The sequence below is a fragment of the Flavobacterium sp. TS_SC_5 genome (assembly GCF_056156265.1).
The window spans coordinates 461,374-519,044 of record NZ_CM149588.1 but is presented as its reverse complement, the minus strand read 5'-3'; the positions used below and the strand labels follow the sequence as shown (position 1 = coordinate 519,044).

Genomic DNA, 57,671 nt, shown 5'->3' with positions numbered 1-57,671 from the left:
ATTTTAGAATTAAAAGAAGAAATTGGCTTTGATGCTGATGTTCAAATTATAGATCCTAAAATTGATGAAGAGGCAGTCAGAAGAAATAAGTTTGCCAATACCTATTGGTCAGCAAGACAAAGACGCGGAATTTCATTTCTAGATGCACAGAAATTAATGCGTGAAAGAAACTATTTTGCAGCAATGATGGTCAATGAAGGAGAAGCGGATGCCTTGGTGACAGGACACTCCAGAAGTTATCCTTCAGTGGTTAAACCAATGTTGCAATTGATAGAAAAAGCGCCTGGAGCTTCTATTGTAGCTACTACAAATATGATGATGACGGCTCGTGGGCCAATGTTCTTGTCAGATACTGCTATAAATATCAATCCATCGGCTGATGATTTAGCTAAAATCGCGATCATGACAGCTAAAACGGCTAAAATGTTTGGAGTAGAGCCAGTTATAGCAATGATTTCATTTTCTAACTTTGGATCATCAACAAGCGAAAGCGCAAACAAAGTAAGAGAAGCAGTTTCTTATTTGCATAAAAATCATCCTGATATGATTATTGATGGAGAAATCCAAGCGGATTTCGCCTTGAATCCAGAAATGTTGAAAGCTAAGTTCCCTTTTTCTAAACTAGCCGGTAAAAAAGTAAACACGTTGATTTTTCCAAATCTGGAATCAGCGAATATTACCTATAAACTTTTGAAAGAACTAAACAAGGTAGATTCTATAGGACCAATTATGTTGGGCATGGGAAAACCAGTTCACATCTTTCAATTAGGAGCCAGCGTTGAGGAAATGGTCAACATGGCTGCTATTGCTGTGATTGATGCTCAAGAAAAAGAAATGAAAAAAGTAAAACAAGTTTAATAGTATGTAGACAAGAAGCATAGTTAAAATTATAAATTTGATTTGACACTATGCTAATTTTGTTATATTTGGAAATATATAGTACTTCATGATAGCACATTTACAAGGTAAACTAGTAGAAAAATCGCCCACACAAATAATTATTGATTGTGGTGGCGTTGGCTACCATGTTAATATTTCCTTACATACGTATTCATTACTGCCAAATACAGATTTTATAAAAGTATATACGCATCTTCAAATAAAAGAAGATGCGCATACACTTTTTGGTTTTATGGAAAAATCAGAAAGAGAGATTTTCAGACTCTTATTGTCCGTTTCGGGGATAGGAGCCAGTATAGCTCGGACGATGCTTTCCTCATTAGATCCAAGACAAATTACCAATGCGATTGCATCTGCGGATGTAGTTACCATTCAATCCATAAAAGGAATAGGGAGCAAAACGGCTCAAAGAGTAATATTGGATTTAAAAGAAAAAGTATTAAAACTGTATGATTTAGACGAAGTTTCCATGTCACAAAGCAATACAAATCGAGATGAAGCGTTATCAGCTTTGGAAGTTTTGGGATTTGTACGAAAAAATTCTGAAAAAATTATAGAAAAGATTGTCAAAGAAGATCCTGATGCTTCTGTGGAATCAATTATCAAAAAAGCTTTAAAAAACCTTTAAAAGGTATTCAAGAAACACGAGTTGTATGCATAAACTTTGTATTTTTTTGCTTGTTTTATTTTGTGGTTTTGTGTCGCAGGCCCAAGTAGAACAGCCGGCTCAGGATACCGTTAAAACTGGATTTTCTATTGGAAAGCTTCAACTAAAAAACCCTCAGAGTATTCTTTCTGCATACACGTATGATCCCGTTACGGATCGGTATGTTTATACTAATTCAGTCGATGGATTTTCTATCAATTATCCTATTATCTTAACACCAAAAGAGTATGAAAACCTTGTTTTGAAAGAATCCATGCGTGATTATTTCAAGAAAAAAGTAGACGCAATTGACGGTAAAAAAGAAGGGAGCGAACTTGCGAAAAGAGATTTGTTACCTAGATATTACATAAAGTCAGGGCTGTTTGAATCTATTTTTGGCAGTAATACAATTGATGTGAAGCCTACCGGTTCTATAGAAATGGATTTGGGAATGCGGTACACGAAACAAGATAATCCAGCTTTTTCGCAAAGAAACAGATCCAATCTTTCTTTCGATTTTGATCAGAGAATTAGTATGAGTTTGATGGGGAAAGTGGGAACGCGACTCAATGTAAATGCCAATTATGATACCCAGTCTACGTTTGCTTTTCAAAATTTAATCAAATTAGATTATGCCCCTACTGAGGATGATATCATTCAAAGAATAGAAGTGGGGAACGTCAGCATGCCGTTAAACAGTTCTTTGATTCGAGGTGCGCAAAGTTTATTTGGTGTAAAAACTCAACTGCAATTTGGAAAAACAACAATTACAGGTGTTTTCTCGGAGCAAAAATCACAGACAAAAAGTTTAATCGCGCAAGGAGGAGGAACAATCGAGGATTTCGAAATGTTTGCTTTGGATTATGATAGTGATCGACACTTTTTTTTATCCCAATATTTCAGAAATCGTTACGATAAATCACTTGCAAATTATCCGTTTATTGATAGTAGAGTCCAAGTTTCAAGAATCGAAATTTGGGTAACCAACAAGCAAAACCGAGTAACTACAACCAATAATAACCTGAGAAATATTATTGCGCTTCAGGATTTAGGGGAAGGTCAATTATCTGGTATTGCTGATAATGAAGTAGTTGTTTTAGATCCTTCAACAGGAATTTTCAACAATCCTATAGATTCACCTACTGATAATACTAATAACGATTATGATCCTGCTCAAATACTTACGGGAACAGGATTGCTTAACACTAATATTCGGGAAATAGTAACTTCGAATTCCGGGTTTAATACAACGGTAAGTGAAGGTCAGGATTACTCTAAACTAGAAAATGCGAGAAAACTGAATCCAAATGAATACACTTTCAATCCACAATTAGGTTATATTTCATTGCAACAACGATTGGCTAATGATGAGGTTTTGGCAGTGGCATACCAATATACGATTGGTGATAAAGTGTACCAAGTTGGGGAATTTGGTAACGATGGTGTAGATGCAACAGTAGTTACAGGAAACAGTCCGTCAAACCAAGCTATTATTTCTCAAAGTTTGATATTAAAAATGCTGAAAAGCAACTTGACTAATGTTAAAAATCCGGTTTGGAACTTGATGATGAAAAATATCTATCAGATTCAAGGTGGTTATCAATTGAAACAAGAAGATTTTAGATTTAACATTCTTTACACAGATCCTTCTCCTTTAAATTATATTACGGAAGTTCCGGGAAGCCTCTTTCCGCCAAATCCCACTCCCGAAAATAAAGTTGCTGAAACGCCTTTGTTGAAAGTTTTCAACTTAGATAAATTGAATTACAATAACGATCCACAAACTGGCGGTGATGGTTTTTTTGATTTTATGCCTGGTTTGACTATTGATGCTCAAAACGGAAGAATAATATTTACTACCAAAGAGCCTTTTGGAGAATTATTGTTTTCTAAACTGTCTACTACGGGTTCTGCCGAAAATTATAATGTCGTTAGTTCTTATAATGAAAATCAGAAGAAATATGTGTTCCGTAATATGTATCGAAACACACAATCTGGTGCTTTACAAGACAGTGATAAAAATAAATTTTTATTAAGAGGAAAGTATAAATCAACCGGTAGTGACGGAATTCCAATTGGTGCATTCAATGTTCCGCAAGGTTCAGTGGTAGTTACTGCAGCGGGAAGAGTTTTAGTAGAAGGAATTGATTATAGTGTCAATTATCAGTTAGGCCGAGTTCAAATTTTGGATCCATCCTTGCAAGCCTCAAATACACCAATTGAAGTATCCTTAGAAAACAATTCGGTTTTTGGTCAGCAAACCAGAAGGTTCATGGGGCTAAATGTAGAACATAAAATTTCTGATAACTTCGTAGTTGGTGGTACGTTCTTGAAAATGTCTGAAAGACCGTTTACACAAAAATCGAGCTTTGGTCAAGAATCCGTTAACAATACTATATTTGGTTTCAATACTAACTTCTCTACCGAAGTTCCTTTCTTTACCCGTTTAGTGAATAAATTACCAAATGTTGATACTGATGTTCCTTCTAATCTTTCGGTAAGAGGTGAAATTGCAATTTTGAAACCGGATACGCCAAAAGCAGATCAGTTTCAGGGAGAATCCACTATTTATGTAGATGATTTTGAGGGTTCGCAATCTACCATTGATATGCGTTCGCCATATTCTTGGAGTTTGGCATCCACTCCAGAGCGAAATGCTACAAGTACGTATGATTTCAATGCTAATGCAAATGATTTAAGCTATGGTTTCAAAAGAGCCAAATTAGCTTGGTATTCCATAGATCCTATTTTTTATGCTCAAAAACCGGCTGGAATCTCAAATGAAGACTTGTCTTTCAATAAAACAAGAAGAATTTTCAGTGAAGAATTGTATCCTTTGACGGATATCGCGCAAGGACAATCACAAGTTGTAAATACATTGGACTTAAGTTATTATCCGTCTGACCGAGGACCGTATAACAACAATCCGAATGGGGCTTCAAACCCGGCCGAAAATTTTGGGGGAATTATGCGATCGCTGAATTCCACAAATTTCGAGCAAGGAAATGTGGAGTATATTCAGTTTTGGGTATTGGATCCGTACGTAGGAAATGGTCAGGCTCCACAATCAAACACAGGAAAAATCTATTTCAATTTAGGAGAGATCTCTGAGGATGTTCTGAAAGATGGAAGGAAACAATATGAAAATGGACTTGGGCCAGATCAGATATTGGTTAATCCAAGACCATTATGGGGAGAAGTTCCTGCTTCGCAATCGTTGATTTATGCTTTTGATACCAATGTTGAAAATAGAAGAATTCAGGATGTTGGTTTGGATGGTTTGTCAAACGAAAATGAAGGAACTGTTTACACCAATTTCGCATCGGAACTTGATCCGGCTGCAGATGATTATACTTTTTATTTGAACACAACTGGAGGAATTTTGGATAGGTATAGAAACTATAACGGTACCGATGGAAACTCAGCGGTGGATATTACGGATCCCAACAGAGGATCGTCAACGGTTCCTGATGTAGAGGATATAAACAGAGATAATACGATGAATACCATCAATGCCTACTATGAGTACAGTATTGATGTGCAACCGGGAATGAATGTCGGTCAAAATTATATTACCGATATCAGAAATACACAAGTGACTTTGCCTGATGGATCGAGCACTGAAGCCAGGTGGTTGCAATTTAAAATTCCGGTTGCTCAACCTGAAAACACGATTGGAAACATTTCTGATTTCAGATCTATACGTTTTATGAGAATGTTTATGACGGGTTTTAACGAGGAAGTTACGGTTCGTTTTGGAGCCCTGGATTTAGTTCGAGGTGAATGGAGAAGATATACCAATACGCTTGATTTTAATGATACGAATGTTTTAGATGACAATACTAATTTAGATGTTTTGGCTGTAAACGTACAGGAAAATAACGAAAGATGTCCTGTAAATTATATTACTCCGCCAGGAGTGCAAAGAGAGCAGTTATTCAATAATAACACGGTAATTAATCAAAATGAGCAGTCGTTGGCATTGAGAGTTTCCGGAGACGGATTAGAACCGGAGGATTCTAGAGCCGTTTTTAAAAATGTAAGTATTGATATGCGTCAATTCAAGAAATTAAAAATGTTTTTGCATGCAGAGTCTTTAACGGGCGAAATTGCACTTCAAGATAATCAAATGGTTGGTTTTATTCGTTTTGGAAATGACTTTACACAAAATTTCTATCAAATTGAGATTCCATTAAAAGTGACAGTTCCTTTATCCGCATCCAATGCTGATTGTGCTCCTTTGAATGCGGAAGCAGTATGGCCTGAGGAGAATGAAATTGATTTGTCTTTGGCATTACTGACTAAATTGAAGATCTTAGCAATGAGTGTAGACCCAACCACGCTGCCATCAGACGGGATTTATTATCCAGATTCAGATCCTAGTAAACCCGATGGCGATGGAAGTAGTTCGTTGAAGTTAGGAATAAAAGGGAATCCTAATTTTGGATTAGTGCGCACGCTTATGGTAGGTGTGAAAAATAGTGATCTTCGTAACGATATAAAAGGAGAAGTTTGGTTTAATGAACTTCGCTTAGCAGATATGGACAACCGGGGCGGAATGGCAGCGGTTTTAAATGTGGATTCAAATTTAGCTGATTTTGCGACTGTATCGGCCTCAGGAAGAAAAAGTACTATCGGTTTTGGAGCTTTGGAACAAGGTCCAAATGAAAGAAGTCGAGAGGATATCAAACAATACAGTATTGTAACAAATGTAAATCTTGGAAAATTATTGCCTCGAAAATGGGGTGTCAATTTGCCTTTCAATTACGCTATTGGAGAAGAAACGATAACTCCGGAATACGATCCTTTCAATCAAGATATCAAATTAAAACAGTTGCTAGATAATACTGCTGACCAAAATAAAAAAGATAATATAACCAGCAGAGCGGTTGATTATACAAAACGTAAAAGCATCAATTTTATCGGAGTGAGAAAAGAACGTCAACCGGAGCAAAAGCAACGTGTTTACGATCCGGAAAACTTTACGTTTTCTCAGTCATTTAACGAGGTGGAACGCCATGATTTTGAAATAGAGGGCTACGTAGATCAGCAGGCCAACTCATCTGTTGATTATGCGTACAGTTTTCAGCCTAAGTCTGTAGAGCCTTTCAAGAAGACCAAATTCTTGAAGAAAAGTAATTATTGGAAGCTCTTAAGCGATTTCAATTTTAATTATTTACCTGCTAATATTTCGTTTAATACCAATATTAACAGACAGTACAATCGTCAGCAATTTAGACAAGTGGAAGTAGAAGGAATTGGGCTTGACCCATTGTACCGTAGAAACTTTGCTTTTAATTATCAATACGGATTCAATTATAATCTGACCAAATCGTTGAAATTAAATTATACGGCTTCTTCGAGTAATATCGTGAAAAATTATTTGAATGAAGATAATGAGCCTATTGACAGTTTTACTATTTGGGATAGTTATTGGGATATTGGGGATCCAAACCAGCACATGCAACAACTGATTTTGAATTATGAAATTCCAATTAATAAAATTCCATTATTCAGTTTTGTCAAAGCAAATTACTCCTATACCGGCGATTATAGCTGGCAACGAACTTCTAATGCATTATCACAAATTCAAATTGACGGGCAAGATTACAATTTAGGAAATACCATTCAGAATGCAAGCTCCAATAATTTGAATGCTACATTCAATATGGAAATGTTGTACAAATATTTAGGAGTGACAAAAAACACGAACAAAGCACTTCCAAAACCTAAAGCGGCAGCACCAAAACCGGGTGAAAAAATAGTGAATACCAATACGAATCAAGTTCCAAAAAGCAATGCATTTGTTGATGGTTTAATTGGAGTTTTGACTAGCGTAAAAAACATTCAAATGAATTATACCCAAAATAGCGGTACAATTTTGCCGGGATATACGCCGGGTGTTGGGTTTCTTGGATCTTCAAGACCTTCATTAGGATTTATTTTTGGTAGTCAGGATGATGTGCGATATGAAGCGGCAAAAAATGGTTGGTTAACGAACTATCCGGACTTTAACCAAAATTTCGCTCAAGTAACTAATAAATTATTTAAGGCTACAGCCAATGTAGATTTGTTCCCAGATTTAAAGATTGATTTGACATTAGATAGGGCTTTTTCGGAAAATTCTTCGGAACAATATGATGTAACTGATGGCATTTATAATCCGAGATCGCCATACAGTACAGGTATTTTCTCAATATCGGCCGTTTTAATAAAGACCTCGTTTTCTGCCAGTAATGAAATTTCGTCAGAGGCGTTTGATGATTTCAGAATGAATCGACTAACGGTAGCGAACCGTTTAGCCACAGAAAGAGGAATTGATATCAATAATCCTGTAAATATAGATGCGGAAGGATTTCCATTAGGATATGGAAAAAATAATCAGGCGGTTTTGTTACCGGCCTTTTTGGCGGCTTATTCCGGAGGTGATGCATCAAATGTTTCGCTTGGAATTTTCAGAAGTTTTCCAATACCAAACTGGGCTGTAAAATACAATGGTTTGATGCGTTATGAAATGTTCAAGAAGAATTTCAAACGCTTCTCTTTGCAACATAATTATCGCGCTTCGTACACTATAAATGCATTCAGATCGAATTTTGAATATGATAATGAGCCAAATGGAGTAGATGCCAGCGGTAATTTTTTCAACCAGACAATTTTGTCTAATATCAACTTGGTGGAGCAATTCAGTCCGCTGTTGAGAATGGATTTTGAATTAAAAAGCTCTTTAAAAGTATTGACTGAAATTAAAAAAGACAGAGCGTTATCAATGAGTTTTGATAATAATTTATTGACTGAAGTAAAAGGAATTGAGTATGTGGTAGGATTGGGGTACCGCTTCAAAGATGTGATTTTCTCTTCTAGATTGGCGGATAATCCAACTGGCATTATAAAAAGCGACATCAATTTGAAAGGAGATTTATCGTATCGAAACAATCAGACAATTGTTCGTTATCTAGATTATGACAACAATCAATTGGCGGGCGGACAAAATATATGGTCTATAAAATTGACGGCGGATTACGCATTCAGCAAAAACCTAACTGCCATTTTTTATTATGATCATGCTTTTTCAAGAGCGGTAATTTCGACTTCGTTTCCATTGACGAATATCCGTTCTGGATTTACGCTTCGTTATAATTTTGGAAATTAATTTTTCAAAATCTAAACTAGATTTGGATAGAAGATTGTTACATTTGTCAAAGAAAATTTCAATTATCAATTAATAATTATCAATTACAATTTAGATGAACATACCAGCAAATTTAAAGTACACAAAAGATCACGAATGGGTTAGTATTGAAGGCGATATCGCAACAGTAGGAATCACAGATTTTGCTCAAAAAGAATTAGGAGATATCGTTTATGTTGAGGTAGAAACTTTAGATCAATCCTTAGAGAAAGATGAAGTTTTTGGAACAGTTGAAGCAGTAAAAACAGTTTCAGATTTGTTTCTTCCTGTAGCAGGTGAAATCATTGCATTCAATGACACTTTAGAGAATACTCCGGAAAGTGTAAATGCAGATCCTTATGGAGCTGGATGGATGATCAAGGTGAAAATAGCTAATATGGCTGAAGTTGATGGATTGCTTTCCAGCGAGTCATACAAAGAATTAATAGGTGCTTAAACAGCTCTATTTTTGGGCTGCTTTGTTGTGGACAGGAACAATTGCTTTTTTCTGTTTGGTGCAATTGAATAATGTTCCAATGGGGAATGTTTCAAATTTGGATAAATTGGTGCATGCCTTTTTTCATTTTGTGCTTACATTATTTTGTTTCTTGTTTTTAAAAAGCCGTGCAAAGGATCCGAATAGTTTTAAGCCCTTGATTGTTTCGTTTCTGTTTTCTGTTTTTTTTGGAATAGGAATCGAGATAGCGCAGGAATTATTTACTACAACCCGTCATGCAGAGGTGTTTGATATTTTAGCAAATCTGTCTGGAGCAACTTTAACGGTGGCAGTGGTTATTTTATTTGGTTTAAATGCAAAGCTCAGATAATTTTCAAAATAAAATGAGTCCCACTTCGGTGGGATTTTTTTGTTTATAGGTTTTCGTAAAATAAGAAATTATCTTTTCAAGAAGTTGTTTACGAATTCTATTTTAAAAATGCCTACAAATAGAAGAATCTTGTGTGCAGATAAAATGTATTTTTGTGAGTTCGAATTAATTATAATTAAGAAATCAAAAACGCCATGAATATCAAGCAATATTTAGATTCCACCTATTTAAAAACGGCAGAACAAGCGGGAATCAGTGAAGAGAAAAATATCCTTGTAGCTCAGGGATTTATTCAGGAAGCTATTGAAGAGCATTTCAAACTTATAATGATTAGACCAGAAATGGTTTCTTTGGCTAAAAAGATGATTACGGAAGCGAATTCGTTAGTGCAAATAGGGACTGTAATTGATTTTCCCGAAGGAATATCTTCATTAGAAGATAAACTTCAAGAGGCATTTCACGCGATACAAGATGGGGCAGATGATTTAGATTTTGTGTGCAATTACATGGCTTTTAAAAATGGTGAAATAGATTTGCTTAAAGAGGAAATCTTAAGATGTACCCAATTAGGTCTGGCTCATAATAAAGTTGTAAAATGGATTATTGAAGTGGCTGCACTCACCGAAAAAGAAATTATCCAATTGTCAAGTTTGATAAAAAATGTAATTGTTTCTAATTTCGAGCAAGAGCTGTTTCCAAAGGTTTTTGTAAAATCTTCTACGGGATTTTATAAAACAGAAAATAATTTACCTAATGGCGCCACTATTCCTGCTATAATGATGATGCTTGAAAATGCTTCACCTCTTCCGGTAAAAGCTGCTGGTGGAGTGAGGACATACGAGGAAGCAGTTGCGATGATTGAATTAGGGGTGAAAAGAATAGGGACTTCCGGCGCAAAAATGATCGCTAATGGTCAAAAATCAAATGATGAATATTAAATTCAAAAAGAAAATAAGCATGAACAAAGGGTTGTTGGGATTAGTTTTACTATTAAATTCCTTTACTATTTCTGCTCAAGATATTAAAAGTGTAACGGTACAGTCCGGCAACACAGCGGAGCGTTTTCCAGTTTTTGCGAATTGCGTAAACTTACAATCGAATGCTTTAGAGACTTGTTTTTACAATCAGGTGCAGGATTTTGTTTTTGCGAATTTTGAAATTCCGGAGAATTTGAAACTAAGTAATTTTCAAGGAAATGTAAAAGTTCTTTTTGAAGTTGATGGCAATGGTGTCTTTAAAGTAATTTATGTAGATGCCACGGAGGAAAAATTGATTGAAGAAGTGAAAAGAGTTTTTGGTAAATTTCCAAAAATTCAACCGTCAACATACAATGGAAAACCAACTTATGCAAAGTTTACCATTGCGATTTCAATTCCTTTAAAAAGTAGGGAAGAAGCAGCTGCTACAACATTGGCGAAAGCCGATATTGTTTCAAACAATACTAATAAGTTAACGGAGCTTGATAGTATTGTTTACACAAAATTTAATAGCCCGGAGTTTGAAAGTCATTTGAATATCCCGTTTTCACATAGCTATTATGCGCAATTTGATGCATCGTTAAACCAAATGGGAAGTAACAATCATACCGCTTCAAAACCTTACACCTATGCGGAAGTGTCAAGATATTATGACCTCAAAGCAGTGAATGAGAAGCTGAAAAAGACTGCTTCCGGTTGGTGGGCAAGAAAGTTATGGAATGAAAACATGGTTGAAATTCAGGGCGAGGATTACTGGTTTACACTGAATCCTATTCTTGATTTGCAAGTTGGAAAAGCGTCAAAAAGTGATGTGTCGTATACTTATGTAAATACGCGTGGAATAAATTTTCGCGGTGGTTTGGGCAAAACATTGAATTTTACCACTACTGTTTTTGAAAGTCAAGGACGTTTTACAGATTATTACAATAGTTATGCGGAATCTATTAGGCCGGCAGGCGGAAATCCCGCAATTATTCCCGGTATTGGAATTGCAAAAGATTTTAAAACGGATGCCTATGATTTTCCATCGGCGGAAGCTAATTTGACTTTTACGCCAAGTAAATACATCGATTTGCAGATGGGCTACGGCAGAAATTTTATAGGGGATGGATACCGATCTTTATTAGAAAGTGATGGTGCGAGTCCTTATCCTTATTTTAAATTGAATACTAATTTTTGGAAAATAAAATATACAAATACATATATGTGGCTCAAAGATGTTCGACCTGATGTTACAATAGAAAGAACGTATGCAACCAAGTTTATGGCCAATCATTATTTGAGTTGGAATGTTTCAAATAAATTAAATCTTGGTTTCTTTGAATCCGTAATTTGGACTAATACAAATAACAGAGGATTCGATGTGAGCTTTGTGAATCCTATTATATTTTATCGTTCGGTTGAATTTGCATCTTCGGCGAGGAGCGGAAATGCAATATTAGGGTTGACCTACAAATACAAATGGAACAATCAAATTAACTTTTACGGACAGTTTATTCTGGACAAATTTTCTCTTGGAGACATCAAAGAAGGGGATAATAGCTGGAGAAATAAATACGGATACCAATTGGGGGCGAAGTATTACAATGCTTTTAAAATTGACAATTTGTTGCTTCAATTGGAGTACAATCACGTTCGTCCTTATGTTTATTCGCATAGTATGCCAATTACAAATTATGGTCATAATAACCAAAGTATAGGGCATCAATGGGGAGGAAATTTTAAAGAATTAATAGCTATTGCCCGTTATCACAAAGGGAGATATTTTGCTGACGCAAAAATTACTATAGGAACTCGGGGATTGGATTTTGATACTTTCGAGGACAATTTTAATTATGGGGGAAATATATATAAAGATTACGATGAGAACAGACCGTTTGATAGTGGCGTAACAGTGGGACAGGGAAATAAAACTGCCGTTTTTATTGCTGATTTACAAGGAGGTTATTTAGTAAATCCGGCAACGAATCTAAAGCTCTTTGGAAGTTATATTTACAGGAGTTTTGATCCAACTAAAAACACGGCGACTACTTTCAATCAAAGCACGAATTGGCTAACTTTAGGATTAAGAGCTGATATTTTTAATTGGTATTTTGATTATTAATTTTTATTTTACTGATTAATAATCTTTTTATGAATTGTTTTTTGTCAAATCCCTTTTGATAGCCTACTTTTGCAAAAGTTTTTACAAAGTAAATAATCTTTAGCATTGAACGCAACACAAAATTCCTTTTCATTAAAATCTGTTTACATTGATTTCCGCGAGATCACCAAAGCACGTTTAGCAATCAGTGTTGTTTTTTCATCTATTGCGGGATTTATGCTTGGGATTTATGATTTTCATTCCCTAGATTGGATGGTTTTATTAAAGTTAGCTGTTGGTGGTTATTGCATGGTTGGAGCATCAAATGCTTTTAATCAAGTGATCGAAAAGGACCTAGATGCTTTGATGGATAGAACTAAAAACCGTCCTGTGCCGGCTGGCAGGATGTCGCAAGCTACGGCTTTAATTATTGCAAGTCTTTTGACAATTGTTGGAATCGCTTTATTGTATACAATTAATCCAAAAACCGCAATGTTTGGTGCAGTTTCAATATTTTTGTATACAAGTGTGTATACTCCTTTGAAAACTATGACCTCATTGTCTGTTTTTGTTGGGGCTTTTCCGGGAGCAATTCCTTTCATGTTGGGTTGGGTCGCGGCAACGGGAGAATTTGGTATAGAAGCAGGAACTTTGTTTTTAATTCAGTTTTTTTGGCAATTTCCGCATTTTTGGGCTATCGGATGGTTTTTGTATGAAGATTATGAAAAAGCAGGTTTCTTTATGTTGCCCACTGGTAAAAAAGATAAAGGTACTGCCTTGCAGATTATTTTATATACCGTTTGGTTGATTTTAGCATCACTTTTACCCGTATTGGGTTACACAGGTCGTTTGTATATTACACCTATTGCGGCGGTTATTGTATTTTTATTGGGACTATGGATGTTATTTTACGCCGTACGATTGTATAAGTTGAGAACAGCAAAAGCAGCCCGTACCTTAATGTTGGTGAGTGTTTCTTATATTACATTATTACAGTTAGTTTATATATTTGATAAATTTTTAAGATAATTATGGAGATGATAATGACAACTGAGGAACAAAATTCCAGAACCGCAAGATCCTATAAATTGATTTTGTTGTTCGCAATGGTAAGTATGATCATGATGTTTGCGGGACTTACCAGTGCATTTGTGGTGAGTAAATCCAGGGCAGACTGGTTGAAAGATTTTCAATTACCACCGGCATTTTATTATAGTACTGTAGCGATTATCGCGTGCAGTGTGACGTTTCATTTGGCTAAAAAAGCAATTCAGAAAAACAATCAAAGTAAAACGACAATTTTTCTTTTGAGTACATTATTTCTAGGAATATTGTTTGTAGTTTTGCAGTTCGTAGGATTTGGTCAAATAGTGGAAAACGGTCATTATTTCACCGGAAGCGGAAGCTCAATTACCACTACTTTTTTATACGTTGTGACCGTTGTGCACTTGATTCACCTTGCTGGTGGAGTGATTTCACTACTAATTATAATTTATAATCATTTTAAACAAAAATACAATTCATCTCAAACCCTTGGAATAGAACTAGGTGCAATGTACTGGCACTTTCTTGACTTATTGTGGGTTTATTTGTTTTTGTTTTTATATTTCTTTAAATAAGAAAAAAACGTAAATTTGGGAACTTTTTAACGAATAACTTTTATGGAAGCGACAGTTACTACTGCAAATAGTGAAGAAAAAACTTGGGGAGGCGGCAATGAGCCAATGGGAGCAAGTTATGGCAAATTAATGATGTGGTTTTTTATCGTATCAGATGCTTTAACGTTCTCTGGATTTCTGGCGGCGTATGGTTTTTCTCGCTTTAAATTTATTGAAACATGGCCTTTGGCTGATGAAGTGTTTACTCACTTTCCATTTATGCACGGAGTTTCGGCTCCAATGTATTATGTGGCCTTAATGACTTTTATTTTAATTTTCTCATCAGTAACAATGGTTCTGGCTGTTGATGCAGGTCATCAGATGAAAAAAAACAAAGTAATTTTGTACATGTTCTTAACCATTATTGGTGGTTTGATTTTCGTGGGTTCTCAAGCTTGGGAATGGAAAAATTTCATCAAGGGAGAATACGGAGCAATTGAAACAAAAGGAGGTAGTTTGCTTCAGTTTGTCGACAAAGATGGACATCGTGTAGCATTAGCTGATTTTGCTGCAACTTTACCTGAGGAGAGAGAGCAACTAACAAGAAACAAAGCGAAATGGTTTATGAGTGAACCAACTCTGCCATCGTACTCTGTTGCAGAAGTTCAAGCGGGTTTTAAAGCACATCCTGAACTTTTAATCAGAACTGAAGTTGTTACTGCTGAAAAACAGAAAACAATTTTATCAAGAGCAGAATCTGAAGCAAGATTGAGCCAAGCTCATTATGTGGTGGAAGGCGCTAACTTGGTTAGAAACGAATACGGCAGTAAATTATTTGCTGATTTCTTTTTCTTTATTACTGGATTTCACGGGTTTCACGTTTTCTCGGGGGTAGTCATAAATATCATTATATTTTTCAATGTGTTAATTGGAACGTATGAAAAAAGAAGAAGCTACGAAATGGTAGAGAAAGTAGGTCTTTATTGGCACTTTGTTGATTTAGTTTGGGTTTTTGTATTTACAGTTTTCTATCTAGTTTAATTTCAAAAAGTAATTATCATGTCACACGAACACGTATCTAATACCGGTAGAATCTGGAAAGTTTTCGGAATATTATCTGCCGTTACAGTAGTAGAAGTTATTTTGGGTATATTAAAACCTGAGGCGCTTCATATGAACAATCTTATGGGTATGAATTTACTAAATTGGATATTTTATGCTCTGACTGTTTACAAAGCGTATTATATTGTTTGGGCCTTTATGCACATGGAAGGAGAAAAAAGCACTTTAAAAAATGCAGTTGTTTTTCCCCTAATTTTTCTGATATTGTATATTCTCTTTATTCTTTTGACAGAGGGAGATTATATTTATGAGGTTTTTAAGAATTCTACTATCAAATGGAATTTTTAACAAGATATTAATTCAAAAAGAGGGTACGCATTGCGTACCTTTTTTTATTTTTGTATTCTAATAAGTAGCTCTGTAATGAAAAAAAATATTGTCCTTTTTGTTCTTTTTATTTTGCCTATAGTGGCCTACCTTTTTTTTGCTTCTGGCGTAAATGGTTTTACTAAATTACCAACATTAACTCCCAATACTGCTGATTTTGGCAATTGGCAATCATTAGACGGACAAAAAGTTACTTTGAATGGTAAAGTAACTATTTTGGGTTTTATGGGGACAGAGCTGTTAATAAACAGAGGAAATCTTTTCAATTTAAATCAAAAAATTTATCAAAGGTATCATGAGTTTAAAGATGTTCAGTTTGTGATGATTTGTCCAACTGGGACCGAACAAGATGCGAAGAAAGTGGTAGATGCTTTAGGAGCCTTTACGGATGTCGCACAATGGCGCTTTGTTTTTGCTTCTCCTGATGAAATTAGCGCCTATTATAATCAATTAAAATTAGTAGAGAAATTAGACGATAAATTAGGAACTCCAAAAGTATATATCGTCGATAAAAAGAGAAATCTTCGCGGTAGAAAATTGGTAAAAGATGCTAAAGAAGGTTATAGTACATTTCACCCAGCGGAGTTGAGTAACGAGATGCTGGATGATTTCAAAGTGATTCTATATGAGTATCGCGCAGCGCTTAAAAAGAACAACAACGCCACCAGAAAAATATAATAGTTTATGTTTAAAAATAAATCATACATAGGTATCTCTTTTATTATTTTGATTTTTGGAATTTATGCTATTCCAAAAATTGTAGAAAGAATTAAAAATGATAAGGTGGTTCAAGGCGACAGGCTCGATAGTGTTAATCCAACAACTACAGAAGAAGGTGAATTAATTAAAATAGGTCCTGCGCCGAAATTTGAACTGATCAATCAAGATAGTAAGAAGGTGACCAATGAAACATACAAGGGTAAAGTTTATGTTCTGGAGTTTTTCTTTTCAACTTGCCCAACGATTTGTCCGAAGATGAATGCAAGTATGCTTCTTATTGAGAAAAAGTTTTTTGGAAATCCAAATTTTGGAATCGTCTCCATCACTATCGATCCGGAACATGATACTGCAAAAGTATTAAAAGAACATGCCAATCTTCTGGGAGTAAAATCCACTAATTGGAATTTCTTGACGGGTGATAAAGCCTACATATTTAATCTTGCTAATAAAGGGTTCAATCTTTACGCAGGTGAAAATAAAAAAGTTGCAGGTGGTTTTGAACATTCAGGATTGTTTGCCTTGATTGATAAAAATGGAAATATTCGTTGCAGAAATGATGAATTTGGAAACCCTATTTTATATTATGACGGTTTAGATAAAATGGGAGTAAGAAACTTACAACAAGATATTAATATTTTATTAGAAGAATAAAAATGGAAAATGGTTCTCTTGAAAAAAAAATGAACAAATTTATAATAGCAGTATCCATCATAATACCGGTTGCAGTTGCTATTCTTTTTGGTGTCAAACTAAAAGATCTTGGATATAATGTAGCTCCTCTATCTTTTTTACCTCCTATTTATGCTACTACTAACGGAATTACGGCTATCTTATTAATTGCTGCCGTTATTGCGATTAAAAACGGTAAAATAAAGCTTCATGAAAGATTAATGACTGGTGCAATTGCATTGTCCGTTGCTTTTTTGGTGATGTATGTGGCATATCACATGACTTCTGTTTCTGCAGTTTTTGGTGATGCAAATCATAATTTAATATTAGAAGATTCTGAGAAATTAAACATAGGATCTATGAGGATCTTTTATTTGGTAATTCTCGTTACGCACATTGTACTATCAATTGCCATAATTCCGATGGTTTTAATAACTTATGTTAGGGCTTTGGCACAAAATTTTGACAAACATAAAAAGATTGCGAAAATTACATTTCCAATTTGGTTATATGTTGCTGTTACCGGAGTAGTTGTTTATTTAATGATATCGCCTTATTATGTATATTAAATCCAATACAAGCTCAAAAGCGAACCATACATTTAAGAAGGTAAGTTTTTTTATATTTCTTTTTGTTTGTAGTGTTTTTACCCCAACTGCAAATGCGCAATGTGCCATGTGTCGCGCTGCATTAACCAGTGAAGGCAATGCAACGCAAGCTGCAGCGGTAAATGACGGTATTGTTTACCTAATGGTAATTCCTTACATTCTAGTTGCAGGAATTGGTTATGCTGTTTATCGAATGAAAAAGAATAAATCGTAATAGATACTATCAGTATCAAAAGGGAAGCGATAAAACAGCGTACTTAAGTTTTAAATATGCAGTTTGTTGATCATTAAAAACTGATGACGGAACAATTCTACTTCAATCCGTCAACGTAAACACTTACAGTTCCTTTTACTTTTATAAAGGCAATTATAGCCTGATTCGTTAATTGGATTTTTTGAAATTGAATGTCTTCCATTTTTCCATTTACGAAAACACCTTGCATAGGAGAATAGTTTTTTAAATACGTCATCATACTTTGTTGACCTTCTTCAAGGTTTGTTTTTATGGAATATCTACAGCTTTGTTCAATTTTTTTGAGCACTAAACCTTGTGCAAGCCAATTTGCCGTTCGCATCAATTTGTTTTTGGTATCTAAAGCATAATCCAATTGATCAAAAAATACTTCCTTAGTTTTTTCGTTATACTGGGGAAATCCGGATAAATAGATAGTTCCATTCACAGACCCTAATACATCTAAAGCAATAATCATTTTTCCTTTTTTGTGCCAAATAGCTACATTTTGGACTTTAACTTTCTTTGAACCAGAACCAAATTCTTGACCCGCAAAATTCTTGGTCATAATTTTTGATGCTTCCTGATAAGTGGAAATGGCAACAATGTTGGCCGAAATGTCTTCAGGAATTTTAGTAACGGGTTTTACTATTATTTTGGATGCATTGAATTTGGATTCCGGTTGTTTTCCAATTAAGGTTTCCATGTTGCATTTCATTCCCATATCTAATACAAAAGTGTCATTTTTCAGTTTCGCACTGGTCGAATAAATTTCTAGCGGTACTATTCTAAGCCAGCTTTCGTATGTGTCATTCATTAGAAAAGGAACGCAGATTTTCTCTAAGGCCGCCAGAACATTTGGTTTAAAGTCCAGTGATTTTGCAATAGCATCGTCAATTTTCTTTTCAATTTTTGATTTAAATAGTAGTACGGCAGGATTAATTAAATAAGTAACCGGAACGTTTTTTCCAAAAACGGTCATCGTAGGACTCTCATTCCAATCTAATGATTTTAGTTCTGTTTTTGTGTTTAGTTTCCAATTTATCAGAGTAACATCACTTACTAAAGTCACAACTCCATCAAGATGAAATTCTCGGGTGTCGTACATTTCGATTCCCAATTTTTTAGTGCCAATTCGATATTTAACAGTAGCCTTTAAAGGTAAAATGGTTCTAATTTTTTCTCCTTTTTCTCCAATATCATTTTTGATTGTAATTGGAGCGAGTTTCCAAACCTTCATTTCGATGTCATCGTCTTCAATACTATTGTCTTCGTAAATTAATCCGCTCAGCAATGCATTAGTTTGGTTCTCAATATCTTTTAGTTTTACGCTAATTGGCATATTGATAAATGAAGGAGTGTTTTCATAAATTAATGGGGTCGCATCATCTGGTTCTGGTTTCAAAGCACCTATTTTACTTGTTGTAGCACAGCTTGAAACAAATAGAATCGAACAGATTATTAATAAATTGGAATAGAATTTAAGCATTTTGACAGGGGTTAGAAAAACAAAATTAACAAAAGAATTCTTTTTTTATGAATTTTTGTAACAAATGCTAATTTCTAAAGTCTAATTGTTTTATAACTGATCTATGATTAAAATATTTTATATTAATTCATAGATTTTTATTAGAAAAAGTTAAATTTGTTTGCAGCAATGCTGCGCTTTTATTCAAAAATATATGGAAAAAAGAAGTTTTCTTAGTTTAATTGTCATGTTAATTTGTTGCGTAACAGCTCAAGCTCAATCAAAAGTTTGGACCTTAGAGGAATGCGTGAAATACGCCATTCAAAATAATATTTCCATCAAGCAGTCTGAATTGGATTCAAAAACAGCACTTATTGGTAAAAAAGATGCTGTCGGGAATTTCCTTCCTTCTCTTAACGCCAGTGCTTCCCACTCTTGGAACATTGGTTTGAACCAGGATATAACTACGGGTTTATTAAGGAATCAAACAACCCAGTTCACTTCAGCTGGCGCGAATGTTGGTGTTGATATTTATAAAGGACTGCAAAATCAGAACACGCTTCGTAAAGCCAATCTTTCGATAGTAGCAGCCAAATATCAATTGTTAAAAATGCAGGAAGATATTGCCTTGAATGTTGCCAATGCTTTTTTGCAGGTTCTTTTCAATAAGGAAAACTTAAAAGTCCAGAAAGAACAATTGGGAATCAATGAAAAACAATATGCGCGTTCAGAAGAATTAGTAAATGCAGGATCGATTCCTCGTGGAGATTTATTGGATATAAAAGCGACCGTAGCTCAGAATAATCAGAATGTTATTGCAGCGGATAATGCATTATTAATTTCGAAATTAAGTTTAGCGCAGTTGCTACAGCTAAAAGATTTTGAAAATTTTGATGTCGTGGATGACACAAATATGAGGGATGAGAATAATATTTTGGCACAAACTCCAAGTGCTATTTATGACAAAGCGGTAGAAGGCAGAACAGAATTGAAAATTGCCCGAACTAATTTAGAGATTGCTCAAAAAGACGTGGAAATTGCAAAAGGAGCTTTTCAGCCTACTTTGCAGGGTTTCTATAGTTTTAATAGCAGGGTTTCATATGCTGATGTTCCTGTTTTTGATAACATGGGAAATTTGATTGGTACCCGAAATTCAGCGCCGTTTTTTAATCAGTTTGGCGATAATAAAGGACAGTCTTTTGGAGCACAATTATCGATTCCAGTATTTAATGGGTTTTCAGTACGAAACAATGTAGATCGTTCCAAAGTTAGTTTAGAACGATCAAAAATTGCTGTAGAACAACAAGATTTGGATTTACAACGAAACGTTTTTACTGCATTTACAGATGCTAAAGGAGCGCTTAACGCATATGAATCATCAGTTGTTGCATTGGAAGCCCGACAAGGAGCATATAATTATGCGAAAGAAAGATACGATGTAGGTTTGATGAATTCTTTTGATTTCAACCAGTCGCAAACTTTATTGACCAATGCACAATCAGAAGTTATCAGAACCAAGTACGATTATATTTTCAAAATCAAAATTTTAGAATTCTATTTTGGAATTCCTCTTATCAAAAACTAATTTATTATGTCTAAGAAAACAATTTATATCCTAATAGGTGGAGCAGTAATAATCATTGCAGGTCTAATAATACTTTCAAAATCGGGCGTTATCGGTAATAAAGATAAAGGAACTGAAGTTGAAATTACTCAAGTAATCCATCTACAATTGTTGAAACGGTTTCTGCAACAGGGAAGATCCAACCGGAAATTGAAGTAAAAATTTCTTCAGAAGTATCTGGAGAGATTATTTCCTTGAATGTAAAAGAAGGTCAAGTGGTAAAAAAAGGAGATTTATTGGTAAAAATAAACCCAGATTTATATACTTCGGGATACAATCGTTCGGTTTCAAACTTATCAGGAACCAGAGCAAATTTAAGTCAAGCAGACGCATCTTTTAAAGAATCGAAATCTAATTACGACAGAAATAAAACTTTATTCGAAAAAGGAATTATTTCAAAAGCGGATTGGGATAAAGCGATTGCATCTTATGAAGTAGCAAAAGCAGCCAAACAAAACGCTTATTTTAATGTTCAAAGTGCTTCCGCGACGGTAAATGAAGCCAAAGACAACTTAGGAAGAACTACAATTTACGCACCTGCAGATGGAACTATTTCGATGTTGAATGTTGAATTAGGAGAACGTGTTTTAGGGACACAACAAATGACTGGTACAGAAATTTTGAGAGTGGCCAACTTAAATAATATGGAAGTTGAAGTTGATGTTAATGAAAATGATATCGTTAAAATCAAAGTAGGAGACGAAGCCAATGTTGAAGTGGATGCGTATTTGAAAAAACAATTCAAAGGAACTGTCACCAGTATTTCAAATTCGGCTAGTTCTGCTTTGACTGCAGATCAGGTAACTAATTTTAAAGTTAAAGTTAGAATTTTAAAAGAATCGTATCAAGATTTATTGGAAGGAAAACCAGATACATATTCGCCTTTCAGACCAGGAATGACGGCAACTGTGGATATTATTACTGATACTAGAAGTAATGTATTGTCAGTGCCAATTAGTGCTGTTGTTATAAAATCAGACACTGCCGCTGTAAAAGACATTGTCATAGTTGACCCAAAAGAAGAGCAGAAAGGAGCAGCTCTTAAAAGTGATAAAAAATTCGAGTGTGTTTTTGTAAAAGTTGGGGATAAAGCTAAAATCAGAGTCATCAAAACAGGTATTCAGGATGATACTAACATTGAGGTTTTGACCGGTCTTAAAAAAGGAGATGTAGTGATTACCGGACCTTATTCAACGGTGACGAAGGATTTAAATTCAGGCGACAGAGTAATGCTAAAAACGAATAAAGAAAAAGGAGATAGTAAAAAGTAACCTATAACGTTAACAATATTTTGAAATCACAATCATAAAATCTAATTTTGTGATTGTGATTTTTTAATTTAAAATAAAATCTAAAATTGGGCTACATACTAAATATTGAAACTGCGACAAAAAATTGTTCAGTCGCTCTTGCAAAAGATGGGAAAACGATTTTCTGTAAAGAAATTGCAGAGGAAGGATATTCCCATGCGGAACGACTTCATGTTTTTATTGAAGAAATTATAAAAGAAGCCGGAATTGCTCTTCAAGATTTATCTGCTATCGCAGTAAGTCAAGGTCCTGGCTCGTACACGGGATTGCGAATTGGCGTTTCTGCAGCAAAGGGATTGTGTTATGCATTAGATATCCCTCTGATTGCGGTGGATACTTTACAAGCTTTGGCGGCACAAGTAACTATTTCGAGCGGATTGATAATCCCTATGATTGATGCGCGAAGAATGGAAGTGTACAGTGCCATTTTTGGTCCGACTTTAGAAAAAAAGCGAGAAGTGCTTGCCCAAATTATCGATGACAATTCATTTGAAGATAGACAGGAAACACTTTATTTTGTGGGTGATTGTGCCGACAAATGCAAGCCGGTTTTAACAAAAGAAAACCATGTTTTTTTGGAGGAGATTGTATATCCATCTGCCAAAGAAATGAGTGCTTTGAGTTATGAAAAATTCAAAATAAACGACACGGTTGATGTCGCTTACTTTGAACCGTATTATCTTAAAGATTTCATGATCACCGCTCCTAAGAAATAGAACATTGCTGAATATATTGATTATTCGAGCGGTTCTGTTGGGTTATTTTTTTTAGAAAATTCTTTGACAAATGGCTGAATAACAATTCCTGCTTCATCAAAAGCTTGTTTGCAATTTTGTAGTGTATCTGCATAAACACCCCAGAAATCTTCGTTATTCGCCCATGGTCGCACGGCAATTTGTATGGCACTGTCGGTGAGGTTTTTTACAGAAACCTCGGCAGCTGGTGTTTCTAATATTTTTGGATTATTCTTTAAAACGGTAGTAATAATGTCCTTCGCCTCTTTAATATTTGTATCATAAGAGATAGCAATGGTCAAATCAGCTCTTCTAATTTTTTCAAATGAATAATTGATGATGTTTCCGTTAGATAGGGAACCATTTGGTACAAAAATAGTTTGATTATTGGCTGTAATTAATTTGGTTACAAAAATTTGTATTTCACTCACAGTTCCTATTACACCTTGCGCTTCGATAGTATCACTCACCCGAAAAGGTTTAAAAAGGATAATTAACATTCCGCCCGCAAAATTAGATAATGAACCCTGAAGAGATAAACCTACGGCAAGTCCCATAGCTCCAAGAATAGCCACAAATGAAGATGTTTCAATCCCCAGTTTGGAAATAAAGGAAACAAACAAAATTATTCTCAAAACCCAAAGTAAAATATCAGCCAGAAAACGGGTCAGTGTAGGGTCCAGATTCCGTTTTACCATTATTCGTCGGATAAACCTATTAATAAGCCTGATGATATAAAGACCCGCAAATAAAATAATGAATGCAGAAATTAATTTTGGAGAATAGTCAATTAACACTTTGATAAAAGTGTTGGCGTAATCAGTAATTTGCTCTGGATTTAAATTCATTTTTTTAAATAAAAAACCTTCTCAATGGAGAAGGTTAAATTTGAAAAGCAAAAATACGAATAATTTTTTTTTTAATAAATTAATCCGCGTCTTCTTCTATTTTATTTGTGGTTTCTTTGGCAATTTTTTTCGCTTCTTCTTCGCCATCTTCTGCAAATGAGCTTAGTTTTTCAGAAACATTTTCAACAACATCGGTAGTTTTTACTTTAGTTTCAATGGCTAAGTCCCCTGCTTTTTCTTTTACAGTTTCTACAGTAGCTGAAATGGTAGTTTTAGCTTCACTGGCTAAGTCTTCTGCTTTTACAGCTGTCGTTTCTGATTTTTCTTTTACGGTTTCTATTGTGTCTGAAACGGCAGTTTTGGCTTCACTGGCTAAGTCTTTTACCTTTTCAACTGTTGTATCCGATTTTTCTTTGACACTTTCAATTGTGTTTTCTAAAACGTTTGTTACTTTTTCGGAATATTCACCAGCAGTTTCTTTAGCATGGTCTGCAAAATTTTCTACTTTTTCGATTATTGGTGCAGCCGTTTCTTTTATTTTTTCAAAAGTATCTTCGGCAAAAATCTCTGCTTTTTCAAGATAAGGAGCGGCAGTTTCTTTAGCTTTTTCAAATGTTTCTTCTGCGAAAGTTTCGGCTTTTTCAAGATATGGAGCGGCAGTTTCTTTTGCTTGTTCGAAAGTAGTTTCTGCTTTGTCCGCTAATTCACTGGCAGTTTCTTTGGCTGAGCCAAATAATTTTTTAAAAAATGAAGATAGTCCCATGGTATTTTTATTTGATTAGTCTTACAATAGTAATCAATTTTTTTCAGGATTACTTCATTAAATCATTAATAGTTTGTTGATAATCAGTATTTGGCATGAGGCAAGTTTTGTTTTGACAGAGATAAAACAGTGTTTCCAGGTTTGAATAACGAGAATCTAAAAATGGAAGTGTTGATTTATTCTGTGATCCAGCCATAACAACATTAGGAATATAAAGACTGTTTATTTTTGTACAAAACTCCAAAGCTCGTTCGCCACAAACGGCTAATTCTTTGTTTTGTTCCGAGTAATTTAATGCTAAATCCATCCAATTTGAGAAAGCAGATGGATAATCAATTCCAGGTAGTATAACCAGCAACATTTGATGGCTGACTTGTTCATAATAGGAATTATTATAGTAGATGCTCAGTTGAAATAGGTTTTTTGCCATCACTGAATTAGAAGCTGGAATTACATTGTCTTCGGTTTCGTAATGTGAAGTGATTAAAGCTTCGTCGAGATTTGACGTAAAAGCAAAGAAGGATTTTTTACTGTCATAAAAATGGTCCAGACTATAGTCCATAAGTAGTTTCGCATCGTGAAGCCATTTTTCGTTCAAAGTTGCTTCATAAAGGGAAATGAATGCTGCAATCACGAAACAATAATCTTCCAAATAACCGTTGATGGTCCTCTTTCCGTTTTTATAATTGTGGAATAAATTCCCGTCATCTGACCAGAGATTTTTGATTATAAAGTGTGCATTTTGTAGCGCAATATCTAAATATTTTTGGTTTCCCAAAGCCTTATACGCATCAACATATCCTTTCAACATTATAGCATTCCAAGAAGTCAGACATTTGTCATCGAGTCTTGGTTTTTGTCGTTTTTCTCTTTCGCTATAAAGCAATTTTTCCCAAAATATTTTTTTAGTTTGAAGTGCTGAAACGGGAATCTTATTATGTTCCGCAATACTTTCTAAAGATTGGTTTTGGATTAAAACATAGTTTTCTTCTTCCCATAATCCAAAAGTATTGCAATTGAAAACCTGTCTGAATAAATCAAAATCTTCTTTGATAATTGCCTTTAATTCCGGAATTTTCCAAAAGTAAAATGCGCCTTCCTGAAGCTGATTATCCGAGTTTAAACTATCTGCATCCAAAGCCGGATAAAAACCTCCTTCCGGATTCATTAATTCTTTTTCGATAAAACGAAGTGTTTTTTCGATTACTTCTTTAGACAACAGGTTTTTGGTTAATTTATAGGCATCACTGTATAAAGATACCAACTGGCCGTTATCGTACAACATTTTTTCGAAATGTGGAATGTGCCACTTCATATCTACAGAATAACGCGAAAAACCACCATCAACAGTGTCAAAAAGCCCGCCATAAGCCATTTTTAATAACGTAAGATTCACGAAGTCCAGCAAATCGGTATCTTTCGTTTGATAGCCATAGCGCAGCAGGAATTGGTAATTATTAGGCATCATAAACTTTGGTGCTCTGGCCATGCCACCAAATTCCAAATCGAAACTTTTTTTCCATTTTTCGACTAAAAGTTTCAGTAGATTTTGGTTTACTTCAGTTTCAGTGTTATCGTTTTGAATTAATCCAATTTCTTGAATTCCCTGATGTAATTTTTTGGCATAATCAATCATCTTTTCAGGGGCAGATTGATAGAGTTCCTGTAATTGGTTCAGAGATTCTATCCATTCCTCTTTTTTAAAATAGGTTCCGCCCCAAACGGGTCTTCCATCAGGAAGTGTCACTACGTTTAGGGGCCATCCGCCACGACCGCTCATGATTTGTATGGCTTTCATGTAAACCGCATCAACATCTGGGCGTTCCTCCCGATCGACTTTTATGGGTATAAAATGTGCATTCATTACCTGAGCGACTTCTTTATCTTCGAAACTTTCGTGTTCCATCACATGGCACCAATGACAAGCGGAATAACCAATACTTATGATAATGAGTTTGTTATTGTCCTTAGCTATTGCCAATGATTTTGGGTTCCAAGCTTTCCAATGTACAGGATTACCGGCGTGTTGCAATAAGTATGGGCTGGTTTCTAAATGTAGTTCGTTCATAGGGTCGTTTTTAGCCCCGGGAGTAGAGGAAATCCTTTCTGGTCCTGAGCTTTTTCAGGGCAGGAAAGATTGCAACGGATGACGGGAAATAGCTTCTAAAAAAAAGCGTCTCGAATGAAACGCTTTGATTTGTTTTTGTTAAGTTCTTTATTCGAGTTCGAAAGTCAATTTGAGATTTACTCGAAATTCCGCAATGGCACCATCACTTACTGTTGCACTTTGTTCATGAACATAGACAGAACGAATATGTTTTACTGATTTTGACGCTTTAGCAACACCTTTTCGAGCTGCATCTTCCCAACTTATTTCAGAGCTTGAAAGTATTTCAATTACTTTTAATATTGACATGATTTCTATTTATTAAGTGAAATATAAATTTACCGAATTTTTTTAAATAGAACATTCAAAAACGATAAATATTTAACGTAACATAAAGGTTTTCAAGTAAATAGTATTTATTTTATGCGTTTATTGCTTCAACTTTTATGCTTTCGTCATTTAGCATGCTTTTCAGCATGTTTTCGATGCCACTTTTTAATGTAAAAGTGGAAGAAGGACAGCCACTGCAGGCACCTTGCAAAATTACTTTTACGGTTTTGTCATTTTCGTTGTAAGAGTCAAAGGCGATATTTCCACCATCGGCTTGTACGGCAGGCTTTACATATTCTTCTAAAATATTGATGATTTGTTGCGAAGTTACATCCAGATTATCAAATTCTTTTGCCTTAACTGTTTCTTCTGCGGTAACTGCAGCAACATAATTTTCATCTAAAACAGTTCCTCCGTTTTCAATATATTGTTTGATGAAACTTCTCAGTTCTAAAGTGATTTCTTGCCAATCATTGATTTCATATTTGGTTACAGAAATGTAGTTTTCATCAATGAAAATTTCTTTTACGTAAGGAAATTTGAAAAGTTCTTTGGCTAAAGGTGAAGCAGCTGTTTGATCAATGTTTTTGAACTCTATCGCATTTTTAGTTAGCATTTTACTTACTACAAATTTTAATGCTGAAGGGTTTGGAGTAGTTTCACCATAAACTGTGACAGGCTGTTTCTTCGTTTTATTTTCATCTATAGTGATGATTGTTCCACCATCGTTGACAAATTTTTCCATTTGTTCTGCAACAGCATCTTTGACATCGTCCCATTCTACGATACTGTATTTTTCGATTGCGATAAAATTCCCGGATATATAAACTGTTTTTACAAACGGTAAATAAAACAATTGTTGTGCTAATGGAGACGTTTTTGCTTCATCAATGTTTTTAAATTCAAAACTTTCATTTTGAGTAAAAAATTCTTGAAATTCAAACTTTAGTATCGTTGGGTTTTGTGTTTCTTTTATAGTAACTTTGTTCATAGCTTTTGAAATTTTCACAAATTTACTAAAGTTATTTTCTATGAATAACTATATTTGATTTTTTAATGAATAAATTAACTTTAGTTTAATTTTGATAGTGTGGAAATCATTATCTTAATGTTGATTTGGAATTATTCATTTTGCTTAAAAATATTTCAATGTATCATAAAATTAAAATTTTAGCGGCACTTTTATTTATTACACATTATTCTTTTGCGCAAGAAGGAATCCCTGTGTATTCGGATTATTTATCAGACAATTATTATCTAATACATCCGTCTATGGCTGGCGCTGCAAATTGTGCTAAATTGAGGTTATCCGGTCGTAAGCAATGGTTCGATCAAAACGATGCTCCTGAATTGCAAACATTAAGTTTTAATGGAAGAGTAGGGGAAAAAGCAGGAGCTGGAATTATACTTTTTAATGATAAAAACGGTTACCATTCCCAAAAAGGAGTCAAATTTACATATGCTTATCATTTGATGTTTTCCCGAGATGAAATCGATTTAAATCAATTGTCTTTTGGTATGAGTGCAGGTTTGATTCAAAGTCAATTAGATGAAACAGAATTCATGCAGTCGGGGGATTTTGATCCAATTATTGATGGAACTGTGGTGCAAAAGGATTCTTATTTTAATGTTGATGTTGGTGCTTCATATAACTTTTTAGACTTTTACGCGCATGCAACAGTGAAAAATGTCATAGAGACCAGAAGAGATATTTACACGGAGTACGAAAGTGATAATTTGAGAAAATATTTATTGAGTGCCGGTTATATTTTTGGAAATCGAGACAAAATATTATGGGAGCCTTCTGTGTTATTTCAAATGGTTGAAAAAACAAATGAAAAAGCGATTGATATCAATTTGAAAGCATACAAAAATTTAGATTTTGGAAGAGTTTGGGGTGGTTTATCCTACCGAAGAAGTTTTGATGGTGCTGAATATATTGATGGAAATACAATTTCTAAGCAAAAACTACAATACATTACTCCAATTGTAGGTGTGAATTTTGATAAGTTTATGTTTGCATATACTTATTCTCAATTGTCTGGAGCCGTGAAGTTTGATAATGGAGGCTATCACCAAATCACTTTAGGAATCGATTTATTTTGCAAACCCGTAAAATACGATTGCAACTGTCCGGCAATTAATTAATTCATTTTATCATGCTAATAAAATCTGTTAACGGCAAATCGCCTTCAATTCCTGAAGACTGTTACGTAGCCGAAAATGCCACAATTGTAGGCGATGTTTCTTTTGGTGTAAATTGTAGTGTTTGGTTTAATGCCGTTATACGTGGGGATGTTAATTTCATCAAAATTGGTAATAAAGTAAACATACAAGATGGAGCCGTTATTCATTGTACGTACAAAAAACACCCAACTATTATAGGGAATAACGTTTCTATTGGGCATAATGCCATTGTACATGGATGTGTTGTTCACGATAATGTACTAATAGGAATGGGAGCAATTGTGATGGATAATTGTGTCATCGAAAGTAATTCGATTGTGGCTGCCGGAGCTGTAATAACTCAAAATACAGTGGTAACATCAGGCTCAATCTGGGCGGGAGTTCCTGCCAAAAAGGTAAAAGACATCGACCAGTCTGATTTTGCTGGTGAAATTGAACGCATTTCTAATAATTATGTAATGTATTCGAGTTGGTTTAAAGAGGAATAGGATTTAGATTTTAATGTACTATTTCAAATTATAAATTGATTTTCTCAAAGAAGGAGTTCTTGTAACTTTCACTAATTGGGATTCTTTTTTCGGCAATGATTACTTTGTTTTTTTGGATTGATTTTACGTGTTTTATATTAATAATATAGGATCTGTGAATTCTAGCAAATCCTTTAGAGGAAAGCAAATTCTCCAGTTTAATAAGGCTGATCAATGTTAGCGTAAACTTATTGTCTGTGGTGTAAATCTTGACATAATCTTTCAATCCTTCTATAAACAAAATATCCGAAAAATTTAATTTTACATTTTCATATTCAGCTCTTACAAACATAAAATCCTGTTCGATTTCAGGAATAGAAATGGGACTGCTATTTACAGGTAGATTTTGTGGATTGAAAATTTGTTGTGCTCGTAAAACGGATTTTAAAAACCGATGAAAAGGAATAGGTTTCACTAAATAATCAACTGCGCCAAGATTAAATCCTTCAACAGCATAATTTGAATAAGCTGTTGTAAATATAATTAACGGCTTTTTTTCGATGGCATTAATAAAATCAATTCCTGAAAAATGAGGCATTTCTATATCCAAAAAAATCAAATCAACATTAGATTGATTGATTATGGAAAGGGCATCAATGGCGTTAGTAAATGTGTTCACCAGTTCAAGTGATTCTACTTTGCTTACAAATTCTTTAATCAAATCAACCGCTAATGGTTCGTCATCTATAATTACACATTTCATCTTTTCTGTTTTTATTTTAAATTTAGAACAACTAAAGCTAATAGTAATTTCCCTAATTAAAAGAAGTTTGAATCTGGTCTAGTTTTAGATTTAAATGAACACTGTACTTACTGTCGGTTTCAATGATAGTGAGTTGGTGTGCATTAGGATAAAGGAGATTCAGGCGACTTTCAATATTGGTCAATCCTATTCCTGAATTTTCCGGATCTTTTCGGTGATTTTCAATTTTGTTTTCTACCCAAAAATCTAAAACATCTTCATCAATTGTTATTTTAATTTTTACAAAAGCTGCCCCTTTATAATCCGTGCCATATTTGAAAGCATTCTCAATAAATGAAATCAAAAGCAACGGTTCTATGTATTTATTTTTTGTCTCGCCATGAATATTGATGGTGATGTTTTCAATATTATTCAATCGCAGTTTTTGCAGCTCAAGATAGTTTTTTATGTAATTGATTTCTTTTTCCAGAAATACCGATTTATTATCGGTTTCATACAACATATACCGCATCATTTCTGACAAAGTTACAATGGCATCCGGAACTAAATCAGATTTTTTATAGGCTAATGAATAAATGCTGTTCAGGGAATTAAATAAAAAATGTGGATTGGTCTGTTTTCTTAGATAATTTAATTCTGTAGAAGTTCTATGCGTCTCGGCTATTAATTTGTTTTGCTGATTGTTGTATAATTCAGACAAAGTTTTAATAATTGTACTAATTGTAATGATTAATATGTAGAAAAAAGAAGGGACAATTTTTAAAAAAAACGGCTGTTTCCTTTTGAAATTTGGGTTTAATAAAATCTCTTTTCCGGATTGATTTATTATTCTTAAAGGCCTCATGTTTTGAAATTCGGGCATAAAGAAAATAAACCGAACAATCATAAATAGGGTTATTAACGCAATTGTAATCAAGAAATATTGCCAGTATTTCTTTTGCAAAAGCAATAAGGGGACTAGGTATAAATAATTCAGATAGAATAATAGTATTCCGGTAGTCCATTGTAAATAGAAATCGACGCCAATACGAAAAGGACTTTCGTAAAACTGAAGTAGTGAGGTAACAATGAAAAAACACCAAATCATACTATGAAAAAGTATTTGGTTTAAATTGTTATTTTTAATTCCTTCTATGTTCATCTAGATTTTTACAGCTAATAAAATTAAATCTTTTTTTGTTACCGTAGGCGATAAATCATCTTTCAATTTTTGTAATACTAAGTTCCCTACTTTCAGCGCTTCTTCTTCTGTTTTGAAGCTTTTGTTTTCGCTGATAACAGGAATTATAGTTTGTTTTATTATAGTTTTGTCCTTGTTAGTTATGCAATAACCCCAGCCCGTAGCTGTTTTTAAAGATTCTACCTTTAGGTTTTCACTTTTGTTGCAAGATATAAATAGAAACAAGCCCAGTGTAAAAAGTAGTATGTTTATTTTTTTTACTAAAGTAAAATTCTTCTGGATTGTAGCCCAGAAGAATATATTTGTTGGTTTAATTGTCGTCATCGTTTTGTTCTTCTAAAGGTTTAAATTCCCATGAATCATCAAAATAAGTGGTTCCGGTTCTTCCAAGCATCACAAATCCTCGCTGGTTGATTGAAAAACCTATTGCATCTGTTCTGGCTGAACCTTCAAGAGATGTTCTTTCTTCCCAACTATCAGTTGTTGGATTGTATTCCCATATCGTTTTTGAGCTTTCGCCACAAGCAACATATCCTAAACCGTTCATAGAAAAACTTGTTGCATTAGAACGTAGAATTACATATTCATCATTGTAACTATCGTCATCATCAGTGTCTTGATCTATGTCGCGTTTTCTTGTCCATAGTTCAGTTGCCGGATCAAACATCCAAAAATCAACTTGGTAAGCTCCGTTATTTATTCCTGTTCCAAAATAAGCTTTATCATCAATTACAAAAACTGTAGCATTTCGTCTTTTTTCTCCGCTAAAACCATTTGATAATGACCAAGAATCGGTAGTTGGGTCGTATTGATAAAAGTCTTTCAGATAATTCCCATCATAACCGGTTCCAAAATACGCTTTACCGCCCACTTGAAACCCCACTGCTGAATAGCGTGCTGTTCCTGCAAAATCAGCTTTTTTTGTCCAAGTGTTGCTGCTGGTGTCATATTCATAAAAATCCTTTAATTTATTAGTGCCATCATAACCAAGACCTATATAGCCTTTTTCGTTTAATTCAAATCCAGAAGCCGCACTTCTTGCTGACCCAATGAAATCAGCTTTTTGCTCCCAATAATCGCCTGTTGAATTGTAAGCCCAAAGATCCTTTAGGTATTCATCCCCTGTATATCCAGTGGTTACAAAAGCATAAGTGCCAATTACGAAACTCGTTGCGCTTGATCTTGCCGGCCCGTCAAAGGAGGATTTTTTAATCCAGTTTCCTATTAAATCTTCGTCATCGTCATCATTGCTGCAGCCTACAAATACTAAACTTGCAAAAAGTGTAGTGAACAATATTCCTTTTTTAAAAATATTCATAATTTATCGTGTTTATTAATGTTTGTATTTTATTCCAATGTTAAAAATGTAGCCGTTAGTGCTATTAAAATTAAGTTTTGAGTCGCCACTGCTATTCGTTAGATTATACTTTTTGTTGAATTCGTAGCCTCCTTTTAAACTTACAAACCAGTTTGAGTCCATATTTCTTTCATATTCTAATGCCGAAGTCATTTGTGAAAAACTCACTTTTGTAGCCGCATTCAAATGGTCAAGAACTTCGGGTTTGTCTAGGTTGTAAAAATTTCCATTGAAACTATTTGTCAAACTGAAATTATTTCGTGCGTTATTTGAATAAGAGAATGTGGAGTTTGGAAAGCCAGCTTCAATAAATGCATTAGGGCTGATTTGATGATAAAAAGAAAAAGTAGGCAGTATTTCCGGTTTGCCAAAAAGCGCCATCCTTTTTACTCCAATGCTGATTGTGTTTGAATTATTGAAAGAATGAGATATCTCTAAACCACCGAGAATCGACACATCAGAAATTCCAAGATTATTTTCGAAATTGACCATTGGATTAATTTCTATATTCAGTTTTGTAGTACCGCTTAGTTGATGAGAGAGTTTAAAATCATTTTCGAAACCGTTAAACTGATTCAGACTATTTTGTAAATCATAATTTTCTAATGAATAATCGACTCCAATATTCTTGTACTTGAAGGTGTTGGTTATTTTATTTTTAGAATCAATGTTTTTAAAAAAAGTCACTCCAATTCCAGTTTCATGTATTGTAATTTTCTCCGTTGGTTGTGTTTTTATATTTAACTCTAAGGAATATCCGCTTTGGGCTGATGCAGTAAGAATTGGAATCATAAACAACAGATTTGCTAAAGTCTTTTTTCTCATAATTTTTTTATTGATTCAAAAGTAGATACGTTATCCAACTAAAAAAAAGAAGATATATGTACCGCCCAATTTCATAGACTAACTGGGCATTTGTAAGGTCGAATGATTAATTACTTGCTGTATCTTAATTATAGAGTAGAACGGCCATTTTATAGACACAAAGGTGTGAGCGGTATATGTTATTATGCGGTATAAAGTGGTCTCCTATATATTTGTTCAAAAAACATTTATGTACAAGGTATTATTTTTGCTGGTTTTAGGGATTATGATGACTTCATGTAACTCTGATGCTGACGCTGGAGAATTTGTTGTTGGTTCTGATTATTTATCGGTTAGTAATAAAGTAATATTAATAGATACTGTAACTGTTGACGTTTCTACCATTAATTTTGATTCATTAGTTACATCCAGTCAGAGCAGAATTTTGGTAGGTAATTACGACGATCCTATTTTTGGAAAAGTAAAATCAGATAGTTATTTTCAGCTCTCGGCTACAACGTACAGTCTTTATAATGAAAGTTCTGATACTGATGCTCCAAATTATGTTTTCGATTCGATTAAAATGGTCTTAAAGCAAGATAAGTATTTCTACGGAGACACAACAAAAGTGCAATCGCTCAGTATTCATAGATTGACACAAAGGGTTAAGCCAAACTCAGATGATGATAGCTTTTACAATAATTCCAGTTTAAGTTATGATGCGGAAAGTCTCGGTAGTATTTCATTTAAACCAAAACCCAATAGTAAGGACTCTGTGGTTGTGAAACTGAATAATGAATTTGGAAATGCTCTTTTTTTAAAATTGAAAAAACTTGAAATATCAAATTCTGATGAGTTTATAGAATATCTCAAAGGATTTGTTATCAAGTCAACATCGGGGAATTCCTCTAGTGTTGTCGGTTTCAATATGTCTAGCGCACTTCGTTTGTATTATTCAAAATACCAAGGCGATTCAGAAACCTCATTAATTAAAAACTTCTCTATTTTAGATGTCTCCAAGCAATTTAATAATATCACTTTAGATAGAGCTGGAACACAAATTCAGGATTTACCTGTTTCATCCAGTAAGCTGTCCAGTTTGTTAACGGGGAATAAAGCTTTCATTCAATCAGGGACAGGGCTTGCTTGCCGAGTTGATTTTCCTAATATTAAACAATTGAAATACCTCTCTGAAAAAGGGGCAATTGTAGATGCTGAGTTAATCATAAAACCAATAAATAATACCTATTCAGTTGCTTATCTTTTAGTGGATTCTTTACGTGTTTTTGTAGGGGATAAATTAAATAGAATCAAAGGAACGCTAAATACTGTAGATGGAACGGCTGTTTATGGACTCTTGAACGCTACAAGTGATGAATTCAATGAGAATATTGGCTATAAAATTTCTATTGGTGCTTTTTTACAGGCTGAAATGCTAAAGGAGTCTGACTCTAGATCTTCCTTAATTCTCACATTGCCCAGTATTTCAAAAGCAGTTGATAGACTGGTTTTAGGTGATCAGAAAAATTCCACCAACAAAATTCAATTGAAAATTTATTATATTTCTTATTAGATGAAAAATAAAATAGCATTCTTAGCTTTGTTTTTTTTTATAACAACAGTTTCGTTTTCACAAAGTATTTCCAGTTCTCCATACTCTCTGTATGGTTTAGGAAGTTTATATGATTCAGATTTTGGTCCGATTCCCGGAATAGGTTCTTCCGGTATTGCTCTGCCCTCAAACCGATTTATCAACAATTTAAATCCAGCATCTTTAGGATTTATGGATCAGAATCATTTTTTATTTGACATTGGAGGGAAAGCTATCTTATCCAGTTACGAAAACAACTCAAAAAAAGAGGATCGAAATAATGTGCAATTTTCTCACATTGCTTTAGCTTTTCCAGTTTCTAAAAAATCTGCTTTTAGTTTGGCCCTCAAGCCTTATTCGAGTTCTACATTCAAGATATCTAATTTATCTTTGCCAATTCAGGATAGTCAGGAAAATTATATTTTGGATGCTACCGGCACCGGTGGATTAAATGATTTTGATGTTTCCTATGGCTATAGAATTGGAAAAAATATAGCATTGGGACTTTCTACTTCGGTGCTTTTTGGAAATACTACAGATGATAGATATTATAGTATTGGTAATTCTGTAACTAATATATATAAAAGTCAAATTATAATGGTGTAAGAGCTGCCCTAGGTGGTCAGTTCAAAGTTGATTCAACCTTTACTTTGGGGATGAATTTAAAATCACCAACAAAAATAAATGCAACAAAAGTGCAGTCCGTAACTTCGGTATTTAATACAGGTTCCCTGGCTATTGAGTCAGAGGTTGCGTCGGATACGGATGATTACTATATGCCATTGGAAATAGGAGTGGGTTTAAGTAAGGTTTTTAAGAATAACTTAAATCTGACACTAGATTACGGAAAAGGATTGTGGAATAGCACCAGTCAATCTGATGTGTATGGGAAGTACGTAAACCAGGATAAATTTGCTTTGGGATTTTCTTATAGTAAGCCAAGAGATATAAGGAGCTACTCTGATAGGATTCAATATTCAACGGGATTCAATTATGATACCGGTTACCTCGAAGTTGATAATAAAAGAATTAATGCTATGTCGTTTTCAGTTGGAGTTTCACTTCCCATCGATAATACATTTTCAGCACTAAATATCAGTTATTCATTTGGACAAAAAGGTAGAATTACTGACGGATTAATACAAGAGAATTATCATAAATTGTCTCTTAATTTAAGTTTGGACGGTATTTGGTTTGTTAAAAGAAAATTTGAATAGTTTAAAACTCTATTTCGTCAACCTTAAAGTTATTACCTAAAATTTCACTTAAAACTTTGGGATTTGTATTGGTGTAAAAAATAGGCTGCTTATCCTCAACGGAAGCGAATCCTACTTTTTCCCGAAGTATATTTTGTGTTTGTTTAGCTACAGCTTCACCTGAATCAATAATATGAATGTGTTCCGGCAGTATTTTTTTTATCTGCGGAATCAAATAAGGATAGTGGCTGCAACCCAAAACTAAATAATCAATATTAGCTTTTATCATAGGTTCTAAATAGGAGTGAAGTAATTTAGTCATTTCTGGCGAATTGATTTCTCCGTTTTCAATTAGCTGAACTAATCCGTGACCTACCTGTTCTATTATTTTAGTGTCTTGGTACTTCTCAGTAGTTTTATTAAAAAGTTCACTATTCAGCGTTCCTTGTGTCGCTAAGATTCCTATAATCTGCGTTTTCGAATGTGTGACTGCTGGTTTTATAGCTGGTTCTATTCCTATAAACGGAACGTTATATTTTGCTCTTAATTCCTGAATTGCATTCGTGGTTGCGGTATTGCAGGCTACTACTATTAATTTACATTTCATCTCAAGCAAGAAGTCAGTATTTTTCATGCTGAGTCCGACAATTTCCTCTTTAGATTTTTGTCCGTAAGGTGCATTTTTACTATCTGCAAGATATATCGTTTTTTCATTGGGCAACAATTGATGAATCGCAGACCAAATAGAAGTTCCACCAATACCGGAGTCAAAAATTCCTATGGGTTGATTGTTACTATTCATAAAAACAAAGTTACATGCTACGATTTAAATTTCCTATGATTTGTTTTAGACAAAAAAAAACTGCTCAATCCTATCTAGGTTGAGCAGTTTTTATGCGATAAATGATTTTCTTAGAAACCTAAATCTTTTTTTACATCCATAGTCAAGTTTGGACCATCAGCAAGTAAAAGAGAAGAACCATCAAGAACATATTGGAATCCTTTTGCTTTACCAACTTTTTGGATAGAAGCTCTTACTTTTTCCATTAATGGTTTAACGATATCAGATTCTTTTTGTTGTAATTCTTTTTGAGCGTTATCTCTAAAGTCAACAATTCTTTTTTGCATATCCTGCACTTCTTTAGAACGGTCTCCATTTACTGCTTCAGTAACTGTTGCAGCTTCAGCTTCGTATTTTTTTAATTTTGCTTGGTATTCTTCAACCATTTTTTTGTAATCAGCATCATAAGTAGTACTCAGTTTGTCTAATTGTTTTTGAGCATCTAACATTGCTGGCATTTTTGTCATAATTTCACTAACATCAACATGAGCTGTTTTTGCTTGTGCATTAATTGTTTGATTTGCTCCGAACATTAAAATTGCAGCAATTAATAGAGTTTTGATTTGTTTCATCGTTTTTAAAATATTTAGTAATTAATTATTGTTTGTATTTTCTTTTAATTTTTCTTCTTTCGCTTTCCTGGCGGCTTCTCTTTCATCTAGAATTTTTTTTCTTCTTTCTTCTAAAATCTTTTTGCGGTCTTCCATCACTTTTTTACGGTCTTCTAATGTTTTGGCTCTTGCGTCAGCTTGCTTTTGTTTCACATCATCTGCGATTGCTGCAGCTTCATTGTTTTTATTTAAACTTGTTGGTGCATTTTCTTTTTTAACATTTGCAGAAACCGTGCCATTTTTTTTAGCTTCCCTGTCTTCCAGAATTTGTTTTCTTTTATCGTCAAATTCTTTTTTCTTTTGCTCTTGAAGTGATTTTCGGTCTTCTAGAACCTTCTCTCTTGCTGCTTTTTTATCGTCTAAGAGTTTTTGGCGTTCAGCCAATGCTGGATTTTCATCTAATGCATCTTCCTTCCTTTCTCTTGCTTCTGCTTCTTTTTGCTGTTTTTTAGTCAGCTGCTCTCTTTTTTCGGTGCGATTTAAAACTCGTAAAACCTGATCGCTGATGTCAAATCTTTTAGCTGCGAAAAGCATTGTCAAATCGGAAGTTTTATCAAATATGAAATCGTATTTCAATCGTTCTGCAATATCCTGAACAGCTGTAAAAACTTGATCTTGGATTGGTTTAACCAAAACAGATTTTTGAATGATTAAATCTCCGTTAGCACCAAAACGTTTCTGTTGGTATTCTAAGTTTTCATTTTCAAGGAAATTGATTTCGGTTTCTCTTTCATCTATCAATTCTTTGGTGAGCAATGCTTTTTCGGCTTTTAACGCTTCTTTTAATTTAGTGATTTCAATTTTTTTAGAATCAATTTCTGATTTCCATTTTTGTGCTTTTTGCTCCAATTGAACTTTTGCTTCAGTGTAATCGGGTACATTTTGTAAAATGTATTCCATATCAACGTAGCCCAGTTTGTTTCCTCTGGTCTGTGCATTAATTGTTTGTATGGCAATTAAAGCTATAAATACATATAAAAATTGTTTTCTCATAACTGTTCTATATTAGAAAATCGTAAACCAATTTTTCTAGAATTGCTGCCCAATGATAAAATGGGTTTCCCATCCATTAGCTTTTGCTTGTCCCGGTAATGCGTCAAATCCATGTCCAAAATCAATTCCCAATAAACCAAACGCTGGCATAAATACGCGTAGACCAACTCCGGCAGAGCGACTTAATGCAAACGGATTATAGCTTTTGAAATCACTAAATGATGATCCTGCTTCCATAAAAGCCAAGGCGTATATTGAAGCTGATGCTTTCAATGTTATAGGATAACGCAATTCCATTGAAAATTTATTAAACACAGTAGCGCCAATTTGTTCTCCAACACTATTAACAGGTGTCAACGAGTTATTAGGATATCCTCTTAGTTGGATCGTCTCTCTACCATCCATAGCAAAGTTAGCGAGTCCATCACCACCAAGGTAGAATCGTTCAAAAGGAACAGCTCCTCTTTCTTGATTGTATGAACCTAAGAAACCAAACTCTGCAAGTGCTCTAAGTACTAATTTGCCGTAAATTTTGGTATACGTATCAGCTTTGAATTTAACTTTATAATATTCTAACCAATTAAATCGTTTTTGATCGACTTTGCTGACGTCAGCCGCCGCTAGTGAAAAATTAGAAACCTTATTACCATTCGTGTCTATGTAATCTCCTATGTTTACAATGTTTCCATTAGCATCCGGAACATTTTGTCGGTCCACGGTGTTTTTTAATTTATATTCCTCTTGGTCTCCTAACGTACCATAATCTACACCATTAAGTAAAGAGTAAGGTGGAGTTAACTTTGCTGAAAGACTGAATTCAGAACCATAAGTAGGGAATATTGGATTCAATCCTTTGCTGTTTCTTGTAAGTCCTACAGTGTATGCTAAGTTTCTAGATGTTCCATTTCCAAATGTAAATAAACCTGTATTATAATTGTTCAATGCATAATGTTGATAACTGATCGATTGTGATAATACAAAGAAATCATCTGGAACAGTAAGTCTTTTTGCCAGACCAACAGATAACGTCAAGATGTCAAAACTTTTTGTTTTATCTGCACGCTGAGTAATAAAGTTATTTAAAAACTGCTTACTGTATGAAATAGAAGAGCTAAACGATACTGGTTTTTTACCGCCAAACCATGGTTCTGAAAACGATAAACTATAAGTTTGAAAAAATGTACTGGCTTGCAAACGTAACGATACTTTTTGACCATCTCCCATCGGCAGGGGTTTGTAAGCATCTTTATTAAACATGTTTCTTGCTGAGAAGTTGTTAAAAGAGAGTCCAAGCGTACCAATGAAACCACCACCACCATAGCCTCCTTGAAGTTCTATTTGACTGGAACCTTTCTCTACAAGATTGTATTCAATATCAACAGTCCCGGCTCCTGAATCTACATTTTTAAATTTAGGATCGATTGCTTCTGGATCAAAAAATCCTAGTTGACCAATCTCACGAATCGTTCGTACCAATTCCTCTTTACTGTATTTTTCTCCGGGTTTTGTTCTTAATTCACGGTAGATTACACGGTCATTTGTCTTGTCGTTACCTACAACCGTAATTTTATTGAAATAAGCAATTGGACCTTCCGTAATTCGTATTTCAAAATCTATGGTATCGTTTGCTGTTTTAACCTCTACGGCATTGACATTAGAAAATAAATAACCACTGTTTTGGTATAAATTCGTGATGTCTTCAGCGTCTGGTTTAGACTTGTCTGCAATTCTTTTTTCAAGAAGCACACCATTGTAAGTATCTCCTTTTTTGACGCCTAATATTCTTGTTAAAAATTGATCAGGATAAACTGTATTTCCTAAGAACTTAACGTCTCCAAAATAGTATTTGTTTCCTTCTTCTACATTAATTTTAATGTTTAACGCATTTTTATTCTTATCATAGGTTACAGAATCTGAAAGTATTCTCGCATCTCGGTATCCTTTTTCCTTATAAGTTGCAATTACTTTTTCTAAATCCGTTTTGTATTTATCTTTTATAAATTTAGAAGCTTTTAAAAGTCGAATAGGATTTTTTTGTTTCGTTTCTTTCATTGCTTTACGCAACGTTTTGTCGGATAATTTTGTGTTTCCAGCAAAATCAATACTTTTAATTTTTACTTTATCTCCTTTGTCAATAGTAACAAGCATATTGACTTGGTTCACTGTAGCGGTGTCTTTTACAGTATTGATGTTTACTTTTGTGTTGTAGTAACCGTCTTTTTTGTATTTATTTTCAATATAGTTTTTAGTGGTGGTAATCAAGTTTTCATTAACTACTTTTCCTTTATTCAAAGAGTTGTCTTTAATCAAACCTTCTGTTTTTGTTTTCTTAACGCCTACAAATTTTACCTCGTTTAATTTAGGTAATTCGATTATGTTTAAGTCAAGATAGATACTGTCATTCTGTATTTTATTTATGTAAAAAGATATTTCATCAAAGAGACCTAACTTCCCCAGTTTTTTTATAGCAGCACTTATTTCCTCGCCTGGAACAGTTATTTCCTGTCCTTTTTGCAAACCTGAAAAAGTAACTACAGTTTGCGAATTGAAACTGATATCTCCCACAACGGCTACATCTGCAAGAATGTATTTTTTACCTTGATCAAAAGGAACTCTTTCTTGAGCTTTAACTTGTGTAAAACCTCCAAAAATCAAAACGGTAAGGACTATTTTTATGCTTTTATTTAACACTAAAAAATTATTTAATTTGTTCACTTGTTTTTCCAAATCTACGCTCTCTTTTTTGATAACTAACGATAGCCTCATATAAATCTTGTTCTTTAAAGTCTGGCCACAATATTTCAGTAAAATACAATTCTGCATAGGCTATTTGCCACAACAAAAAGTTACTTATCCTATGTTCTCCACTTGTTCGTATTAGTAAATCTACGTCAGGTAAATTTTGCGTGTAAAGATGCTCATTAATAATGGAATCGTCAATAGTGTCTATTGAAATTATATTATTTTTAACTTTATTACAGATGTTTCTGACTGCACTTACAAGTTCCTCTCGCGAGCCGTAGCTTAACGCCAAAGTTAGCGTCATTTGTGTGTTGTCTTTAGTCTTGTCAATTACATCAAGAAGCTCTTTTTGTGCGGATTTTGGTAATTTTTCTAAATTACCAATAGCATTAAGTTTAATGTTGTTTTTTTGTAAAGTGGTAAGTTCCTTTTTCAAAGAATTAATGAGTACCCTCATTAAGGTCTCGACCTCTAGTTTTGGTCTGTTCCAATTTTCAGTGGAGAAAGCGTAAAGCGTAAGGAATTCAATGCCTAGTTTAGCACTGGATTCTATGATAACCTTCACTGATTTTGTTCCGCTTTCATGTCCCAAAGCCCGTAAAAGTCCTTGCTGCTTTGCCCAACGTCCGTTGCCATCCATTATTATGGCTAAGTGTTTGGGTAATCTTGTCGCGTCGATATGCTGTAGTAAATTCATTTTTTTATTCTCCGCAATAACAGGGTTTTTCTCCAAAAGTATACGTTAAGGTAACTCCTGAAAAAACATACCAATCATTATTATTTATATTTCCAAATTGTTGATTAAAACTTCCGTCTATATTATCTGTCAAAGTATATCTGGCTCCCGTTTCTACTGCCAAAACGAAACTTCGTGTTATGTTTGACTTGATTCCTACACCCATAGGTATTGCTATTGATTTTTTTCTTTCTGTTCTACCTTGTACGGATACATCTGCTTTAGTATTTGTTAAGGTGTATTTACTTGAAAAATAATTTACACCAGAAAAAACATAGGGAGTGATTTGAGTACTCAATTTATGAAGATTAAAATCGAAAAAGTTGAATTCAAGACCTAAAGATACTTCTTTTAAGTTGTTTTCAAAACGATACCCTCTTTGGTTTCTACTAGCTTCTTCTGAATCTAAATCATTCGATGTAATGTCAGATTGAATGTAGGAAAATCGATAAGCGTGTCGGGGACTTTTATTCCATTTGTACAACAATCCAAAAGCAGGCTCGTTTGGCGCAATATAAGTTGTCGGACCTACATCACCAATGTAGTTGCTCCCGCCTAGAAAAACTCCGACCTCATGGATTTGGGCTTGGGTCATCATTAAAGGGAAAAAACAGAAAAGTAAGTAATAGATCTTGTTCATTAAATCAAAAATTGCGTGCAAATATAATAATTATCAATTCGATACAATACCCATTCTGTTAAATGTGTGTTTTTTTAGGAATTAGAGCTATAACTAACACTAAATAAGTATTTGTTTCATTAAAACGGGAAAAATCGATAAAATCGTATAACGCTTGAGTAAAATGATTTAATTCCGTTTGTCTTCTCCCCAAAGTAATTTACTTCGAAGTGTTTTTAAAAAGGTTTCTTCGGGAATTTCAACCATATTAATTTGAAATGGGGTTTTCTTTAAAGTCAGTATGGATTCATTTTTTACCGAAGTGACTCTGGAATCTAAGGAAACCAAGTAATTTTCCTCTCGTCCCGAAACTTTCAATCTGATTTCAGTTTCATCCGGAACTACCAGTGGTCTGGCGGTGAGATTGTGTGGTGCAATAGGCGTTATAACTAAGCTTTTTACATCAGGGGTCAAAATTGGTCCGCCACAACTCAAGGAATATCCGGTTGAACCTGTTGGTGTAGAAATAATCAGTCCGTCAGCCCAGTAGGAATTCAAAAATTCATCATTCAAATAGGTGTCAATCGTAATCATCGATGTGGTATCTTTTCGGCTAACCGTAATTTCATTCATCGCAAAATTGATTTCGTCAATCGATTCATTGGGTGGTGAACAGGTTAAGCTTAGTAATGCTCTTTTGGAAATCGTATATTTTTTGTCAATCACAAATTGCATAAATTCAGCAATGTTCTCTTTTTGAACGGTAGCCAGAAAACCAAGTCTTCCTGCATTTATACCTAATATGGGAATGCCGGAATCTCTAACTAGTGTTGCTGCTCTTAATATTGTTCCGTCTCCGCCAATGCTGATTAGCATGTCAAAACTGGAGTCGAGTTCCGTATGCGAAGTGAAAGTTTTGTATTTATTTTCGACAATCTTCCTTTCATTAAGCATTAATAAAAAATGCGACTCAATTATCATCTCTACGTTGTTTTTGTTAAAAAAAACAAAGATGTCATTTATAATCGGTTCTGTACTGTTTTGATAATATTGACCGTAGATAGCTACTTTCATCTTTTTTTTAATCGTTAATTTGATTATTGGGTTGTTTGAGATAGTGGTTGCAATAACCGAATCATCAAATCTCCGAATAAGCGGTTATATGTTCAGGTATTTGTCTAAATAATCAGACCGTTCCTTTAAGTTGTTAATATAATTGTCTTCTTGATGTTCCGATATGATTTCATAACCGTATCTTCTAAAAGTTTGGATTATTTCGTTCATTGCTCCCAAAGTTATTTTCATGGTCACTTCCACGCTTTCAACATCTGCTTCAGAAATGAACAATCCTAAAAGCTTGCCGTTATTGCTTTCGACAATTTGGGTAATCTGACTCATCGAGTAATCTAAAATTGGTTTTCTAACCACAATGATTCCGCCCGGTTCTTTTAAGAAAGGTGTTTCATGAAAAAATTTCATGATATCTTCAATTTCATAATACCCTACGTAAGTATTGTTTTCGTCTAAAACAGGAACTAAATTAGTATGGTTTTTTGCGAAGACTTCTAAAACATCCAGCCACATCGTATTTGTTCTGGTAAAAAATCCTTCCAGTGTAAAGCGGTAATCGGCTACTTCTTTGTCACTGTCGAAGGTTTCAATATCTTCCGATGCGATACTGCCAATATAAACGCCCTCTTCTACAATTGGAAAATGTGAAAAGCGTAATTCACTAAAAAAGTCTTGAATAGCCGCAATAGAATCTTGGCTGTCAATCGCTTTAAAGTCATTAGTGATATATTCTGTTATTTCTGTCATAAATCAGTCGGCAATATTTCATGCAAAATAATCAAAAATAAGCAAAATCTCCTAAGTTTTACTTTGTATTTTTGTTCTGACAAATACAAGTATCAAAATCAAAAAGTGTTCTAATGACAAAATTAAGTGTAAACATCAATAAAATAGCTACTTTGCGAAACGCTCGTGGCGGTAATGTTCCCGATTTATTAAAAATGGCTGCCGACATTCAAAAGTTTGGAGCCGAAGGAATAACCATACATCCGCGTCCGGATGAGCGTCACATTCGGTATCAGGATGCCCGAGATTTAAAGTCTGTCGTTTACACTGAGTATAATATTGAAGGAAATCCAGAACAAACATTTATCGATCTTGTCTTGGAAATAAAACCGACACAAGTGACTCTAGTACCAGACGCAATTGATGCCATCACGTCTAATGCAGGTTGGGATACTATAAAATACGCTTCTTATTTAACCGAAATCGTTCAGGAATTTCAACGCAACGGAATCAGAACTTCTATTTTTGTGGATCCTGTTCTCGAAATGATTGAAGGCGCCAAAAAAATTGGAACCGAAAGAATCGAATTGTACACCGAGGCATTTGCACATCAATACAGTTTAGGAAATCAAAACGGAATTTTGCCGTATACAGAATCGGCAATTTTGGCGAATGAACTTGGATTAGGAATCAATGCAGGTCATGATTTGAGTTTGGATAACATTCAGTTTTTCAAACAAAAAATTCCAGGATTATTGGAAGTTTCTATTGGTCATGCTTTAATTTCCGAAGCTATCTATCTTGGATTGGATAATGTGGTAAATATGTATTTGCAAAAATTAAAATAGTTTTTTTAACCATTAAGAAATTAAGGTTAGTAAGCTTTACACTTAATCTATCTTAATTTCTTAATGGTTTGTAATATAAATTATAATGTTAAAATCTAAAATTATATGCTTTTTTCAAAAATAGAGGGCTCAGGAAAACCACTTTTAATTCTTCACGGATTTCTGGGAATGTCTGATAATTGGAAAACACTCGGGACGCAGTTCGCGACTAAATTTCAAGTTCATGTTCTTGATTTACGCAACCACGGACGAAGTTTGCATTCAGAAGAGTTTAGTTATGAAATCATGGCGCAGGATGTTTACAAGTATTGCAAAGCTCATAACTTAGAAAACATCAATATAATAGGACACTCGATGGGCGGAAAAGTGGCAATGCTTTTAGCTACTACTCATCCGGAATTAGTGGATAAATTAATTGTGGCTGATATTGGACCAAAATTTTATCCCCAACACCATCAGGATATTTTGGCGGGACTGAATGCAGTTGATTTTTCAAAAAAACCTAGCCGAAGTGATGTTGAAGAAATTATGGGAAAGTATATTCCTGATTTTGGAACAAGACAATTCCTGATGAAGAATTTATTTTGGCAAGAGCCGGGACAACTTGCTTTCCGATTTAATTTGGCAGTATTCAATACAAAAATGGATGAAATAGGAATTCCGTTACCAGAAGGGTTTATTTTCGAGAAACCAACATTATTCATTCGCGGTGGAAATTCAAGGTATATTTTAGACAACGATTTCGAAAACATAAAACAGCATTTCCCGGATTCAAGCATCGAAACGATTGCTAACGCGGGACATTGGCTTCATGCCGAAAACCCAGCTGAATTTTTTCAAAAAGTTACTTCCTTTTTGAAATAAACGAATCAGATTTAAATTTTTCTTACATTTATTAAATCTTAAAATAAAAAACCATGAATTTACTGATCAAAATTCTTATTACTTCTGGCTTAGTATTGCTTATAGCGAACTTTATGCCTGGCGTTCATGTGGCTGGATTTACTACAGCATTAATTGTAGCCATTGTTCTAGGGTTGCTGAATATATTTATCAAACCAATATTGGTAATTCTTACATTGCCGGTTACGATCCTAACTTTAGGATTATTTTTGTTGGTCATAAACGCACTGATGATTTTATTGTGTACAAAAATAGTAGGCGGATTTAGCGTGGATACGTTTTTGACGGCTTTGATTTTTAGTGTTATATTATCAGTTTTACAGTCTATAATGAATGGAATATTAGGAGAAGGAAAGTAAAATATTGTTTTAACACGCATTTGTGATTGAATTAATTTACAGTATTTGTTAATTATATACCTTTGTATTTCTATATCAAATAAATAATGTCTAAAAAGTTTTACATACTGTTTTTAGTTGTGCTTGGTTTCTTTATGACACCGGGCGTAGCTCTTGCATGTGCTACAAAAACGGAGAAGGCATGTTGCAAAAAAGAATCTTCTTCAAAAAAGGACAAGAAGGACTGTTGCAAAAAAGAAAAAAAATCGGATGAAAGTTCACATGACGGCTGCAAAGGTGCTTGTAAAGATGTTACTTGCGGCAGTTCGACAATTTATTTAGGGTTAACTTCGGTGTTTTATACCGAATTAAACAACCAAGTTTTTAGTTTTTCTACCGAAAAACAAAATTACTATTACTCGGAAATGTTCATTTCTTCCCATTTCCGTTCTATTTGGCTTCCACCTAAAATAAGCTAAATTCTTTCTATGACAGCCTGAAAACTGTCTTTTTCAAAGCATTTTATGCTTTTATAATCATTAAATTTTAGTCGAATACAAATTGATATGTAGCGGAATATGCTATTGTTTTCAATGTTTTTGCGACTTATTCACCTCAAAATTATTCATACAATGAACTCAATAAAAAAAATATTGATGGCAATAATACTATTGCTTTCAGTTACAATTGCAAGCGCGCAAATTAAAAACAGCACAACAGAAACCGTTAAAATATACGGAAACTGCGGCATGTGTAAAAGCAAGATAGAAACGGCCGGAACCCTCAAAAAAACAGCGAAAGTCGAGTGGAATAAAGATTCCAAAATGGCAATACTTACCTATGATTCCACTAAAACTAGTCAAGACGAAATTTTGAAACGCATTGCTTTAGCAGGTTACGACAGTGATAAATTTCTTGCACCGGATGATGTTTATGATGCCTTACATGGATGTTGTCAATATGATAGAGAAGCTAAAGTTGCCGTTTCTACAGAGATGAAAATGGAAACTACTACTACAGAAAACCATGCAAACCACGCCAATCATTCTGAAGCTGTCGCTATAAAACAGCAAGTGGATACTAAGTTAAAAGTTGTTTTTGACACCTATTTTCTTTTAAAAGATGCTTTGGTGAAAACTGAAGTAAAAGCTGCTGCTACTGCAGCGAAAGACGTCCTAACAGCTTTGAATGCAGTAAAAATGGAAGAACTTGCTATGGATGTTCACATGATTTGGATGAAAGAAATGAAGAGTTTAATGACTGACGCCCAGAACATTTCGGAGACTCAAGACATCAAACGTCAAAGAGAATTTTTTATTCCTTTTTCAAAATCAATTTACGAATTGATAAAAGTGGCTAAATACGAAACTCCAGTTTATCTTCAGTTTTGTCCTATGGCAAATGATGGTAAAGGTGCCAACTGGTTGAGCAAAGAGAATGCAGTTAAAAATCCTTATTACGGTTCTCAAATGATGACTTGCGGAAAAACTGTCGAAACGATTCAATAAGCGATTAGATGGAATTCAAAATGAAAAAAATAATGCTGTTATTCAGTTTAATAATCGGTATTTCAATTGCATCCGCCCAAATGAAAAATGGAGACAGTTTACCTGATTTAGAACTCAAAAATAATAAAGAGACCACCATAAATTTAGTTTCTCTAAAAGGGAAAACGGTCTTGATTGACTTTTGGGCTTCTTGGTGTGCGCCTTGTAGGCTGGCTAATAAAAAATTGGCTCCTTTATATAATGTGTACAAAGATGAAAACTTCGAAATTGTTGGGATTTCGCTGGATACTGACAAAATGAAATGGATGGCTGCTATTCAAAAAGATAAATTAGCTTACGAGCAATTAATCGATACTAAAGGTTTTGATGCGAAATCTGCACTGCTTTTTGGAGTTGAAGAATTACCTAATTCATATCTATTTGATGCAGCAGGAAAATTAGTTGCCATCAATCCAACGGAGGAAGAAATAATCATGCAAATAAAAAATAAAGTAGAATGAAAAATATAAATTTAAAATTCATTGGTATTGCTTGTTTGGTTTTAATGACAAGTGTACAATCCTATTCTCAAATCTCAAAAGCTGAGATAATGGCGACTGGTTTAACCTGTTCCATGTGTTCCAATGCTATAAACAAACAACTGAAAGCGATGGATGGTGTGGATAGCGTGAGTACTGATTTGAATACAAATACCTTCACTGTTTATTTTAAAAAAGAAAGTAAAATAATGCCAAAAATGCTAAAAGAAGGTGTAGAAAAAGCAGGCTTTTTTATTGGTTCATTAGTAATTACAATGCCTGCAGAAAGCTTAAAAACCGAAGGTGATAAAACCATTTCGGTAAACGGTTCCACTTTCGTTTTATTGAATGGAGAACTTAAAGACAGTAACGGAGAAACAAAAGTAAGGATTTTTGATAAAGGATATGTCACTCAAAAAGAGCATAAAAAACTGCTTAAAACGTTTTCAAAAACTGCGACATATTCTTTAAACAATGATGACGATTACCATATTAAAGCTGTACTATAATGAGAAATTTTTTAATCGTATTTACGCTTTTTGTTATCCAGGGAATATCGGCGCAGGAGCTTTTTGTGGTCACTGATCCGGCAAGCAACGTTCCTGCGGGTTCATTAGGAATTCGTTTGGCACAATCTATTTTTAAAGAACAAATGAAATCAGGATATAGTTATCACCTCATGCCTGAAGTTACTTTGGGAATCGATAAGAATTTGATGGTGAGAACATCCCTATTTGTCAGTAATAGAAGTAATCAATTGGTAACTGAAGGCGCCAGTTTTTACGCTAAATATCGTTTCCTTTCTACCGATGATCTTCAAAGTCATTTTAGGATGGCAGCATTTGGAAGATATAGTTTTAATAATGCGGATATTCATCAGGAACAGTTAGAAATTATGGGACAAAATACAGGTTTTGAAACTGGAATTGTAGCGACGCAGCTTATAAAAAAGGTTGCCATTAGTGCTTCGGTTAGTTTCGAAAAAGCATTTGATAACAAGCCGGATTACAAATTTCCCGCAGCGCAAAGTGATAACGCCACTAATTATACAATGTCGTTTGGAAGGTTGATGTACCCAAAAAAATACACTAGTTTTAAGCAAACAAATATTAATACAATGTTGGAGTTTGTTGGACAAACCTTAAACGAAAATGGAAAATCGTATTTGGATATTGTGCCTTCCGTTCAATTTATCATCAACAGCCAAGCACGAATTGATGTTGCTTACAGGCACGAATTATACAGCTCTATGTTGCGGTCTGCGCCAAATGGATTTTATCTAAATTTAGAATACAACTTTTTTAATATCATAAAATAAATTTTAGGGCTTGAATTTAGGCAGTGAATAGCTAATTTAAATAGAAGTCATTATGTTATCATAAAAAAAAATACCATGAAAAAAATACTGTTTTTGTCTCTTATAGCGACTTTTTTGACGGTTTCATGTAACCAAAAAGCGAAAGAAGAAACGACTTTGAATTCTGAGAAAACTGAAAAAACTGCTGAACTATACTCTTGTCCGATGCATCCTGAAGTTACTGGTGTTGCAGGAAGCGAATGTCCGGAATGCGGAATGGAACTAACTGAGAAAGTGGCGCAAACAACCGCTGCTGATAATGAAGCAACTCCTGTTACTGTTGCTAACGAAGAATCCAGTGCCATAACTGCAACTGGAAATGTGAGCAAAACGGCTTTCCCAACCGATGCAATTGTTTCGAATTACCTCAATATCAAAAATGCGTTAACGAAAGATGATTCAAATAGGGCTGCCGCTGCCGCAAAAGAATTAATTGCGACTTTGAATGGTTCGACCACAACTTCTTTGGATACCAAATCAAAAAATAAGTACAATGGTTTTGTGGCGATGCCAAAGTGCATGTCAAACACATTGGCGATAATGCAGGGAAAATGGAGCACCAAAGAGAATATTTCTCCTTATTGAGCCAAGATGTTTTTAGTTTAATTAAAGCATTTGGAACAAAACAAACTGTTTATCAGGATTACTGTCCAATGTATGGAGAAGGAAAAAACGGGTACTGGATCAGTGAAACTAAAGACGTGATTAATCCCTATTTTGGTTCGGAGATGCTGAATTGTGGCAGAAGAATTGGGGCTGTCAAATAATAATGAAGCTTAACATAAAAAATATGGTGTGCAACCGTTGCATTACGGCAGTGGAGTTAGAGTTGGAAAAACTCGGACTTCATGCCGTTTCAATAGCGCTCGGAGAAGTCGAATTAGAAACAGAATGTACAGAAACCCAAAAAAGGGATTTGCTCAAACGCTTACGTTCTTTGGGTTTTGATTTAATCGATGATAAAAAAAACAGAACCATCGAAAGAATTAAAACAGTACTAATTGATTTGGTTTACAACAAAAATAATGTGTTAAACAGCAATTTATCGGATTATTTATCAAACGATTTGGCACAAGATTATAGTGCTTTGAGCAATTTATTTTCGGAGATAGAAGGAATTACAATTGAGCGGTATTTTATTGCTCAAAAAATAGAAAGAGTCAAAGAATTATTAACGTATGATGAGTTGACTTTAAGCGAAATCGCCATTCAACTTCAGTATAGCAATGTGGCACATTTGAGCAATCAGTTCAAAAAAACAACTGGATTTACGCCAACTTATTTTAAACAATTGAAAGTAAAAACGAGAAAGCAAATCGATGATTTGTAATCACGCAAACCTTTTCCAAAATTGTGTAACAAGGGAATGACGGAATAATCGGAGATTCGTGGTATCAAAATTTGAGTATTATGAAACATACCTACACCATTACCGGAATGTCATGCGATGGTTGTCGCACTAAAGTGGAAAAAACATTAAACGGTGTCGATGGGATTCAAGCTGTTGTTACTTTAGTTCCGCCAGTAGCGACTATAACAATGGATAAACACATTCCTACTAAGCAATTACAAGAAGCTTTAACTGTAGCAGGAAACTACACAATTGCCATGAATAATGCGACTGATTCTCAAGGAACGGCTGAGAAACCAATCGAGAAATCGTGCTGCAGTTCGAATAAACCACAAGAAAAAGCAACCGTGATTTTACCCAAAAATGCAAAAGGTAAATACTATTGCCCGATGCATTGTGAGGGTGAGAAAGTGTATGATAAACCGGGAGATTGCCCGGTTTGTGGAATGGATTTGGTTAAAGAAGTAGCGATAGCAAATAGTAAGACAATGTATACCTGTCCCATGCATCCCGAAGTTATCAATGAAGGCCCTGGTTCATGTCCTATTTGCGGAATGGATTTAGTGCCTATGGAGCCTACCGATGCCGAAGAGAATAAGGTGTATGATGACTTGGTACGCAAAATGAAAATAGCGGTAGTTTTTACGGTTCCTATTTTTATTATTGCCATGTCGGATATGATTCCGAATAATCCATTAATGAAAATTATGGATGCAGAAAAGTGGAATTGGGTACAACTAATTTTGTCGCTTCCTGTCGTTTTTTATGCCTGTTGGATGTTTTTTGAGCGTGCATGGAAATCCATTGTTACTTGGAATCTCAATATGTTTACCCTTATCGGAATTGGTTCTGGAGTAGCTTTTCTGTTTAGTTTGGTTGGATTATTTTTTCCAACGATTTTCCCGGACGAATTTAAAACACATAATGGAGCCGTTCATCTTTATTTTGAAGCGACAACTGTGATATTAACGTTGGTTTTATTGGGGCAGTTATTAGAAGCCAGAGCACATAGCCGTACCAGTGGCGCGATAAAAGAATTATTAAAATTAGCACCAACCGAAGCCACTTTGATTATCGAAGGAGCTGATAAAGTGATTTCAATTCACGATATTAAAAAAGGAGATTTGTTACGTGTAAAACCGGGAGATAAAATTCCAGTTGATGGGAAGATTACAGATGGAGAAAGTACGATTGATGAATCAATGATTTCAGGGGAACCTATCCCCGTTGATAAAAAAATAGAAGATGCCGTTATAGCAGGAACAATAAACGGAAATAAATCCTTTGTCATGGTTGCCGAGAAAGTAGGTTCGGAAACCTTGCTTTCGCAAATTGTACAAATGGTAAATGATGCCAGTCGTTCTAGAGCACCAATCCAAAAATTAGCGGATAGAATTGCTAAATATTTCGTGCCGATAGTGGTAATTGTTTCTGTAGTTACATTTTTTGTTTGGGCAAAATTCGGACCGGAACCCGCACTGGTATATGGATTTATTAATGCGATTGCCGTATTGATAATTGCCTGTCCGTGTGCTTTGGGATTGGCTACGCCAATGTCAGTAATGGTCGGTGTTGGAAAAGGAGCGCAATCGGGAGTTTTGATAAAAAATGCCGAAGCACTGGAAAACATGAATAAAGTAAATGTTCTGATAACGGATAAAACAGGAACAATTACCGAGGGAAAACCTTCAGTGGAGAAAATATTCTCCTTGAACGATGACGAAGATTCTTTGTTGCAAAGCATTGCTTCTTTAAATCAGTACAGCGAACATCCTTTGGCGCAAGCCGTAGTCAATTTTGCGAAAGCAAAAGAAGTTACATTAATCGAAGTCAAGGATTTTGAAGCGATTTCAGGAAAAGGAGTCATTGGAACGGTAACCAATAAAAAAGTGGCGCTGGGAAATAAAAAATTAATGGAACAAGTGCAAGCTACGGTTTCTGAAGAATTAGAAAATCAAATTATAGCTGAACAAAAACTAGGAAAAACAGTTTCTTATATTTCAGTTAACGGAATTGCTATTGGATTTGTGTCAATCACTGATGCCATAAAACCAACAAGCGTCGAAGCTATAAAGGAATTAATTCGTCAGGGAGTTGAGGTCATCATGCTAACAGGCGATAATGAAAATACGGCAAAAGCAGTCGCTCAGGAATTGCATTTAAGTTCCTATAAAGCGGGTTGTTTACCAGAAGACAAGCTGAAAGAAATTAAACGACTGCAAGCTGAAGGAAAAATTGTAGCCATGGCAGGCGACGGAATCAACGATGCTCCGGCTTTGGCGCAAGCCGATGTTGGAATTGCGATGGGAACCGGAACCGATGTGGCTATTGAAAGTGCTAAAATCACTTTGGTAAAAGGCGATTTGCAAGGAATAGTGAAAGCGAAAAACTTAAGTCATGCGGTGATGCGAAATATCAAGCAAAATTTATTCTTTGCCTTTTTCTATAATGTTTTGGGAATTCCAATTGCTGCGGGTGTTTTGTATCCGTTTTTTGGAGTTTTGCTTTCGCCAATGATTGCGGCTTTGGCCATGAGTTTCAGTTCGGTTTCAGTTATTGCAAATGCGTTGCGATTGAGAAATTTAAAGCTTTAATATGAAAAAATACCCCATAATTTTAATCTTGCTTTTTGCTTTGAATGCTACTGCGCAAAAGGTGGTTCGCTATGATTTATATGTTCGGGATACGATTGTCAATTTTGGAGATACACCCAAGAGAGCGATTGCCGTAAACGGACAAATTCCGATGCCAACACTAACGTTTACTGAAGGAGATATTGCTGAAATTTACGTGCACAATGAATTAAATGAAGATACTTCACTGCATTGGCATGGATTATTTTTGCCAAATAAAGAAGACGGCGTGCCAAATTTGACTCAAATGCCAATTAAGCCGAAAACGACGCATAAATATACGTTCCCGATTATCCAACACGGAACGCATTGGTATCACAGTCACACAGGTTTGCAGGAGCAAATTGGAATGTACGGTTCTTTTGTGATGAATAAAAGAAATGAAGACCCGACTTTTAGAGCAGGAATTGATGATTTGCCAACCGTTCCAATAATTCTGAGTGAATGGACCGATTTGAAACCGGAAAATGTACATCGGATGTTGCACAATGCCACGGACTGGTTTGCGATTCAAAAAGGAACCACGCAGAGTTATTCTGAGGCTATAAAAGCAGGACATTTTAAAACCAAAGTCGCAAACGAATGGAAACGAATGAACGCCATGGACGTCAGTGATGTATATTACAATAAATTCCTGATTAATGGTAAAAGTGAAAGTCAAATAGATGGAGTTTCTTCTCCCCTTTCCTTTGGAGAGGGGTCGGGGGTGAGGAAGTTTAAAGCTGGAGATAAAGTACGTTTGAGAATTTCCAATGGTGGTGCTTCTACCTATTTTTGGTTGAATTATGCCGGAGGAAAAATCACCGTGGTTGCCAGTGACGGTAATGATGTGGAACCAGTTGAAGTCGATCGATTAATTGTTGCCGTTTCTGAAACCTATGATGTTGTTGTAACTATTCCTGCGGATAAAACATCGTATGAGTTTTTAGTGACTTCGGAGGACAGGACTAAATCCGCCTCGTTGTATTTGGGAGATGGCATCAAGCAATTGATTTCGCCGTTGCCAAAATTAAAGTATTTTGAAGGCATGAAGATGATGAACGGGATGATGAAAATGAATGGCGATTTAGATGATATGGGTATGAAAATGTCACTAAATCAAATGGACATGAACGTGGTGATGTATCCCGAATTATCCTCCCCCAGCCCCTCCGAAGGAGGGGAGGCTAAAAAAACTGACATGAAAATAGATGATGAGCATGCAAATCATAAGAGGTATGATTCTAATTCACTTTCTGATATTGTCACATTGAATTATGCAATGCTGAAATCACCCACTAAAACAACGCTTCCAACTCCCCCTTCGGGGGCTGGGGGGATAAAAGAATTACGTTTTGAATTATCAGGAAACATGAATCGTTATGTCTGGAGTCTGGATAATAAAGTAGTTTCGGAAGCAGATAAAATTCTAATTAAAAAAGGCGAGAATGTTCGAATAGTACTCTTCAACGGTTCCATGATGCGTCACCCGATGCATTTACACGGACACGATTTTAGAGTGCTGAATGGAAAAGAAGAATACGCGCCGATGAAAAACATTATCGATATTATGCCGATGGAGACAGACACGCTTGAGTTTAATGCAAATGTTGAAGGCGATTGGTTTTTTCATTGTCACATTCTTTATCACATGATGGCTGGAATGGGAAGGGTTTTCAGTTATGAAAATCAAGAGCCAAATCCTTTGATTCCAAATCCGAAATTGGCGCAACGCAAATTATTTGCTGATGACAGAGCTTTTCATGTGATGGCCGAAAATGATTTTGCTACCAATGGAAATGATGGAATGTTGATGATTCAAAACACGCGTTGGAGTATTGGTACCGAATGGCGTTTGGGTTATACCAATCATCACGGGTACGAAACCGAAACGCACATTGGGCGATACATTGGGAAAATGCAATGGTTGATGCCGTTCATTGGTTTTGACTGGAGGTACCGAAAAATGGAAATGGGAGAAACGGAAGAGAATCTTTTTGGTCAATCTAACACTAAAGATAATCGTGCTGTTTTCAGTGCCGGAGTCGAGTATACGTTGCCAATGCTCATTAAAGCACAAGCCGAAGTCTATACCGACGGGAATTTCAGGTTACAATTTGAACGTATGGATATCCCGGTTTCCAAAAGATTGCGCATGAATTTAATGTGGAATACGGATTACGAATATATGGCCGGTTTGCGGTATATTGTCAAAAGAAATTTTGGAATCACCACGCATTACGACAGCGATATGGGAATGGGTTTTGGATTGAGTTTGAATTATTAAATTCGCAGAGTGAAACGTTTATCTCGTGAAGTACTGATTTCGATGCAAATTATAAATCATCCTGTGGATTCTTAAGATACCCAGAACATTTAAAATAGAAAATTATGTTGAATAATGATAATGGAGAAATACACATGGAATCCTACATGTTTATGGGGATACATATTTTTTGGTGGTTTTCAATAATAGTGTTAGGACTTTTATTGTTGGCAGCAGCTCATAAGTACAGAGGAAAAAAATGATTTTGAACGGGAGATTTTCAATTTAAAAATATAAAATAACCTATTGATTTGGTTGAAAGTGTGGGTGTAGGAACTGGAAAAGTTATCCTAAATTTTTTAATGTGTCTTACTATTGTATAATAGTAAGACACAATTAAATCAATCTTTTTTATGTTGTTCCGTGTGATTTTGATTTCCGTGAATCGTATGGTCTCCCACATTCATTCCGTTTGACATTCCAATCATAAAGGCAGTAATGATCAGCATGATTTTTCTTTTTGCCCAAAGAATAGGGCGTTTAGATTCCTCTAAACGGGTTTTAGTTTTGTGTTTATACATTTTGTAAATGATAAATGATTAGACATTTGGTATCATCCTTATGCAGGGAATTGCATAAATGCGTAGAAAGAAATTTCTAGGCCGTGTATAAACTTGTATAGGAATTTCGGGAAGTAATCATCTCGTTTATGAAGATGTGTTGCATTGCAAATGAGCTTACTTCTTGATAAAGTAGTGTTTGTAATTTTAGAAGAACCGGAATTTGAAGACTGTAACTATCTTGAAATTGTAGGAAGGCTAACTGAAATGGGAATGCCGTTTTTTCAGCCGAATTTAGCTGATGGAACACATATAATTTAGAACCCTTATAGTTTAATTCTCTTCTAAGAATTACGTTCGAGAATTGATAATAATCTGCTGAATTTGATGGAACATCTAAAGCACCATCATTCACCATCAAGCCAAAAGCCAGAAAGAGAGAAAGGAGATATTTTAAATATT

56 protein-coding genes and 1 pseudogene (2 of these 57 only partly in view) are annotated in these 57,671 nt (G+C 34.7%); 36 read left to right on the top strand and 21 right to left on the bottom strand.

From position 1 onward, the window contains the following. From AC0J6S_RS02350 to AC0J6S_RS02280, 15 genes are all read left to right on the top strand, one after another. On the top strand, positions 1 to 858 hold the 3' end of the coding sequence (locus tag AC0J6S_RS02350) for an NADP-dependent malic enzyme (protein WP_474955261.1). The gene continues 1,431 nt to the left of window position 1, outside the view; 858 of the gene's 2,289 nt are visible here — the last part of the coding sequence; the start codon falls outside the window, past its left edge; it ends in the stop codon at positions 856 to 858. 88 nt (positions 859 to 946) lie between these two features. Further along, entirely contained in the window at positions 947 to 1,528 is a 582-nt protein-coding gene (gene ruvA / locus AC0J6S_RS02345; RefSeq protein ID WP_474955260.1) for a Holliday junction branch migration protein RuvA, read from the top strand. A 25-nt stretch (positions 1,529 to 1,553) separates the two neighbouring features. Continuing rightward, positions 1,554 to 8,699: a T9SS outer membrane translocon Sov/SprA gene (gene sov / locus AC0J6S_RS02340; RefSeq protein WP_474955259.1), complete on the top strand. Its 7,146-nt coding sequence runs from the start codon at positions 1,554 to 1,556 to the stop codon at positions 8,697 to 8,699. A 94-nt stretch (positions 8,700 to 8,793) separates the two neighbouring features. Beyond that, entirely contained in the window at positions 8,794 to 9,174 is a 381-nt protein-coding gene (gene gcvH, locus AC0J6S_RS02335) for a glycine cleavage system protein GcvH (protein ID WP_474955258.1), read from the top strand. Further along, positions 9,167 to 9,544 (top strand): VanZ family protein, encoded by a 378-nt coding sequence (locus AC0J6S_RS02330; protein ID WP_474955257.1) that lies wholly within the window; start codon positions 9,167 to 9,169, stop codon positions 9,542 to 9,544. Before gcvH ends, AC0J6S_RS02330 begins: the two co-directional genes overlap by 8 nt. A 194-nt stretch (positions 9,545 to 9,738) precedes the next feature. After that, positions 9,739 to 10,482, top strand: coding sequence for a deoxyribose-phosphate aldolase (gene deoC, locus AC0J6S_RS02325; protein ID WP_474955256.1), 744 nt, complete (start codon positions 9,739 to 9,741; stop codon positions 10,480 to 10,482). Further along, positions 10,454 to 12,625 carry a gliding motility protein RemB gene (locus AC0J6S_RS02320; protein WP_474955255.1) on the top strand — a complete coding sequence of 724 codons (2,172 nt, stop codon included), beginning with the start codon at positions 10,454 to 10,456 and terminating at the stop codon, positions 12,623 to 12,625. Before deoC ends, AC0J6S_RS02320 begins: the two co-directional genes overlap by 29 nt. Before the next feature lie 105 nt (positions 12,626 to 12,730). Next, positions 12,731 to 13,633: a heme o synthase gene (gene cyoE / locus AC0J6S_RS02315; RefSeq protein ID WP_474955254.1), complete on the top strand. Its 903-nt coding sequence runs from the start codon at positions 12,731 to 12,733 to the stop codon at positions 13,631 to 13,633. A 2-nt stretch (positions 13,634 to 13,635) separates the two neighbouring features. Continuing rightward, positions 13,636 to 14,223 (top strand): cytochrome c oxidase subunit 3, encoded by a 588-nt coding sequence (locus AC0J6S_RS02310; protein ID WP_474955253.1) that lies wholly within the window; start codon positions 13,636 to 13,638, stop codon positions 14,221 to 14,223. Positions 14,224 to 14,265: 42 nt separating this feature from the next. Then, the gene (locus AC0J6S_RS02305; RefSeq protein ID WP_474955252.1) at positions 14,266 to 15,243 is read left to right on the top strand and encodes a cytochrome c oxidase subunit 3; all 978 of its coding nucleotides are present in this window, start codon (positions 14,266 to 14,268) and stop codon (positions 15,241 to 15,243) included. Positions 15,244 to 15,261: 18 nt separating this feature from the next. Further along, complete coding sequence (locus AC0J6S_RS02300; protein WP_474955251.1) at positions 15,262 to 15,612, top strand: cytochrome C oxidase subunit IV family protein; 351 nt, start codon at positions 15,262 to 15,264, stop codon at positions 15,610 to 15,612. Between the two features lie 75 nt (positions 15,613 to 15,687). Continuing rightward, positions 15,688 to 16,329, top strand: a complete 642-nt coding sequence (locus AC0J6S_RS02295; RefSeq protein WP_474955250.1) for a thioredoxin domain-containing protein — start codon at positions 15,688 to 15,690, stop codon at positions 16,327 to 16,329. Between the two features lie 6 nt (positions 16,330 to 16,335). Beyond that, positions 16,336 to 17,022, top strand: coding sequence for an SCO family protein (locus AC0J6S_RS02290; RefSeq protein ID WP_113665041.1), 687 nt, complete (start codon positions 16,336 to 16,338; stop codon positions 17,020 to 17,022). Positions 17,023 to 17,024: 2 nt separating this feature from the next. Then, positions 17,025 to 17,609 (top strand): DUF420 domain-containing protein, encoded by a 585-nt coding sequence (locus tag AC0J6S_RS02285; RefSeq protein ID WP_474955249.1) that lies wholly within the window; start codon positions 17,025 to 17,027, stop codon positions 17,607 to 17,609. Further along, on the top strand, positions 17,599 to 17,862 hold the full coding sequence (locus AC0J6S_RS02280) for a hypothetical protein (protein ID WP_474955248.1): 264 nt from the start codon (positions 17,599 to 17,601) through the stop codon (positions 17,860 to 17,862). Before AC0J6S_RS02285 ends, AC0J6S_RS02280 begins: the two co-directional genes overlap by 11 nt. Before the next feature lie 97 nt (positions 17,863 to 17,959). Here AC0J6S_RS02280 and AC0J6S_RS02275 read toward each other — a convergent pair whose 3' ends face one another. Next, positions 17,960 to 19,369 (bottom strand): DUF4403 family protein, encoded by a 1,410-nt coding sequence (locus tag AC0J6S_RS02275; protein WP_474955247.1) that lies wholly within the window; start codon positions 19,367 to 19,369, stop codon positions 17,960 to 17,962. 193 nt (positions 19,370 to 19,562) lie between these two features. Between AC0J6S_RS02275 and AC0J6S_RS02270 the strand changes: the two genes are divergently transcribed. The 3 genes and pseudogenes from AC0J6S_RS02270 to tsaB all read left to right on the top strand — a co-directional run bounded on the left by AC0J6S_RS02270 (position 19,563) and on the right by tsaB (position 22,998). Further along, positions 19,563 to 20,933, top strand: a complete 1,371-nt coding sequence (locus tag AC0J6S_RS02270; RefSeq protein WP_474955246.1) for a TolC family protein — start codon at positions 19,563 to 19,565, stop codon at positions 20,931 to 20,933. 6 nt (positions 20,934 to 20,939) lie between these two features. Beyond that, positions 20,940 to 22,243 (top strand): annotated as a pseudogene (locus tag AC0J6S_RS02265) (efflux RND transporter periplasmic adaptor subunit). Between the two features lie 86 nt (positions 22,244 to 22,329). Continuing rightward, entirely contained in the window at positions 22,330 to 22,998 is a 669-nt protein-coding gene (gene tsaB / locus AC0J6S_RS02260) for a tRNA (adenosine(37)-N6)-threonylcarbamoyltransferase complex dimerization subunit type 1 TsaB (protein ID WP_474955245.1), read from the top strand. A 20-nt stretch (positions 22,999 to 23,018) separates the two neighbouring features. Here the strand turns inward: tsaB and AC0J6S_RS02255 are convergent, their stop codons facing one another. The 5 genes from AC0J6S_RS02255 to AC0J6S_RS02235 all read right to left on the bottom strand — a co-directional run bounded on the left by AC0J6S_RS02255 (position 23,019) and on the right by AC0J6S_RS02235 (position 28,055). After that, a complete protein-coding gene (locus AC0J6S_RS02255) occupies positions 23,019 to 23,864 on the bottom strand; it encodes a mechanosensitive ion channel family protein (protein WP_474955244.1) in 846 nt (281 codons plus the stop codon). 79 nt (positions 23,865 to 23,943) lie between these two features. Next, complete coding sequence (locus AC0J6S_RS02250; protein ID WP_474955243.1) at positions 23,944 to 24,627, bottom strand: hypothetical protein; 684 nt, start codon at positions 24,625 to 24,627, stop codon at positions 23,944 to 23,946. Positions 24,628 to 24,676: 49 nt separating this feature from the next. Beyond that, on the bottom strand, positions 24,677 to 26,695 hold the full coding sequence (locus AC0J6S_RS02245; protein ID WP_474955242.1) for a thioredoxin domain-containing protein: 2,019 nt from the start codon (positions 26,693 to 26,695) through the stop codon (positions 24,677 to 24,679). Between the two features lie 147 nt (positions 26,696 to 26,842). Then, entirely contained in the window at positions 26,843 to 27,043 is a 201-nt protein-coding gene (locus AC0J6S_RS02240; protein ID WP_113665049.1) for a dodecin family protein, read from the bottom strand. 112 nt (positions 27,044 to 27,155) lie between these two features. Continuing rightward, entirely contained in the window at positions 27,156 to 28,055 is a 900-nt protein-coding gene (locus AC0J6S_RS02235; protein WP_474955241.1) for a NifU family protein, read from the bottom strand. Between the two features lie 158 nt (positions 28,056 to 28,213). On the opposite strand from AC0J6S_RS02235, the gene AC0J6S_RS02230 reads away from it, so the two are divergent. Both AC0J6S_RS02230 and AC0J6S_RS02225 read left to right on the top strand, forming a co-directional pair. Next, positions 28,214 to 29,212 (top strand): PorP/SprF family type IX secretion system membrane protein, encoded by a 999-nt coding sequence (locus AC0J6S_RS02230; RefSeq protein ID WP_474955240.1) that lies wholly within the window; start codon positions 28,214 to 28,216, stop codon positions 29,210 to 29,212. A gap of 11 nt (positions 29,213 to 29,223) precedes the next feature. After that, positions 29,224 to 29,739: a gamma carbonic anhydrase family protein gene (locus AC0J6S_RS02225; protein ID WP_474955239.1), complete on the top strand. Its 516-nt coding sequence runs from the start codon at positions 29,224 to 29,226 to the stop codon at positions 29,737 to 29,739. Positions 29,740 to 29,767: 28 nt separating this feature from the next. Here AC0J6S_RS02225 and AC0J6S_RS02220 read toward each other — a convergent pair whose 3' ends face one another. From AC0J6S_RS02220 to AC0J6S_RS02200, 5 genes are read right to left on the bottom strand one after another with little or no spacing between them, the layout of a single operon-like run. Next, positions 29,768 to 30,481, bottom strand: a complete 714-nt coding sequence (locus AC0J6S_RS02220) for a LytR/AlgR family response regulator transcription factor (protein ID WP_113665053.1) — start codon at positions 30,479 to 30,481, stop codon at positions 29,768 to 29,770. 52 nt (positions 30,482 to 30,533) lie between these two features. Continuing rightward, on the bottom strand, positions 30,534 to 31,622 hold the full coding sequence (locus AC0J6S_RS02215) for a sensor histidine kinase (protein WP_474955238.1): 1,089 nt from the start codon (positions 31,620 to 31,622) through the stop codon (positions 30,534 to 30,536). Next, positions 31,623 to 31,985, bottom strand: a complete 363-nt coding sequence (locus tag AC0J6S_RS02210; protein ID WP_395379318.1) for a DUF4907 domain-containing protein — start codon at positions 31,983 to 31,985, stop codon at positions 31,623 to 31,625. Further along, entirely contained in the window at positions 31,972 to 32,979 is a 1,008-nt protein-coding gene (locus AC0J6S_RS02205) for a Kelch repeat-containing protein (RefSeq protein WP_474955237.1), read from the bottom strand. The genes AC0J6S_RS02210 and AC0J6S_RS02205 overlap by 14 nt, the downstream gene beginning before the upstream one ends. A gap of 15 nt (positions 32,980 to 32,994) precedes the next feature. Further along, positions 32,995 to 33,843, bottom strand: coding sequence for a DUF6268 family outer membrane beta-barrel protein (locus AC0J6S_RS02200; protein ID WP_474955236.1), 849 nt, complete (start codon positions 33,841 to 33,843; stop codon positions 32,995 to 32,997). Positions 33,844 to 34,072: 229 nt separating this feature from the next. Between AC0J6S_RS02200 and AC0J6S_RS02195 the strand changes: the two genes are divergently transcribed. Genes AC0J6S_RS02195 through AC0J6S_RS02185 form a run of 3 tightly spaced genes read left to right on the top strand, consistent with a single transcriptional unit; the run spans position 34,073 to position 36,630 of the window. Further along, positions 34,073 to 35,395: a DUF4270 family protein gene (locus tag AC0J6S_RS02195; RefSeq protein ID WP_474955235.1), complete on the top strand. Its 1,323-nt coding sequence runs from the start codon at positions 34,073 to 34,075 to the stop codon at positions 35,393 to 35,395. After that, a complete protein-coding gene (locus tag AC0J6S_RS02190) occupies positions 35,396 to 36,019 on the top strand; it encodes a hypothetical protein (protein WP_474955234.1) in 624 nt (207 codons plus the stop codon). A gap of 50 nt (positions 36,020 to 36,069) precedes the next feature. After that, positions 36,070 to 36,630, top strand: a complete 561-nt coding sequence (locus tag AC0J6S_RS02185; protein ID WP_474955233.1) for a hypothetical protein — start codon at positions 36,070 to 36,072, stop codon at positions 36,628 to 36,630. A 1-nt stretch (position 36,631) separates the two neighbouring features. Here AC0J6S_RS02185 and murI read toward each other — a convergent pair whose 3' ends face one another. From murI to AC0J6S_RS02145, 8 genes are all read right to left on the bottom strand, one after another. Next, positions 36,632 to 37,411, bottom strand: a complete 780-nt coding sequence (murI, locus tag AC0J6S_RS02180; RefSeq protein WP_474955232.1) for a glutamate racemase — start codon at positions 37,409 to 37,411, stop codon at positions 36,632 to 36,634. A 110-nt stretch (positions 37,412 to 37,521) separates the two neighbouring features. Continuing rightward, positions 37,522 to 38,022 (bottom strand): OmpH/Skp family outer membrane protein, encoded by a 501-nt coding sequence (locus AC0J6S_RS02175; protein WP_474955231.1) that lies wholly within the window; start codon positions 38,020 to 38,022, stop codon positions 37,522 to 37,524. A gap of 21 nt (positions 38,023 to 38,043) precedes the next feature. Then, positions 38,044 to 39,054 carry an OmpH/Skp family outer membrane protein gene (locus AC0J6S_RS02170; protein ID WP_474955230.1) on the bottom strand — a complete coding sequence of 337 codons (1,011 nt, stop codon included), beginning with the start codon at positions 39,052 to 39,054 and terminating at the stop codon, positions 38,044 to 38,046. Between the two features lie 36 nt (positions 39,055 to 39,090). Further along, on the bottom strand, positions 39,091 to 41,820 hold the full coding sequence (bamA, locus tag AC0J6S_RS02165; protein WP_474955229.1) for an outer membrane protein assembly factor BamA: 2,730 nt from the start codon (positions 41,818 to 41,820) through the stop codon (positions 39,091 to 39,093). Continuing rightward, positions 41,753 to 42,493 (bottom strand): isoprenyl transferase, encoded by a 741-nt coding sequence (locus AC0J6S_RS02160; protein ID WP_474955228.1) that lies wholly within the window; start codon positions 42,491 to 42,493, stop codon positions 41,753 to 41,755. Before AC0J6S_RS02160 ends, bamA begins: the two co-directional genes overlap by 68 nt. A 4-nt stretch (positions 42,494 to 42,497) precedes the next feature. Continuing rightward, positions 42,498 to 43,172 carry a type IX secretion system protein PorG gene (gene porG, locus AC0J6S_RS02155; protein WP_474955227.1) on the bottom strand — a complete coding sequence of 225 codons (675 nt, stop codon included), beginning with the start codon at positions 43,170 to 43,172 and terminating at the stop codon, positions 42,498 to 42,500. A gap of 168 nt (positions 43,173 to 43,340) precedes the next feature. Continuing rightward, positions 43,341 to 44,225, bottom strand: coding sequence for an NAD kinase (locus tag AC0J6S_RS02150; RefSeq protein WP_113665065.1), 885 nt, complete (start codon positions 44,223 to 44,225; stop codon positions 43,341 to 43,343). A gap of 84 nt (positions 44,226 to 44,309) precedes the next feature. Then, on the bottom strand, positions 44,310 to 44,969 hold the full coding sequence (locus AC0J6S_RS02145; protein WP_474955226.1) for a CBS domain-containing protein: 660 nt from the start codon (positions 44,967 to 44,969) through the stop codon (positions 44,310 to 44,312). Between the two features lie 113 nt (positions 44,970 to 45,082). Here AC0J6S_RS02145 and AC0J6S_RS02140 point away from each other — a divergent pair, with 113 nt between their 5' ends. The 13 genes from AC0J6S_RS02140 to AC0J6S_RS02080 all read left to right on the top strand — a co-directional run bounded on the left by AC0J6S_RS02140 (position 45,083) and on the right by AC0J6S_RS02080 (position 56,670). Beyond that, positions 45,083 to 45,796, top strand: coding sequence for a pyridoxine 5'-phosphate synthase (locus tag AC0J6S_RS02140; RefSeq protein WP_474955225.1), 714 nt, complete (start codon positions 45,083 to 45,085; stop codon positions 45,794 to 45,796). 105 nt (positions 45,797 to 45,901) lie between these two features. Further along, on the top strand, positions 45,902 to 46,660 hold the full coding sequence (locus AC0J6S_RS02135; protein ID WP_474955224.1) for an alpha/beta fold hydrolase: 759 nt from the start codon (positions 45,902 to 45,904) through the stop codon (positions 46,658 to 46,660). Positions 46,661 to 46,713: 53 nt separating this feature from the next. Beyond that, positions 46,714 to 47,058 (top strand): phage holin family protein, encoded by a 345-nt coding sequence (locus tag AC0J6S_RS02130; protein ID WP_113665069.1) that lies wholly within the window; start codon positions 46,714 to 46,716, stop codon positions 47,056 to 47,058. Positions 47,059 to 47,144: 86 nt separating this feature from the next. Continuing rightward, the gene (locus tag AC0J6S_RS02125; RefSeq protein ID WP_474955223.1) at positions 47,145 to 47,516 is read left to right on the top strand and encodes a hypothetical protein; all 372 of its coding nucleotides are present in this window, start codon (positions 47,145 to 47,147) and stop codon (positions 47,514 to 47,516) included. A 153-nt stretch (positions 47,517 to 47,669) separates the two neighbouring features. Beyond that, positions 47,670 to 48,545, top strand: coding sequence for a DUF3347 domain-containing protein (locus AC0J6S_RS02120; protein ID WP_474955222.1), 876 nt, complete (start codon positions 47,670 to 47,672; stop codon positions 48,543 to 48,545). A 20-nt stretch (positions 48,546 to 48,565) separates the two neighbouring features. After that, positions 48,566 to 49,045: a TlpA family protein disulfide reductase gene (locus AC0J6S_RS02115; RefSeq protein ID WP_474955221.1), complete on the top strand. Its 480-nt coding sequence runs from the start codon at positions 48,566 to 48,568 to the stop codon at positions 49,043 to 49,045. After that, positions 49,042 to 49,572, top strand: coding sequence for a heavy-metal-associated domain-containing protein (locus tag AC0J6S_RS02110; RefSeq protein ID WP_474955220.1), 531 nt, complete (start codon positions 49,042 to 49,044; stop codon positions 49,570 to 49,572). The genes AC0J6S_RS02115 and AC0J6S_RS02110 overlap by 4 nt, the downstream gene beginning before the upstream one ends. Beyond that, complete coding sequence (locus AC0J6S_RS02105) at positions 49,572 to 50,381, top strand: hypothetical protein (RefSeq protein ID WP_474955219.1); 810 nt, start codon at positions 49,572 to 49,574, stop codon at positions 50,379 to 50,381. Before AC0J6S_RS02110 ends, AC0J6S_RS02105 begins: the two co-directional genes overlap by 1 nt. Before the next feature lie 75 nt (positions 50,382 to 50,456). Continuing rightward, positions 50,457 to 51,005 (top strand): heavy metal-binding domain-containing protein, encoded by a 549-nt coding sequence (locus AC0J6S_RS02100; RefSeq protein ID WP_474955218.1) that lies wholly within the window; start codon positions 50,457 to 50,459, stop codon positions 51,003 to 51,005. After that, positions 50,972 to 51,187: a hypothetical protein gene (locus AC0J6S_RS02095; protein WP_474955217.1), complete on the top strand. Its 216-nt coding sequence runs from the start codon at positions 50,972 to 50,974 to the stop codon at positions 51,185 to 51,187. Before AC0J6S_RS02100 ends, AC0J6S_RS02095 begins: the two co-directional genes overlap by 34 nt. A 2-nt stretch (positions 51,188 to 51,189) precedes the next feature. Beyond that, the gene (locus tag AC0J6S_RS02090) at positions 51,190 to 51,750 is read left to right on the top strand and encodes an AraC family transcriptional regulator (RefSeq protein ID WP_113665076.1); all 561 of its coding nucleotides are present in this window, start codon (positions 51,190 to 51,192) and stop codon (positions 51,748 to 51,750) included. An 80-nt stretch (positions 51,751 to 51,830) separates the two neighbouring features. After that, positions 51,831 to 54,365, top strand: coding sequence for a heavy metal translocating P-type ATPase (locus AC0J6S_RS02085; protein WP_474955216.1), 2,535 nt, complete (start codon positions 51,831 to 51,833; stop codon positions 54,363 to 54,365). Position 54,366: 1 nt separating this feature from the next. Then, positions 54,367 to 56,670: a multicopper oxidase domain-containing protein gene (locus AC0J6S_RS02080; protein WP_474955215.1), complete on the top strand. Its 2,304-nt coding sequence runs from the start codon at positions 54,367 to 54,369 to the stop codon at positions 56,668 to 56,670. A gap of 380 nt (positions 56,671 to 57,050) precedes the next feature. On the opposite strand, the gene AC0J6S_RS02075 is transcribed toward AC0J6S_RS02080, so the two are convergent. Continuing rightward, positions 57,051 to 57,230 carry a hypothetical protein gene (locus AC0J6S_RS02075; RefSeq protein ID WP_474955214.1) on the bottom strand — a complete coding sequence of 60 codons (180 nt, stop codon included), beginning with the start codon at positions 57,228 to 57,230 and terminating at the stop codon, positions 57,051 to 57,053. A 76-nt stretch (positions 57,231 to 57,306) separates the two neighbouring features. Next, positions 57,307 to 57,671, bottom strand: the 3' portion of a protein-coding gene (locus tag AC0J6S_RS02070) for a hypothetical protein (RefSeq protein ID WP_474955213.1). It continues 7 nt past the right edge of the window; 365 of the gene's 372 nt are visible here — the last part of the coding sequence; the start codon falls outside the window, past its right edge; it ends in the stop codon at positions 57,307 to 57,309.

Excerpts from the sequence above, each read along its gene's own strand:
- AC0J6S_RS02230 (WP_474955240.1), top strand. The coding sequence starts at position 28,214 with ATGTATCATAAAATTAAAATTTTAGCGGCACTTTTATTTATTACACAT.
- AC0J6S_RS02190 (WP_474955234.1), top strand. The coding sequence starts at position 35,396 with ATGAAAAATAAAATAGCATTCTTAGCTTTGTTTTTTTTTATAACAACA.
- AC0J6S_RS02225 (WP_474955239.1), top strand. The coding sequence starts at position 29,224 with ATGCTAATAAAATCTGTTAACGGCAAATCGCCTTCAATTCCTGAAGAC.
- AC0J6S_RS02210 (WP_395379318.1), bottom strand. The coding sequence starts at position 31,985 with ATGACGACAATTAAACCAACAAATATATTCTTCTGGGCTACAATCCAG.
- ruvA (WP_474955260.1), top strand. The coding sequence starts at position 947 with ATGATAGCACATTTACAAGGTAAACTAGTAGAAAAATCGCCCACACAA.
- AC0J6S_RS02120 (WP_474955222.1), top strand. The coding sequence starts at position 47,670 with ATGAACTCAATAAAAAAAATATTGATGGCAATAATACTATTGCTTTCA.
- AC0J6S_RS02290 (WP_113665041.1), top strand. The coding sequence starts at position 16,336 with ATGTTTAAAAATAAATCATACATAGGTATCTCTTTTATTATTTTGATT.
- AC0J6S_RS02300 (WP_474955251.1), top strand. The coding sequence starts at position 15,262 with ATGTCACACGAACACGTATCTAATACCGGTAGAATCTGGAAAGTTTTC.
- AC0J6S_RS02310 (WP_474955253.1), top strand. The coding sequence starts at position 13,636 with ATGGAGATGATAATGACAACTGAGGAACAAAATTCCAGAACCGCAAGA.
- AC0J6S_RS02215 (WP_474955238.1), bottom strand. The coding sequence starts at position 31,622 with ATGAACATAGAAGGAATTAAAAATAACAATTTAAACCAAATACTTTTT.
- AC0J6S_RS02280 (WP_474955248.1), top strand. The coding sequence starts at position 17,599 with ATGTATATTAAATCCAATACAAGCTCAAAAGCGAACCATACATTTAAG.
- AC0J6S_RS02125 (WP_474955223.1), top strand. The coding sequence starts at position 47,145 with ATGTCTAAAAAGTTTTACATACTGTTTTTAGTTGTGCTTGGTTTCTTT.
- porG (WP_474955227.1), bottom strand. The coding sequence starts at position 43,172 with ATGAACAAGATCTATTACTTACTTTTCTGTTTTTTCCCTTTAATGATG.
- AC0J6S_RS02105 (WP_474955219.1), top strand. The coding sequence starts at position 49,572 with ATGAGAAATTTTTTAATCGTATTTACGCTTTTTGTTATCCAGGGAATA.
- AC0J6S_RS02145 (WP_474955226.1), bottom strand. The coding sequence starts at position 44,969 with ATGACAGAAATAACAGAATATATCACTAATGACTTTAAAGCGATTGAC.
- bamA (WP_474955229.1), bottom strand. The coding sequence starts at position 41,820 with ATGAGGCTATCGTTAGTTATCAAAAAAGAGAGCGTAGATTTGGAAAAA.
- AC0J6S_RS02250 (WP_474955243.1), bottom strand. The coding sequence starts at position 24,627 with ATGGGACTATCTTCATTTTTTAAAAAATTATTTGGCTCAGCCAAAGAA.
- AC0J6S_RS02205 (WP_474955237.1), bottom strand. The coding sequence starts at position 32,979 with ATGAATATTTTTAAAAAAGGAATATTGTTCACTACACTTTTTGCAAGT.
- AC0J6S_RS02130 (WP_113665069.1), top strand. The coding sequence starts at position 46,714 with ATGAATTTACTGATCAAAATTCTTATTACTTCTGGCTTAGTATTGCTT.
- AC0J6S_RS02245 (WP_474955242.1), bottom strand. The coding sequence starts at position 26,695 with ATGAACGAACTACATTTAGAAACCAGCCCATACTTATTGCAACACGCC.
- sov (WP_474955259.1), top strand. The coding sequence starts at position 1,554 with ATGCATAAACTTTGTATTTTTTTGCTTGTTTTATTTTGTGGTTTTGTG.
- AC0J6S_RS02235 (WP_474955241.1), bottom strand. The coding sequence starts at position 28,055 with ATGAACAAAGTTACTATAAAAGAAACACAAAACCCAACGATACTAAAG.
- AC0J6S_RS02085 (WP_474955216.1), top strand. The coding sequence starts at position 51,831 with ATGAAACATACCTACACCATTACCGGAATGTCATGCGATGGTTGTCGC.
- AC0J6S_RS02320 (WP_474955255.1), top strand. The coding sequence starts at position 10,454 with ATGGTCAAAAATCAAATGATGAATATTAAATTCAAAAAGAAAATAAGC.
- murI (WP_474955232.1), bottom strand. The coding sequence starts at position 37,411 with ATGAATAGTAACAATCAACCCATAGGAATTTTTGACTCCGGTATTGGT.
- AC0J6S_RS02305 (WP_474955252.1), top strand. The coding sequence starts at position 14,266 with ATGGAAGCGACAGTTACTACTGCAAATAGTGAAGAAAAAACTTGGGGA.
- deoC (WP_474955256.1), top strand. The coding sequence starts at position 9,739 with ATGAATATCAAGCAATATTTAGATTCCACCTATTTAAAAACGGCAGAA.
- gcvH (WP_474955258.1), top strand. The coding sequence starts at position 8,794 with ATGAACATACCAGCAAATTTAAAGTACACAAAAGATCACGAATGGGTT.
- AC0J6S_RS02115 (WP_474955221.1), top strand. The coding sequence starts at position 48,566 with ATGAAAAAAATAATGCTGTTATTCAGTTTAATAATCGGTATTTCAATT.
- AC0J6S_RS02200 (WP_474955236.1), bottom strand. The coding sequence starts at position 33,843 with ATGAGAAAAAAGACTTTAGCAAATCTGTTGTTTATGATTCCAATTCTT.
- AC0J6S_RS02160 (WP_474955228.1), bottom strand. The coding sequence starts at position 42,493 with ATGAATTTACTACAGCATATCGACGCGACAAGATTACCCAAACACTTA.
- AC0J6S_RS02195 (WP_474955235.1), top strand. The coding sequence starts at position 34,073 with ATGTACAAGGTATTATTTTTGCTGGTTTTAGGGATTATGATGACTTCA.
- AC0J6S_RS02170 (WP_474955230.1), bottom strand. The coding sequence starts at position 39,054 with ATGAGAAAACAATTTTTATATGTATTTATAGCTTTAATTGCCATACAA.
- AC0J6S_RS02080 (WP_474955215.1), top strand. The coding sequence starts at position 54,367 with ATGAAAAAATACCCCATAATTTTAATCTTGCTTTTTGCTTTGAATGCT.
- AC0J6S_RS02135 (WP_474955224.1), top strand. The coding sequence starts at position 45,902 with ATGCTTTTTTCAAAAATAGAGGGCTCAGGAAAACCACTTTTAATTCTT.
- AC0J6S_RS02255 (WP_474955244.1), bottom strand. The coding sequence starts at position 23,864 with ATGAATTTAAATCCAGAGCAAATTACTGATTACGCCAACACTTTTATC.
- AC0J6S_RS02075 (WP_474955214.1), bottom strand. The coding sequence starts at position 57,230 with ATGTATAAACACAAAACTAAAACCCGTTTAGAGGAATCTAAACGCCCT.
- AC0J6S_RS02270 (WP_474955246.1), top strand. The coding sequence starts at position 19,563 with ATGGAAAAAAGAAGTTTTCTTAGTTTAATTGTCATGTTAATTTGTTGC.
- AC0J6S_RS02240 (WP_113665049.1), bottom strand. The coding sequence starts at position 27,043 with ATGTCAATATTAAAAGTAATTGAAATACTTTCAAGCTCTGAAATAAGT.
- AC0J6S_RS02110 (WP_474955220.1), top strand. The coding sequence starts at position 49,042 with ATGAAAAATATAAATTTAAAATTCATTGGTATTGCTTGTTTGGTTTTA.
- AC0J6S_RS02220 (WP_113665053.1), bottom strand. The coding sequence starts at position 30,481 with ATGAAATGTGTAATTATAGATGACGAACCATTAGCGGTTGATTTGATT.
- AC0J6S_RS02090 (WP_113665076.1), top strand. The coding sequence starts at position 51,190 with ATGAAGCTTAACATAAAAAATATGGTGTGCAACCGTTGCATTACGGCA.
- AC0J6S_RS02150 (WP_113665065.1), bottom strand. The coding sequence starts at position 44,225 with ATGAAAGTAGCTATCTACGGTCAATATTATCAAAACAGTACAGAACCG.
- AC0J6S_RS02175 (WP_474955231.1), bottom strand. The coding sequence starts at position 38,022 with ATGAAACAAATCAAAACTCTATTAATTGCTGCAATTTTAATGTTCGGA.
- AC0J6S_RS02140 (WP_474955225.1), top strand. The coding sequence starts at position 45,083 with ATGACAAAATTAAGTGTAAACATCAATAAAATAGCTACTTTGCGAAAC.
- AC0J6S_RS02285 (WP_474955249.1), top strand. The coding sequence starts at position 17,025 with ATGGAAAATGGTTCTCTTGAAAAAAAAATGAACAAATTTATAATAGCA.
- AC0J6S_RS02095 (WP_474955217.1), top strand. The coding sequence starts at position 50,972 with ATGGAGCACCAAAGAGAATATTTCTCCTTATTGAGCCAAGATGTTTTT.
- AC0J6S_RS02295 (WP_474955250.1), top strand. The coding sequence starts at position 15,688 with ATGAAAAAAAATATTGTCCTTTTTGTTCTTTTTATTTTGCCTATAGTG.
- AC0J6S_RS02185 (WP_474955233.1), top strand. The coding sequence starts at position 36,070 with ATGAATTTAAAATCACCAACAAAAATAAATGCAACAAAAGTGCAGTCC.
- AC0J6S_RS02100 (WP_474955218.1), top strand. The coding sequence starts at position 50,457 with ATGAAAAAAATACTGTTTTTGTCTCTTATAGCGACTTTTTTGACGGTT.
- AC0J6S_RS02275 (WP_474955247.1), bottom strand. The coding sequence starts at position 19,369 with ATGCTTAAATTCTATTCCAATTTATTAATAATCTGTTCGATTCTATTT.